This window comes from Bacteroides mediterraneensis, assembly GCF_016900355.1.
Classification (GTDB): domain Bacteria; phylum Bacteroidota; class Bacteroidia; order Bacteroidales; family Bacteroidaceae; genus Phocaeicola.
This window is the reverse complement of the sequence record NZ_JACJKA010000001.1, coordinates 346,029-403,699: the sequence shown is the minus strand read 5'-3', so window position 1 is coordinate 403,699 and position 57,671 is coordinate 346,029. Positions and strand designations below refer to the sequence as shown.

The following is a 57,671-nucleotide window of genomic DNA, read 5'->3' as shown; positions in this document are numbered from 1 at the left end:
CAAAGAAGCCGGAAAGCGCACTACCAAGGATACATCCTAACAAAGCACTTGAGGAAGTGATGCCGTGCCAGGTATCGGTGTAGAGGAAATCGTCGGCTCCTATGAAAAAAGCCTGAAGCCCTTTTTCTGCACCGGAGATGACAGCTGTGTCATAACCGAACAACAGTCCGCCGAGAACGGCTACGAGTACGATGGAAAACAGATAGGCTCTGCTTCCTTTTTCTGTGTAATTCATAATGAAAGGCTTTTTTAAGGAAAAAGATAACCGGCATACCCGGTCGGGGGAAGATGAACTTCACCGACGGGCATGCCGGTTGAACGCTGAAAACTCAGCACATTAGCAATACATGTTTACAATAGCTTCGTACAATTCTTGTTTTCCGCTGGTCTGTTTCGGTTCACCTGCTTTCTTAGCGTAGGCTACTACATCTTCCAGAGTCAGCTTGCCTTCTTCAAATTCTTTTCCTTTACCGCTGTCGAATGAAGCGTAACGGTCAGCAAACATCTTCTTGTAAGGAGATTCTTCGAGCAGACGGGCTGCATTTTCCAACGCACGAGCCATGGCATCCATTCCGGCAATGTGTGCGATGAAGATGTCTTCCAGGTCGGTAGAGTTACGACGTGTCTTGGCATCAAAGTTCGTACCGCCGTTGCCCAGACCACCACCACGGATAATCTGCATCATAGCCTGGATCAGTTCATAGTTGTCGATAGGGAACTGGTCAGTATCCCATCCGTTCTGGTAGTCACCGCGGTTGGCATCGATAGAACCCAGCATACCGTTGTCTACAGCGACAGCCAGTTCGTGTTCGAAGGTATGGCCAGCCAGCGTAGCGTGGTTCACTTCGATGTTGACCTTGAAATCTTTATCCAGTCCGTGAGCTCTCAAGAAGCCAATTACAGTTTCAGTATCTACGTCATACTGATGTTTGGTCGGTTCCATTGGTTTCGGTTCAACCAGGAAGGTACCCTTGAAACCTTTTGCACGTGCATAGTCGCGAGCCATTGTCAACATTTGTGCCAGATGGTCTTTTTCACGTTTCTGGTCGGTATTCAGCAAAGACATGTAACCTTCACGTCCACCCCAGAACACGTAGTTTGTACCGCCTAGTTCGATAGTCGCATCGATGGCATTCTTGATTTGTACAGCAGCACGAGCTACTACGTCGAAATCAGGGTTGGTAGCAGCACCGTTCATATAACGGGCATGGCCGAATACGTTGGCAGTACCCCATAACAGTTTGATACCTGTTTCTTCCTGTTTTTTCTTGAGGTAAGCCACGATTTCCTTCAGGTTAGCTTCGTATTCTTCAATGGTATCGGCTTCGTCGCACAAGTCTACATCGTGGAAACAGTAGTATTCGATACCGATTTTTTGCATGAATTCAAAGCCTGCATCAGCTTTTTCTTTAGCAGCCTGTACTTTATCAGGATTTCCTTTCCAAGGGAATTTCTTGGTACCGCCACCGAACTGGTCACCGCCTTCTGCACACAAAGTATGCCACCAAGCCATTGCAAACTTCAACCATTCTTTCATCGGTTTGCCCATGATGATTTTGTTTGCGTCATAATAACGGAAAGCCATCGGGTTTTTGCTTTCTACACCTTCAAATTTGATTTTTCCGATTCCCGGAAAGTACTCTTTTGTTGCCATAATATTTTTGTTTTTAAAGTTAATGTATGATTATTTTTTTGTGATAGTTTCAAGACATTCTTTCCAACGAGCGTATGCGTCGGCGTAAGCGGCTGCGTCAGAAGCCTTCGGTTCGATAACCGCGAGCTTGTCGAGGGTGGCAAAAGCTTCCACATGGTCTCGGTAGATGCCTGCACCCATTCCGGCTCCTTTGGCGGCACCTACAGAACCGTCGGTGTCATACAGTTCGATGGTAGCTCCGGTCACTCCGGCCAGTGTGTCGCGGAAGAGCGGGCTCAGGAACATGTTGGCATGTCCGGCGTGGATTTTCTTTACGTCCATTCCCATACCTTTCATGATGTCAATGCCGTAGCGGAAAGAGAATACGATTCCTTCCTGTGCGGCACGCAACAGGTGACTGCGGTTGTGCAGGTTGAAGTTGACACCTTGGATGGAACAGCCTGTTTCCTGGTTCTGCAACATGCGTTCTGCACCATTCCCGAATGGAAGGATGCTGATGCCGTCTGCTCCGATGGGGGCCTGTGCGGCTACTTCATTCATTTCTGCATAGCTGAGATCGGAAGCGAGCGTACGCTTCATCCACGAGTTGAGGATGCCTGTACCGTTGATGCAGAGCAATACCCCCAGACGTGTTTGTGAAGGAGTATGATTGACATGTGCGAAGGTGTTGACACGTGACAACGGGTCGTAGTTCACACTGCCGTTCACTCCGTATACCACTCCCGATGTACCGGCAGTAGAAGCAATTTCTCCCGGATTGAACACATTCAATGACAATGCATTGTTCGGTTGGTCACCGGCACGGTATGTGACCGGAGTTCCCGCTTTCAGTCCCAGTTCGGCAGCAACCTTTTCAGTCACTTTACCTTGTTCGGAGAAAGTCGGACGGATGTCAGCCAGCAGGGAAGCGTCGATACCATAGTAGTTCAGCAAGAAATCTGCTACCTTGTTTTCCTTGAAGTCCCAGAACATGCCTTCCGACAATCCGGATACGGTGGTACAGATTTCCCCGGTCAGTCGCATGGCAATGTAGTCGCCCGGAAGCATGACTTTGTAAATCTTCGCATAAACGTCCGGTTCGTTTTCCTTTACCCATGCCAGTTTGGAAGCCGTAAAGTTTCCCGGTGAGTTGAGCAAATGAGAAAGGCACTGTGCTTCTCCTAATTCCTGAAATGCCTTCTGTCCGTAGGGTACGGCTCTGGAGTCGCACCAAATGATAGAAGGACGAAGTACCTGCTGGTTTTTGTCCACGCAAACCAGTCCGTGCATCTGATACGAAATACCGATGGCTTTGATTTCTTCTGCCTTGGCTCCGGATGTGGTCAATACAGCCTGTGTAGCCAGTTTCAGGTTTTCCCACCAGCTTTGCGGATCTTGTTCAGCCCATCCTTGTTTGACGGCAAGGATAGGGGCTTCTGTTTTTGGGAAAAAAGCAGAAGCGGCGCATTTCCCGGTTTCTACGTTTACTAGACTCGCCTTGACTGACGAGCTTCCTATGTCATAACCTAATAAATACATATTTTTATATCGTTTTTTGATTATCTTCTTGTTTTGTTGTAGATTTTCCGGTCGAACCGGTAATATCTTGCGGCACGATGGGATACTCCCTGTTCATATTCCTCCAGCGGTACGATGTATTCCATCATTGAAATCTTTTTGTGGAAGTTGCGTACGTCCAACGGTTTGCCGAGAATCACTTCGTAGAGCATCCGGAGCTGTAGGGCCGTGAACTTGCGTGGCAGCAGTTCGAAAATGCACGACGGGTTGAATTCGATGTGGTGACGGATGAACTTGATGGCCTCTGCAATGATCAGGTTGTGGTCGAAGGCCAGGTCCTTGATATCCTCAAGAGCCACCCATTCAGCCTTGTACTCATCCAGGTTCTTGTTTAAGGTCTTGTCTATTTTGACCAAGGCCAAATAGGCGATGGTGACAATCCGTTCCACTTTAGCCTTCTCAGCCCGTTCCAACCAATGTATGTCTTTGGGATTCTTGGTACGGTCTTTGGATCCGAACGCCTTGAATTGCATCAGATTTACGTTTTTGAGACCCGTCAAATCTCGAAGTACCCGTTTGGCGGCATCGTCCAGATCTTCATCCATATAAATCAGGCTTCCCGGAAGCTTCATGTCATGGAAAACTTCTCCACTTTCTTCCCCCACACGTTTGACGAGCAACACTTTCAGTTTCTCTCCGTCAAACCCGATGACCACGCAGTCTACCGAGATATGATTGTTGGCTAATTGTCGTGTGTATTCCATAAGCATTTTTTTGTCTTCATTGCAAAGAACGTTTTTTTTATTGAGATATGCAAGTGTATTTTTGATTGTGTAAATGCTTATTGTTCAATAGAATGAATATCTTAGTATATACAATATCATAATTCTTTGTTTTTGTATTTCTTACAATATGTATTCAGGGTGATTTCTCGTTTCAGTCTTTTTCTGATTGTAATGAATTTGAAGTGGCAAATATTCAGTGTCTTAAGCGAAAGGTAGACGACGTGGAGTGCAGGTTACTTATTGTATTTTTTGTGGTGTGGCATGGAAGGCCTGTCCGATGCCTGTATGGGGTAGGGATATTGGTATTTTTTGGATGTGTTAAAAATACAAAAGAGAAAAAATTGTACCTTTGCGTAGTTTTTTAGAGGAAAGATTATGATAGAAGATTCAATGAAACTGATTATGCTGGGCACTGGAAATGCTGCCGTAGTGAACTGTTACAATACCTGTTTTGCACTTTGCCGTGGAGAAAACTATTTTTTGGTGGATGCCGGAGGAGGAAACGGTATCTTGTCGCAACTGCAGAAAGCTCATATCCCTTTGAACCACATTCATGAGATTTTTGTGACGCATGCCCATACCGACCATATTTTAGGAGTGATATGGATGATTCGTGTGGTGGCGCAGGCTATTCAGAAGGGAGAATATGAAGGCACCCTGCGGGTGTACGGCCATGAGAAGGTGGTCAAGGTGCTCGACTGGATTTGCCGGATGACATTGCCGAAGAAGATTGTGGACCGTCTGGGAGAAGACATTTTGTTGTGTGAGGTAGAGAATGGAGGCAAGTTTCAAACCATCGGTCTGGAAGTAGAATGTTTTGACATCGCTTCGACCAAGGAGAAACAGTTTGGTTTCCGGACTATGCTGCCCGACGGACAGTCATTGGTCTGCCTGGGTGATGAACCTTACAATGAATGCAACCGTCACTATGTGGAAGGAGCTGATTGGTTGCTTTGTGAAGCGTTTTGTCTGTACGAAGACCGAGAACGATTCAAACCTTACGAGAAACATCATAGCACCGCACTCGATGCCGGCCGTCTGGCTGCTCAGCTTGAGGTAAAGAACCTGTTGCTGTATCATACGGAGGACAAGACACTGGCTACCCGGAAAGTCCGTTATACGGCGGAAGCGGCTTCTCAGTTTGGCGGAAAAGTATATGTGCCGGATGACTTGGAAGAAATTTTACTATAAGGTAAGATTGTAATTACTGTATAGAAGTGGAAGAGTTATTACGGAGTAATGAGTAGACTACTACGAGGTAGTTTCAAGAGGATTTAAACGAAAAAAGAGGTCATTCTCCTGATGGGAGTGACCTCTTTTTGATAGGATACATTTTATTCTTATTCTTTTTCTTTTAAGCTTTCATCAATGGCCTTGATTTTACCCAGTACCAGTTCCATGTCTTTTTTCAGACGTTCAATCTTACGGGTGATATCGGCCACCAGTGTGTTTCCTTTCTTGGAAGAAGAGTTCAGGAATCCCAAGTTGTTTTCGTAGGTCTGGATGTCGTTCTTCAGCCCTTCGTAAGTGCGAACCAAGCGTTCACGGTCACGATACAGATTGCTTTCCTTGTTGCCGCTGGTGCGTACGTTGCTCAGGCGTTTTTCTGTTGCCGACAGGTGTAGACGGTCGAACAGTTTGTCTACCAAGCCGTGGAATTCTTTGTACAGGCGGTCTTTTTCTTTGAAAGGTACGAAACCGATGGAGTTCCATTCCTTCATCAGGGCGCGAACCTGTTCTGCGGTAGCTTCATCAGCTGTTCCGGCAGCTTCGAGGGCAGCCATCCGTTTGATGACATCTTCCTTCTTCGCTTGATTTTCCACTTCTTCTGTACGTTGTGAAGAAGTCGCCTTGTTTTTCTGTTCAAAGAAATAGTCGCAGGCACCGATGAAACGTTTCCATACCGTATCCGAATGCTTCTTGGCTACCGGACCGATGGTTTTCCATTCCTTCTGGAGTTTGGTCAGAATGTCAGCTGTCTCTTTCCAGTCGGTGCTGTCTTTCAGGGCTTCCGCCTTTTCACAAAGCGCCTTTTTCTTTTCCAGGTTGGCCGCCATGGTTTCCTTTATAGATTTGAAGAATGCAGCTTTCCGGCGGAAGAACTCATCGCAAGCAGCCCGGAAGCGTTCAAAAATCTTGACGTTCATCTTCTGTGGCGCATAGCCGATGGTTTTCCATTTGGCTTGCAGAGCCAAGACTTCTTGTGTCTTTTCTTCCCAGTCGGCAAAAGTGGTAAACTTGTCGTATTCCATACTTTCCACGATTTCACAAATCACGGTTTTCTGGTCCAGGTTGTTCTGTTCCTTTTCTTTCAGCTCCTCAAAGTGCTGCTGATGACGTTTGTTGATAACCGTGGAGGCCGCTTTGAAACGGGTCCAGATAGCTTCGCGCAAATCTTTGGCTACCGGTCCAATGGCCCGGAATTCCTGGTGAAGTTTCTGTAGCTGGTGGAAGGCCGAAATGACATCGGGTTCATCGGCCAGCTTCTCTGCGGCTTCGCACAAGCGGGTTTTCAGCTCCAGGTTCTTCTTGAAGTCGTATTCACGGAACTCGTTGTTCAGCTTTACCATGTCGTAGAATTTTTCGGTATAAAGCTGATACGTTTTCCAGAGCTCGTTGACTTTAGCTGCAGGTATTTGTCCGATTTCGTTCCATTCCTGTTGGAGTTTCTTGAAATCGTCGTAAATCTTGTTTGTATCTTCTTGTGATTCGGTCAGGTATTTCATTCTTTCCAGAATGCCCAGCTTTTTAGTCAGATTTTCTTCTTTTTCCTTTTCCTGCGCAGCAGCCAAGGCATTTCTTTTTTCCTTGATGGCATTCATGACCTTCTTGAATTCTTCTTCAACTGGTTCTGCTTGCGGGATAAAATCGTCTGCATTTCCTCCTGCTTCGATGAAAGCTTTCCGTGCCGCTTCTGATTTGGCCTTTTGAAGTTTGTAGAATGTTTGTTTGAGGGTGTCGATTTCCTGTTTGTCGGTCAGGTCATTCTTTTCATTGATTTCCTTGAGGCGTTGCACCACTTCTTCCAAGGTCTGTTTCGGAGTGTACGTATCCTTTTCGGTTTCTTCCATAGTAGGAACCGGGGCTTCAACGGGTTTTTCCATTGGCGCCTCAGTTAATGGGCGGTTAGTTTCGTTTACTTCCATCGTATATAGATTTTAAAGAGTATAATTCTTTTGTTTGTATATGTGTGTTTATAAAAAAACTCTTACAAATTAAAGAAATAAAATCTGATTTTCATATTTTTTCAGTGGAAAACTTAAAAAATAGAATGATTTTTCTGAAGAGATTTGAATAAATAGGAGGATTTCCGTCGTTTTTGAGGGGTGAAAAAAACGCCTTTGCGTTTGAAGGAAAACGTAAAGGCGTTTTGTTCAAAACGTAAAGGCGTTTGAAGTAAAATGTACTTGCGTTTTACTCCAAACGCACTTGCGTTTTTTGGGGGAGATTTTTAGGCCAATAATACAGTGATTCCCATGTACATCAGCATACCGATAATGTCGTTGGTGATGGAGATGAACGGTCCGGTGGCAATGGCCGGGTCGACCTTCAGTTTTTCCAGGGTCATGGGGACCAGCGTGCCGAATATAGAGGCGAACATGACGACGGCAAACAGGCTGATGGACACGGAGTAGCTTACGGTGGCATTGGCTCCGAAACGAATGAAATTGTAGATGTACACCAGCATGGAGATGATGGTGGCATTGATGAGGGCCACTACTGATTCTTTGAGTACCTGCTTGAAAGTGTTTTCGGCGCTCAGCGAACTGTTGGCCAGACCCTGTACCACCAAGGCAGACGATTGGGTTCCTACGTTTCCTCCTGTACCACCAATCAGCGGAATGTAGAGAGCCATTTCCGGATGGGCTGCAAAAGTGGTGTCGAAGTTCCCTAAAATCATGGAGTTGCCGATTCCTCCGAGCATACCGATAAGCAGCCAGGGCAGGCGGGCTGTGGTCTGACGAAATACGCTGTCGTCAGTTTCTACGTCCTGTGACAAACCGGATGCCAACTGGTAGTCACGTTCGGCCTGTTCACGAACCTCATCCATTACGTCGTCGACGGTGATTCGTCCTACCAGACGGCCGATGCTGTCGACTACGGGAACGGCTACCAGGTCGTATTTCTCAATGGTCTGTACCACTTCTTCAATCGGAGTGTCTACATGGACGGAAATCGGGTCTTTTTTCATCACGTGTTTCACCTTGGATACCGACGGGCTGGTAATCATCTTCTTCAACGGGAATACTCCTCGCAGGCGTTCGTCGTCGTCTACTACATATACATAATAGATTTCGTCCATGTCTTCGGCCTGCAGACGCATCTCGCGCAGACACTCAGGCATACTCCAGTTTTCGTTCACAATCACCATTTCCGTACCCATCAAACCACCGGCGGTGTCTTCGTCGTATTTCAGCAAGTCGACGATGTCGCCCGCCTGTTCAATGTCTTCGATGTGTGAAAGCACTTCTTCCTGCTTGTCTTCGTCCATCTCTCGGATAATGTCGACGGCATCGTCCGAGTCCATGTAATCCACAAACCGTTTGGCGATGGTTTCCGGAGGCAGGATTTCGAGGAATTTCTTTCGGGCATCCTCGTCCATTTCAATCAATACGTCGGCTGCTGTTTCGTTGTCCAGCAGCAGGTAGATGAAGCGGGCGTCTTCGGCGTCCAGCTCGTTGCATAGTTCGGCAATGTCGGCCGGGTGATGGTCTTTGAGTACCTCTTTCAGCTGGTCGGAATCTTTCTTCTCAATCAGCTCGGTGACGGTTTTGATATCTTCGCTGTTCATCTCGTAAGTTTCAGAAGAGTTCTTTTATTGTAGTCTGTTGTCTCGTGTGCAGGGTTATTCCGCTTTAGGAGCGGAAGTTTGCAGGGCCTGTTCCACCCGGTTGGTCAGGTCGATGAAGTCTTGCACGGATAATTGTTCCGGTCGCTTGTTGAAGATGGGGTCGGCGCTGAGCGGGTTTCCCTTGTCCAAAATGGATGAAATGGAATTGCGGAGTGTCTTGCGGCGCTGGTTGAACGTGGTCTTGACAATCTGCTTGAATAGTTGTTCGTTGCAACCCAGTTCCTTGGTTTCGTTGCGGGTCATGCGGATGACGGCGCTCTTTACTTTTGGGGGAGGGTTGAACACGTGCTCATGCACCGTGAACAGGTATTCCACGCTATACCAGGCCTGTATCAGCACGCTCAGGATACCATAAGTCTTGTTCCCTGGGGATGCGGCAATACGTTCAGCCACTTCTTTCTGAATCATACCCGTACAGCAGGGAATGAGGTCCTTGTTGTCGAGCATCTTGAAGAAAATCTGGCTGGATATGTTGTAAGGATAGTTCCCGGTCAAAACGAAAGGCTTTCCGTCGAAAAGTTGCCGGAGATCCATTTTCAGAAAATCCTGTTCGATGATGTGGTCGCCCAGCTGCGGAAAGTTCTCGCGCAGATATGCCACCGATTCAAAGTCCAGTTCCACGACTTTGAGCGGGCGCTCTTTCTTCAGCAGGTATTGGGTGAGTACGCCCATTCCGGGGCCTACCTCGAGAACGGGAAGTGCCGGGCAGGCATCTACCGTGTCGGCGATGTCTTGCGCCACTTGCAGGTCTTTCAGAAAGTGTTGTCCTAAAAACTTTTTAGGTTTTACTAATTTCATGCCTCAGGTTTTAAATGTTCATATTATCTTTGTATCTTGCAAAGTTAAATATAAATCTTTATATACCGACTGATTTTGGAACGAACAGGTTTAAAAAAAATAATAAACAAGGTCTTTCAGATTGCCCTTCCGCTGGTGTTGGGAGCGGCTATTCTGTGGTGGACCTACCATGATTTTGATTTCCGACGGGTGTGGAGCGTGCTCGACGGGGGGATGAATTACGGCTGGATGGCTTTTTCACTGGTATTCGGTGTGTTGGGACATTTGTTTCGCGGATGGCGCTGGAACCTGACGTTGGCTCCATTGGGCGAATATCCGAAAGTGGCAAACAGTGTGTATGCCGTGTTTGTATCGTATGCGGCCAATCTGGTGGTACCCCGTGTAGGCGAAGTGTCCCGTTGCGGCATATTGGCAAAATATGATGGCGTTTCTTTTTCCAAATCGTTGGGTACGGTGGTTACCGAGCGATTGATTGACAGTCTGTGCGTCATCCTCATCACGGTGGTTACTCTATTGCTCCAGTCGCGTATTTTCGCGGCATTCTTCGAGAAGACAGGAACGAACATGGGGTTCTTTACCGGACTTTTCACATCGACCAACTTTTATATTACCTTGACCTGCCTGTTTGCTGCGGGAGTACTGTTTTTCTTTCTGGTCCGTAAGTTGGCCATTTTTACGAAAGTGCGGAGCATTCTGAATGATGTATGGGCCGGATGCCTTTCCCTCCGCCATGTGAAACGCCCTTGGCTATTTACCTTATATACTATAGGTATATGGGCTTGCTATTTCTTGCAGTTCTATGTCAGCTTCTATTGCTTCGATTTCTCGGCTTCGCTGGGATGGATGCCGGGGCTGGTGATGTTCGTGGTAGGAAGTATTGCAGTGGCGGTGCCTACTCCCAATGGGGCGGGTCCGTGGCATTTTGCGGTCATCACCATGATGATGATGTATGGGGTTGATAAAGATGATGCAGGAATATTTGCCCTGTTGGTGCATGGTATTCAAACCTTTTTATTAATTTTGCTTGGTATTTATGGCCTTGTGGCCTTACCTTTGGTAAATAAGAAACACGCCGGAAAGTAATTTGCTTGCCGGATAAAATCAAATAACAATATGGACGAAATTCTTTCTTTGGCTCCGCAGAATGTGTGGAAGCATTTCTATTCGTTGACTCAAATTCCCCGTCCGTCGGGACATTTGGAAAAAATTCAGGCCTTCTTGCTGGATTTCGGTAAGCAGGTGGGTGTGGAATCATTTCAGGATGAAGCCGGAAACATTATCTATCGGAAGCCGGCTACTCTGGGCATGGAAGACCGTAAGGCCGTTATTCTGCAGGCCCACATGGATATGGTTCCTCAGAAAGACAAACATACACAGCATGATTTTGAAAAAGACCCTCTTTCAGTCTATGTAGACGGAGAATGGGTGAAAGCAAAAGGTACGACTTTAGGTTCAGACGACGGTATGGGTGTGGCAGCCATCATGGCAGTCATGGAAGACAAGTCGCTGAAACACGGTCCGCTGATGGCACTGATTACGGCCGATGAAGAAACCGGTATGTATGGTGCTTTCGGTTTGAAACCGGGTACGGTGGAAGGAGATATCCTGTTGAACCTGGATTCTGAAGAAGAAGGACAGCTTTATATAGGTTGTGCAGGTGGCGAAGACCTGACAGCTACATTGGAATACAAGGAAGTGGAAACCGATCCGGAAGACGTGGCGCTGAAAGTGACGTTGAAAGGACTGCGCGGTGGTCACTCCGGTATCCAGATTGGCTGGGGACATGCCAATGCCAACAAACTGATGGCACGTTTCATGAATCAGGTGATTGCTTACGATGAGGCTTGCCTGGTATCTTGGGAAGGCGGTAACATGCGCAATGCCATTCCGCGTGACTGTGAAGTGGTAATTACCGTACCGGCTTCGGAAGTGGATGATGTGTTGGCTTTCGTAGGTGAATGTGAGCAGGTATGGCGCGATGAATATGCGACCATTGAAGACAACCTGAGCTTTACGGCTGAGCGTGTAGACTTGCCGAAGATGATGGTGCCCGATGAAATCCGCGACAACTTGGTAGATGCTATCTATGCTTGTCCGAATGGAGTGGAACGCTTTATTCCGACCATTCCGGATACGGTGGAAACTTCTTCCAACTTGGCTATCGTAGAAATCGGTAAGGGAAAAGCTGCCATCAAGGTGCTGACCCGCAGTGCTCGTGAGTCTATGAAGGATTACCGCAATACAGCAATTGAAAGCTGCTTCTCTATGGCTGGTATGCACGTAGAACGTTCTGGCAGCTATTCTGGTTGGGAACCGGATGTGAATTCTCCGATTCTGCATGCTATGAAGGATGCTTACAAGGCACAGTTTGGAGAAGCACCGGAAGTGAAAGTGATTCATGCCGGACTGGAATGTGGTATCATCGGTGCTATTGTGCCGGGATTGGATATGATTTCATTTGGTCCTACGCTGGAATGCCCGCACACTCCGGAAGAACGTTGCCATATTCCGTCAGTAAAGAAATTCTATGACTTCTTGGTAGCTACTTTGGAGAATACGCCGAAGAAATAAATTTTTGGCCCCCAATATAAATAGATACGGAGAGAATCTGGTTCGTATGGAATCTGGATTCTCTCCGTTTTTTGTATCCTTGGAAGAGGGCGTTTTGCTTCTTTTAATTAAAATCTATGCAGTAATATGGGAAATCTGCTTTATCTTTATAAGAAACCAATGAAGTAAAATTTAAAATTAAAGGATATGAACAGATTATTCTTGCTAAGCGTCGTTTGGTTGTGGGCTCTTCTTACCCCGTTGGTCGGGGCTGCTCAGAGTTATGACCGTCTGTGGAAAGAGGTAGAAGAGAGCCGTAAGAAGGATTTGCCGAAAACCCTGATTTCACAGGTAAATCAGATTTATGAAAAAGCAAGGAAGGAAAAGAATACGCCACAGTTGTTGAAAGCCTATCTTTCACGTGTGGAATGTCAGATAGAATTGACGCCAGACAGTCTGCCGAAGGAACTTCAGTATATGAAAGATTGGGCGATGGAAGAGAACGATCCTTTGCAAAAAGCAGTGCTGATGTTCCTGACAGGATATTATCTGCTGGAGTCAGATTCGGAAAAGACGGACAGCGTGCGGTATTATTTCGACCAGTCGGTCAAAGACAAGGATGCCTTGATGGCTGTTTCAGCTGCGGATTTCCGCCCTATGGCGAGGGTTGGAAAATGGAGCCAGCGTTATTTCGGCGATACGATGTACGACTTGCTGTTGCGGCAGGCCATTTATCAGTGGAAGATGAATGGCCGGGATAGCAAGGAGGTGCAGTGTACGGTGTACGATGATTATGAGAAGTTGTTGGAGCAATATAAGGCTGTAAACAATCGGGAGGCTGAGTTGTTGACGCGTCTGGAACGGTTGGATGGCTGGCTGCACAGGGGATGGAAGTATCCGCAACAGGTATCGGACACACAAGCGGTGGAATGCTGGAAGTCATGGACAGAAGCCTATTCCGGGTTGGATGCTTGTGCGGCCGTATACATCTGCTGGGCCGATTTCTATCACCAAAAACAGGATTATGTGTCCGAAATGAAAGTGATTGAAGAAGGTTTGAAGCGTTATCCTAAGTCGGAATTTGCCGCCGACTTGAAAGACAAGCAGCGTATTGTGTGCATGCCTTCACTTTCGGTGCAGGTAACCCGACCTTATCCGCAGGCAGAAACGGAACTTCGTGTCGTCAGCAAAAATCTGAAAGGGGCTACGCTGGAATGGTATAAATTGAATCTCAAGGCATCTTCTTCTGTGTTTGCCAATAGTGTGGACCATGCAGCGTTAATCAAGAAATATGGCAAACTGGTGGACAAGGTGCGGCTGGACTTGCCGGATACACCTGATTATAAGGATTCGGTATCAGTCTTGACTCGTCGGATGCCGGAGGCTGGGATTTATGTGTTGAAGTCGATTCCCGATGGCTATAAGGATAAGACAGGATACGATGTGGTACATCTGTCTTCACTCCAGGTGGTTTCTTTCCCGATGGAAGGAAATCAAACGGAATGCCATGTGGTGGACCGGAAGACCGGTTCGCCGGTGGCTGGAGCCGAACTGGTGTTCTATTCGATTTCGGTACCGGGCAATTATACGGTATATAAGACTTATCTCACAGACAAGCAAGGGAAGGCGGTTGTGCCGGATATGAAATCACAGTTATGGATGCATGTACGTACCGCAAAAGATGATTTTATGGAAGTATCTTATTGGTCCAGAAGAGTCTTGTCGACTGTCAATCGTTCTCAGAAAACGACCGACCGGATGGATTTGTTTACCGACCGGGCGCTTTACCGTAAAGGGCAGACGGTCTATGTGTCGGGAGTAGCCTATACGCAGGAAGGGGATGAGGTACAGGTCCGCAAGGGTGCGGCTGTTTGGCTGGCATTGCGGGATGCCAACAACCGGGAAATCGCCCGAAAAGAATTGACGACCGATGATTTCGGGGCATTCTCCACGGAATTTCAGTTGCCGTCGGAAACCTTGGCCGGTACCTTCCGTATTGAATCGGACAAAACTTCTTGTACTATTCGTGTGGAAGAATACAAACGTCCGACGTTTGAGGTAACTTGGAAAGACGTACAGAAAACCTATACCATGGGCGATTCCCTGACGTTGGAAGGGACAGTGAAGAAATTTTCCGGCGCTCCCGTGCAAGGTGGCAAGGTACGTTATACTTTGACGCGTTCGAAAGCGTGGTTCTGGCGGGCGACTGCAGAGGAACAACAACTGGCGGAAGGAGAATTGACAACCCAGCCGGATGGAACCTTTGCGGTAAAAGTCTGTTTGGTACGTCCGGATACGGAAGTCTCTTTGGGATGGGACGGATTCTATCGTTACCAGGTGAAGGCGGAAGTGACGGATGTGGCTGGAGAAACCCAGGAAGGGCTGATGGTGCTTCCGGTAGGGGAACATTCTGTAGGTTTGCAAATCAAGGGGCTGAGAGAAAAGGTCGCTCGGGAAAAACTGGAGAAGATTCAGGTGCAGGCTTTGAATCTGCAACGGCAACCGGTGATGCTGCAGATGCTTTGTCGTCTTTATGTCTTGAATGAGGCAGGAGAGAAAGGGCAGACCGTGTGGTCGGATACGGTATCGTCCGCTCAGCCTTTCTTACCGGAAGAATGGAAGAAACTGGCTTCCGGAAAATACTTGCTGGAGGTTTCGGCCCGTGATGACCAGGGACGTCCTTGCCGTACAGAACAGGAATTCATTCTTTTCTCTTTGAGTGACAGTGTTCCTCCGATAAAGACCGTGGAATGGTTCTATCAGGACGGTACGGAACTGCGTGTCGATCAGCCGGTGACGTTGTACGTGGGCAGTAGTGAACCGAATGTGCACCTGTTCTATCATGTGTATAGTGGAAATAGGATGCTGGTATCAGAGGTGCAGGTCTTGAATCAGGAAATCCGTCCGTTCTCCTATACTTGGAAGCCGGAGTACGGCGAGGGTATCACTGTGAGCTTCGGCTTTATGAAGGACGGCATCTGGTATTCCAAGCAGGTGGCTTTGAAGCGCCCGGTTCCTGAGAAGAAATTGACCTTAAAATGGGAGACCTTCCGCGACCGTCTGCGTCCGGGTACGGAAGAAACCTGGACGATGCGGATTTTGGATGCTTCCGGTAAGCCGGCAGATGCCCGTCTGTTGGCTACGTTATATGATGCTTCCCTTGACCGTTTATGGGAGAATCCATGGAACTTTAACTTAAGTTTTAGTCGCTATACGCCTTCGGTAATACCGTTTATTCAGCAGGTGAGCAGCGTAGCAATGGCTTATTCTCCATTCTATACTTATTCGTTGTCATCGGTCTATGTGCCGGATAACTGGCAGTTATACAGTAGTTTGTGGATTCCTTCCTTGCGACAGTACAGAAGTTTTACCCGCAACGGATGGATGATTCGAGGAACGGGAATCATGATGAAGGCAGCTGTAGCGGCACCGAATAGTATGATGAAAGAGGATGTAGCTTTGGCGGAAGAGGGATTCTCTCAAAATGATGGGATATCGCGTGTGGAACTTCAGTCGGAGACAGTGAATATAGAGGTTGAGTCGGATCTGACTTTACGGGAAAATTTTGCGGAAACCGCTTTCTTTTATCCGGATTTGCGTACCGATTCAACTGGTACTGTACGGTTGGTATTTACTGTTCCAGATGCGTTGACCCAGTGGCGGTTCCAAGGATTTGCCCATACTCGTGACATGGATTATGGACTGATGCAGGCTGAAACCCGTACTGAAAAACCGTTTATGGTTCAGCCGAATTTGCCTCGTTTCCTTCGTAAGGGAGATAAGGCTTCACTGGCAGCTTCGTTGATGAACTTATCTACCGAGGAGGTGAAAGGGAAGGCCCGGCTGGAGCTGGTGAATCCGGTGGATGGAAGCTTGGTCTATCAGTCTGTCCAGGACTTTCAGGTAAAGGCCGGAGAGACGGGCAGTGTACGCTTTGCCTTTCCAGTAGATACAGATTGTGAGGTCTTGATTTGCCGGATGCAGGCAGAAGCCGGGGAGTTCAGTGACGGAGAACAGCATTATCTGCCGGTCCTGACCGATAAGCAGTGGATTACTGAAACTCAGTCGTTGCAGGTAGAAGCGGGGCAGTCTCAGCAAGTGAACTTGGAGAAGATGTTCAACGGGCAGAGCAAGACTGCTGAAAATTGCCGGTTGACCATTGAATTGACCTCTACGCCAATATGGTACGCCGTACAGGCTCTTCCGGTGGTAGGCACTCCACAACAGGACGATGCGTTCTCTTGGGCGACTGCCTACTATGCTCAGACGCTGGCACAGAAGATTGTGGAACTGAATCCGCAGATTCAGACGGTGTTTGATGCGTGGCGGAAACAAGGCGTGAAGAAAGAAACCTTGTGGAGTGAATTGGAGAAAAAGCCGGAAGTAAAGAATCTGTTGCTGGCAGAAACTCCTTGGCTGGCTGAGGCGGCCAGTGAGCAGGAACAACGGCAGCGGATTGGCTTGCTGTTCGACTTGAACACGATGAAGTATCGCATGGAGCAGACCGTACAGAAACTGGCTACCTTGCAAAAAACGGATGGAAGCTGGAGCTGGTTTGGTGGTATGCAGGGCAGCCGGATGGTGACTACCCAAGTGACGGAATTGCTGGCTCGTCTGAAATCTATGCAAGTAGGATTGGACGTACGGGTATCGGATATGTACCTGAAAGCGTTGAATTATCTGGAAGAAACTTTTTGTGAGGAATATCGGCAATTGAAGGAAAATGAGTCGAGAACAAACGGGAAACTGTTTCCCAGTGGCTTGGCTGTGAGATATTTGTATATCGTGTCGTTGGATAAGGCTGCTTCGGACAGGGTACAGCCGTCAGCCAAGGCATACATGGTAGCGAAACTGGAAAACCGTTCCAGCGAATACACCATTTATGAGAAAGCCATGATTGCCCGTATTCTGCAGGCACAGGGAAAGACACAGCAGGCTGAAATCCTGGTACATTCCATCAAGGAATACACGGTGACTACCCCGGAAATGGGCCGTTATTTCGATACTCCGAAAGCCTTGTATGCTTGGAACGGATATCGGATTCCGACGCAGGTGGCTGCCATGGAAGCTATCCAACGGATAGAGAAGGATGAAACGATGCTGAACGAGATGAAACACTGGTTGTTGAAACAGAAGCAGGTGCAGTGCTGGAGTACGCCGCTGGCTACGGCAGATGCCCTTTATGCTCTGTTGTCGGATGGAATGGCGTTGAAAGAAACCGGAAAGATGGAGGCAAAGGGTATAGATATCCGACTGGAGACTCCGGACGACGGACTGGGCTATATACGTCAGACTTGGACTGGAAAAGCTGCGGAGGAAAAGGCACTGACGGTCAGCCAGACGGGAAAAGGTGTCGGATGGGGAGCGGTCTATACCCAATACTTGGAAGAAATGGACAAGATTCAGTCGTTTGAAGGTGACGGCTTGAAGGTTTCACGGGAGTATATATATAAAGGTAAGACTTTGAAGCGGAAAGCGACGTTGCACGTCGGCGACCGGCTGACGGTTCGCTTGACTTTCCGTACCGACCGGGATATGGACTTTGTCAGTCTGAAGGATGAACGGGCAGCCTGCATGGAGCCCGTAGAGCAATTGTCGGGTTATGTATGGAAGAATGGCTTGGGCTATTATCGGGCACCCGGAGATGCTTCCACTTCGTTCTTTATGGACCATCTGCGGAAAGGTACGTATGTGATAGAATACGAGGTCTATATAGACCGTGCCGGAACCTATCAGGCCGGTACGGCTACTATCCAGTCAGTCTATGCACCGGAATTTGGAAGTCATACAAAAGGAGAGGTTCTTCAAGTGGAATAAATCAGTCCGGGCAGGTGTTTCCTGCCCGGATTTTTTTGTGTCGTAGGCTCGGCGGAATAAATTTTCAGACTTGATTTTGCTTGTTTCTGTTTTCTCTTTATCTTTGTTTCCATAATTTAGAAAGAATAAAATCAATGAAACGTATATATACTCTTTTCTTGTTGTGTATGGCTGCCTGTTTTTCTTTGTTTGCACAGCCTAAAATTACTTTTGACATGCAGACGAAAGATTTGGGGTATGTCTTGTGGAGAAATCCGGCCACTGTTGTTTATTCGTTTACCAATACGGGTGACAGTCCCTTGGTTATCTCTAACGTAACGACCTCTTGCGGCTGTGCCAAGGCTACTTGGACAGAAGAACCGGTCCCGGCTGGCGGAAAAGGGAAGATTACAGTGGTGTTCGATGCAGAAGCTATCGGACATTTCTATAAGGATGTGGGCGTGTATTGTAATGCGTCTCCCATGCCTATTTATCTGGATTTTAACGGAGAAGTGACGGCCGATGCCAAGAACTTTTCGTTTACTCATCCGTATGCCATCGGAGCTATCCTATTGAACATGGATGAACTGGACTTTAATTCGGTGAACAAAGGAGACCATCCGGTAATTGAACTGCAGGTGGCTAACTCTTCCAATAAGGCGTACTCGCCCGTACTGATGCATTTGCCTCCTTACCTGGAAGCTACGGCAGTACCGGAAAAGTTGGGACGAGGAAAAGCAGGTAAAATCCAGGTTACGTTGGATTCAGAGAAACTTCCGAAATTGGGTATTACCCGTGCTTCCGTCTATCTATCCCGTTTCCCGGGTGATAAAGTAGGAAGTGAGAATGAAATTCCTGTATCTGTGGCTTTGTTGCCCGATTTCTCCAAACTGACGGAACAGCAGAAGAACAATCCGCCGCAGATTACCTTGTCGGCCAAGGAATTGCAGTTTGTAGATTTGAAACCCAATCAGAAGAAATCGCAGACCATAGTCATTTCAAATACGGGTAAGTCTAACTTGAACATTCAGGATATGCAGGTGTTTAGCATGGCGCTGGCCGTGAAGCTGAACAAGAGGGTACTGAAACCGGGAGAATCTACGAAAATGAAGATTACCGTGCTGGCTCACAACCTGTCTCGCGTGAAAGGAACTCCGCGTGTCCTGATGATAACCAACGATCCTAACCAACCGATGATTACCATCCGTGTGAAAGCCCGGCTGAAATCGTCGGATAAATAAAATATATATGGAACACCCCGAAAACAACGAAGCTTATAAGGGGTTAACTGTAAACCAAGGAGTGGAACAGCCCTCCATTGTTAATCCTTATCTGAAACTGAGAAAGAAACCCAAACGTCGCCAGTACACGGCTGCGGAGTATGTGGAAGGTATCGTAAAAGGCGATGTGACCATGTTGAGTCAGGCCGTGACGCTGGTGGAGAGTGTAAAACCGGAGCATCAGGCCTTGGCGCAGGAAGTCATTGAAAAATGTCTGCCTTATTCCGGTAATTCCATCCGCATCGGCATCAGTGGGGTGCCGGGTGCCGGAAAGAGTACGTCGATTGACGTATTCGGCTTGCATGTATTGGAAGAAACTGGAGGCAAGCTGGCCGTGCTGGCCATCGACCCCAGTAGTGAGCGCTCCAAAGGAAGTATCCTGGGCGACAAGACCCGCATGGAAAAATTGTCTGTACATCCCAAATCCTTTATCCGTCCGAGTCCTTCTGCAGGCTCATTAGGAGGAGTGGCCCGTAAAACCCGTGAGACCATCATCTTGTGTGAGGCAGCGGGGTTCGACAAAATCTTTGTGGAAACGGTTGGAGTAGGGCAGAGCGAGACGGCCGTCCATTCCATGGTCGATTTCTTCCTGTTGATTCAGTTGGCAGGTACGGGAGACGAGTTGCAAGGCATTAAACGAGGCATTATGGAGATGGCCGACGGCATTGTCATCAATAAGGCCGACGGAAACAACATTGAAAAAGCCAAGTTAGCGGCCACTCATTTCCGCAATGCTCTTCACCTTTTCCCTGCTCCGGAGTCTGGATGGACCCCTCAAGTGCTGACTTATTCCGGTTTTTATAATATCGGTATCAAGGAAATCTGGGACATGATTTACGCCTACATTGATTTTGTGCGCAAGAACGGATATTTTGAACGTCGGCGGAACGAACAGGCCAAGTACTGGATGTATGAAACCATCAACGAGCATCTGCGCGACAGCTTTTATCAGAATCCGCAGATTGCTTCTCTGTTGCCTTTGCAAGAGCGGGAAGTGCTGGAAGGAAAATCCACTTCTTTTTCTGCGGCGAGGAAGCTGCTGGAACTCTATTTCGCGGGTTTGAAATGAAAATATTGCATAAATATGTAGATTCTTTTACAATTCTTTGTGGACTGAGTAAAAATAAAGAAGAAAAGCCAGAGATATCATCCTGCACAATGAATTAATATGTAACTTTGCGGACCAATTTTAAGAAATCATGCAAAGTGAAACCAAACCGATTATAGAGGTAAAGGGCGTATCGAAGTTTTTTGGCGAGAAAACAGCCTTGGATAACATCAACCTGTCCATCAAGAAAGGAGAGTTTGTAACCATACTGGGACCTTCAGGCTGCGGCAAGACTACCTTGCTGCGCCTGATTGCCGGTTTCCAGACGGCTTCGGAGGGAGTTATCTGCATTGCGGGTAAAGAGATTACCCAGACTCCGCCTCATAAGCGTCCGGTGAATACCGTATTCCAGAAGTACGCATTGTTTCCCCATCTGAATGTGTATGACAACATTGCTTTCGGACTGAAACTGAAGAAACTTCCGAAAGACGTAGTGCTGAAGAAGGTCAAGGCTGCCCTGAAAATGGTGGGAATGACCGACTATGAGTATCGTGACGTGAATTCGCTTTCCGGCGGACAGCAGCAGCGTGTGGCCATTGCCCGTGCCATTGTGAACGAGCCGGAGGTGCTGTTGCTGGATGAACCCTTGGCAGCCCTCGACCTGAAGATGCGCAAGGACATGCAGATGGAGTTGAAGGAAATGCACAAGTCGTTGGGCATTACGTTCGTGTATGTCACCCACGACCAAGAAGAGGCTTTGACGTTGAGTGATACCATCGTGGTGATGAGCGAAGGTCGTATTCAGCAGATTGGTACTCCTACTGATATTTACAATGAACCCATCAATTCGTTCGTGGCCGATTTCATTGGCGAAAGCAACATCCTGAATGGAGTGATGGTGAAAGACAAACTGGTGCATTTCTGCGACTGTGACTTTGAATGTGTAGATGAGGGCTTTGGCGAGCAAGTGCCGGTTGATGTGGTGATTCGTCCGGAAGACTTGTACATATTTCCGGTATCAGATATGGCGCAGCTTCGCGGCGTGGTACAGTCGTGCATTTTCAAGGGAGTACATTATGAGATGGTAGTACTTTGCCACGGATACGAGTTTGTGGTGCAGGATTACCACGCATTCGAGGCAGGTATGGAAGTGGGCTTGCTGGTAAAACCTCACGACATCCATATTATGAAAAAAGAGCGGTTGTGCAACACCTTTGAAGGTAAGTTGCTCGATGCCACCCATGTGGAGTTCTTGGGTTGTGAATTTGAATGTGCACCGGTCGACTTGCAGAAAGTACCTTTAGGTGAAGTGCAGGTAGAAGTGGATTTTGACAAGATTGACTTGCAGGACGATGCGGAAGACGGTACATTGACAGGAGAAGTGAAATTCATTCTTTATAAAGGAAATCATTATCATCTGACCGTCTGGTCGGACTGGGATGAAAATGTATTTGTCGACACCAATGACGTATGGGATGACGGAGACCATGTGGGGATATCCATTGCTCCGGAAGATATCCGGGTACGTGTAAAACAGGAGGAACGATGAACAAGCTACGTTTGTTTTTTCTGTCACGGAGAAGCTGGACTTTGCCCTACTTGATTTTTTCAATCATCTTCGTGATTATTCCGTTGGTCCTGATTGTGATTTATGCCTTTACGGATGATATGGGCCGGATTACGTTGGATAACTTTCGGAAGTTTTTGGCACATCCGGAAGCCGTCAATACCTTTGTGTATTCCATCGGTATAGCCTTGCTGACGACTATCGGTTGTATTGTGTTAGGTTATCCGGCGGCGTGGATTCTGAGCCGGAGCCGTTCCAGCTATTCCCGTACGCTGATCATGTTGTTCATCCTTCCTATGTGGATTAACATCCTGATTCGTACGCTGGCTACCGTGGCACTGTTCGACTTTGCCAGTCTTCCGTTAGGTGAAGGAGCCTTGATTTTCGGAATGATTTACAATTTTATTCCGTTTATGATTTATCCCATTTACAATACGCTTCAGAAAATGGATCCCAGCTATGTGGAGGCAGCGCAAGATTTGGGAGCTAATTCGTTCCAGGTGTTCTGGAAGGTGGTTCTTCCGTTGTCCATGCCGGGGGTCGTGAGCGGCATTATGATGGTGTTCATGCCTACCATCTCGACCTTTGCCATTGCGGAACTGCTTACCATGAACAACATCAAACTGTTTGGTACCACCATTCAGGAGAATATCAACAACAGCTTGTGGAACTACGGAGCGGCGCTTTCATTGATTATGCTCTTCCTGATTGCCGCCACCTCTTTGTTTAGTGCCGACGAAAAAAGTGATTCGGAGAAAGGAGGGCAGGTATGGTAAAGAAGATCTTGATGCAGACCTATCTGTGGGTGTTGTTGCTGATGCTGTATGCACCAATTCTGATTATTGTGATTTATTCATTCACCGAAGCCAAGGTGTTAGGTAACTGGACAGGCTTTTCATTCAACCTGTATCGCTCGTTGTGCAATACGAGTGCCCATCATTCGCTGATGAATGCCTTGGTCAATACGGTAGCCATCGCTTTTATTGCCGCTACGGTTTCTACCCTGCTGGGTAGTGTGGCTGCCATTGGCATTTACAATCTGAGAGCCCGTAGCCGGAAAGCCATGGGATTCATCAATACCATTCCGATTCTGAACGGAGATATCATTACCGGTATTTCCCTGTTCCTGCTTTTCGTGTCATTGGGCATTACCCAGGGTTTCACGACCGTGGTGCTGGCACACATCACTTTCTGCACGCCCTATGTGGTGTTGAGTGTATTGCCGCGCCTGAAGCAGATGAATCCGAACCTGTATGAGGCAGCACTCGATTTAGGAACTACTCCCATGCAGGCCTTGTGGAAGGTGATTATCCCGGAAATCCGTCCCGGAATGATCAGCGGTTTCCTGCTGGCACTGACCATCTCCATCGATGATTTTGCCGTGACGGTGTTTACCATCGGCAACCAGGGACTGGAGACGCTTTCTACCTATATTTATGCGGATGCCCGCAAGGGAGGATTGACACCGGAACTCCGTCCGTTGTCTGCCGTGATTTTTGTGGTGATTCTGGTGCTGCTGATAATTATTAACCGTAGAGCTGACAAAGCAAAGAACAAATGAAACAGAAGATGAAAAGGTGGAGCTGGTGGGCCTTGCTCTGCATGTGTTGCCTGCTGACAAGCTGTTACAATACGGATGAGTCGCGCGAGAATGTGCTGAAGGTGTACAACTGGGCCGATTACATCGGTGAGGGAGTGCTGGAAGATTTCCAGAAATATTATAAGGAACAGACGGGAGAAGATATCCGCATTGTGTATCAGACTTTCGATATCAACGAAATCATGCTGACCAAGATTGAAAAGGGGCATGAGGATTTTGATGTGGTCTGTCCGTCGGAATACATCATCGAGCGGATGTTGCATAAAGGATTGTTGCTGCCCATCGACACCGTTTTTGCCCACTCACCCAATTACATGAAGGGGGTAGCCCCTTACATTCGTCAGCAGATAGACAAGCTGACGGTGCCGGGCGACCAGCCGGCCAGCCGGTATGCGGTCTGTTACATGTGGGGTACGGCCGGACTGTTGTACAATAAGAAATATGTCTCTGCGCAGGATTTACGTTCCTGGGGGTGTCTGTGGGACAAACGTTTTGCCGGGAAGATTCTGATGAAGGACTCTTACCGGGATGCGTATGGCATGGCGTTGCTGTATGCCCATCGGGAAGACTTGAAAGACAGTACCCGCAGTGTGGCCAGTCTGATGAATGACTATTCACCGGCCTCTATGGACTCAGTGGAAAAATATCTGAAACTGCTGAAGCCCAATGTGGCAGGTTGGGAAGCCGATTTTGGCAAAGAGATGATGACCAAGGGAAAGGCATGGATGAACATGACTTGGAGCGGCGATGCCCAGTGGGCTATTGAAGAAGCTTCGGCAGTAGGAGTGGATTTGGGATATACCATTCCAGAAGAAGGAAGCAACGTGTGGTACGACGGCTGGGTGATTCCCAAGTATGCCCAAAATCCGAAGGCTGCCAGTTATTTCATCAACTTCCTGTGCCGTCCGGATATCGCTTTGCGGAACATGGAAGAAAACGGGTACGTCAGTTCCATTGCCGCTCCGGAAATTATGGAGGCTTGCATTGATTCCACTTTGGATAAGGAAGTGGATGCCAGTTACTTCTTCGGTCCGGAAGCCCGTCACGTGAAATTGCGGAACACCCAGTATCCCGACAAGTCGGTGATAGCCCGTTGTGCCATGATACGCGATTTCGGCGACAAGACTGTAGATGTGCTGGAAATTTGGTCGCGGGTGAAAGGAGACAACCTGAACAGTGGGCTGGTCATTCTGATTCTGCTGGTGTTTGTCGGACTGAGTGCCTGGCAGATTCGTCGTCGCTGGCTGCGCTATAAGCGGAGCCATTACAAGCGTTCGCGCCGGAAGCTTCGCCACAAGTAAGTCACAAATTGAGGGAACCAAAAAGAAACCTCCTTTCCGGGTGCGCCCGAAAAGGAGGTTTCTTTTTATGTGATATAAGGGAATATCAGATAGACAATTCATGCAATACGTTCACCAGTTCACGGTCAATCGGCTTGTCGTTCTTGATAGCCTTGGCAAACGGTACGTACACAATCTGGTCGTTTTCGATACCGATCATTACGTTGCGCTGGCCTTCCATCAATGCCTGGATGCTGGCTACACCCATACGGCTGGCGATGATACGGTCGTGAGCTGTCGGACGTCCACCACGCTGCAAGTGTCCCAGAATGGTGACACGAACATCATACTGCGGATATTCGTTCTTCACACGTTCCGCATAGTGCATGGCTCCACCCGTGATTTCACTTTCGGCTACCAGTACGATGGAACTGTTCTTTGATTTACGGAATCCGTTGTTGATGAATTCTTCCAGCTGGTCTACTTCCGTGTTGAATTCCGGAATGATGGCTGCCTCTGCTCCGGCAGCGATGGCACCGTTCAATGCCAAGAAGCCGGCATCACGTCCCATCACTTCCACGAAGAACAGACGTTCGTGAGAAGTTGCGGTATCACGAATCTTGTCCACTGCATCCAGAATCGTGTTCAGGGCAGTGTCATAACCGATGGTCGTGTCTGTACCAAACAGGTCATTGTCGATGGTGCCGGGAAGTCCGATGCAAGGTACGTCAAACTCTTGTGCCAGCAGACGGGCACCGGTCAAAGAACCGTCTCCACCGATGATGATGAGGGCATCGATGCCTTCACGTTGCATGGTTTCGTAAGCGATTTGACGTCCTTCTGGGGTACGGAATTCCTGACAACGTGCGGTTTTCAGGATTGTACCTCCTAATTGTATGATATTGCTGACATTTTCAGTCTTAAATTCCTTGATTTCACCCGTAATCAATCCTTTATAGCCTCTGTAAATACCTTTTACTTTCAGTCCGTTGTAGATAGCGGAACGGGTGACGGCTCTGATTGCGGCATTCATGCCTGGTGCATCACCTCCGGAGGTCAGAATACCGATACATTTAATAGTTCCCATAATTGTTAGTTGTTAGTTTGATTTTTATGAAGCAAAAGTACAAAAACTGTTGCTATTTTGCGGTGAATTTCTTCCTTATTCTTCGTTCATTATAACTTTTTTACACGCTTCCATCAGCCATTTAGGCGTAGAAGTGGCTCCACAGATTCCAATGGAATGTGCACGTGACAATATGCTCTTGTCAATCTCTTCCGGTTTGTCAATCTGATAGGAGTTGGGGTTGACTTTCTTACATTCTTGAAAGAGGATTTTTCCATTGGAACTTTTGTGTCCGCAGACGAAGAAAATCAGGTCATGGCTGGCCGCGAATTCCCGGATGTGGGGCATGCGGTTGGCCACCTGCCGGCAGATGGTATCGAAATATTGGAAAGAGGCTTCCGGAGAGATGTGTTCCTCGATATAGGAGACAATCTGGCGGAACTCGTCGAGCGACTTGGTGGTCTGTGAATACAGCCGGATGTCTTTCGTCATGTCGAGTTTGGTGACTTCTTCAAGTTTCTCAATGACAATGGCTTTTCCTTGTGTCTGTCCTACCAGACCGAGTACCTCAGCATGGCCGTTCTTCCCATAGATGACAATCTGTCGTTCCCGCCCGCTGGGAGTCGTGTCATATTCCTGCTTGATTCTTTTTTGCAGGCGCAGTACTACCGGGCAGGTGGCATCGATGATTTCAATCTGGTTTTTGCGGGCCAGTTCGTAAGTTTCGGGTGGTTCGCCGTGAGCACGCAGCAGTACCTTTACATTCCGCAGGCGGGCAAACTCTTCGTGGTTGATGGTAATCAGTCCCAGTTTTTTCAGACGCTCACATTCCTGTCCGTTGTGCACGATGTCGCCCAGGCAATATAAGGGTTCTCCTTTTGCCAGTTCTTCTTCTGCCTTGGAGATGGCCGTGGTCACTCCGAAACAAAATCCGGACTCCTTATCTATTTCAATGTGATGCATGGGTGGCTTTTTCAAATTGTTCCTTTAACCATTCTTTCTGTTCGGGAATCGTCATTTCGCTGTTGTCCAGCAGGATGGCGTCGTCGGCCTTGCGGAGCGGGCTCACTGTCCGGTTTTGGTCAATGCGGTCGCGTTCTTCCACGTTGTGCAGGATTTCATCGAAGGAGGCTTCCTGTCCTTTGGCCTTGAGTTCCTCGTAGCGGCGCTGGGCACGGATCTGTGCGGAAGCGGTCACGAAGATTTTCAGTTCGGCGTCGGGAAAGACTGCGGTACCGATGTCTCGCCCGTCCATGACAATCCCTTTTTCCTTGCCCATTTCCTGTTGCTGACGTACGAGTGCCTCCCGTACGAAACCGAGAGCGGCTACCGGGCTGACATGGGAGGAGACTTCCATGGTACGGATGCGTTCTTCCACGTTTTTCCCGTTGAGGAAAGTCATCGGGCGCTGGGTTTCCGGGTTGAGCTGGAAGGAAATCTGGATTTGTCCCATCTGCTGGCGGAGCGCTTCTTCCTGAATGCTTCCGTCGGCATTAAACAATCTGTTTTCCAGACAATACAGTGTAACGGCCCGGTACATGGCGCCGCTGTCTATATAGATGTATCCGATTTCTTTGGCTAAGTCTTTAGCCATGGTACTTTTCCCGCAGGAAGAGAATCCGTCGATGGCAATAATAATTTTTTTCATGTTTCGGCTTCGATAAAATAGATTTCGCATTGACAAAGATAGTGTAAATCCTTTGTATATCGGATGTTTTGGATAAAGTTTTTGGCGTCTCTTCCTTATAATATAAAGTAGAAATTCGTTTGGGATTCCAGAGATGAAAAAACGTTGTAGCAATGATTCGGATACCTGTTTGTGTTTTTTTACGTTTCCTTTCCGGAAAACCTATGTTTCTCATGTCGGAAACGTAGGTTTTCCCTGCGTGAACCCTACGTTTCCGCACAGGGAAACATAGAACACGTAAGGCGATGTGCTGATTATTTCAAGTGCGGAATAAAAAATATGCATTGTTTTACATTATTTTTATGTCAGGGTGGTGGAGTTTCGGGGATTTATGCTACCTTTGCCACGTATAGAGTATTAACCTTTAATAAACACATTTATGGAAGTCAAAAAATCGCCTAAAGCGGACCTCGAGGGAAAAAGAACCACGTGGTTGTTGTTCGGCTTCATACTGGTCTTGGCAGCGATGTTCGTAGCGTTCGAATGGACAGAACGTGACAAGCAGATTGTTACCGAAACAGGTATCGTCGAACCTATTTTTGAGGAAGAAATGATTCCTATCACTGAACAGCAGGAACAGCAGCAGGCACCGCCTCCTCCTGAAGCTCCGAAAATGGAAGAAGTGTTGCAGATTGCAGATAACGATGCAAATGTACAAGAATCTACTATCCAGTCAAGTGAGGATGACAACACGCAGGCTGTGGAAATCAAGTATGTGCCGGTTGAAGTGGAAGAAGAAGAACCGGAAGAACAGCAGATTTTCCAGGTAGTAGAAGAGATGCCGGAATTCCCGGGTGGTATGGCTGAATGTTTGAAGTTCATTGGTAAGAATATCAAATATCCGACTATTGCACAGGAAAACGGTGTACAGGGACGTGTAATCATCCAGTTTGTGGTTAACCAGGATGGTTCTATCGTTGACCCGGTGGTGATGCGTAGTGTAGACCCGTACTTGGATAAGGAAGCGCTCCGTGTGATTAAGATGATGCCGAAATGGAAACCAGGTAAGCAGCGTGGTAAACCTGTACGTGTGAAATATACCGTACCTGTAACCTTTAAGTTGCAGTAATCTAATGATACTATAAATTGAAGTAAAGGCTGCATTTTTGCAGCCTTTCTTTTTTCTCCTTTATAAAAACTTATTCCCATGAAACAATATACCAGCGAACAATTGTTGCAGCAAATTCATGAATACATCGGACAGCTTTCTTACAAGCGGAAACCGATGGGTTTGTATGAACCGATAGAGTATGTGTTGGGACTGGGCGGAAAACGCCTGCGTCCGGTGTTGATGCTGTTGGCTTATAATTTGTACAAGGACGATGTGGAACGCATATTTCCGCAGGCTGCCGGCATTGAAACCTATCATAACTTCACGCTTTTGCACGATGACTTGATGGACAAGGCCGACATGCGGCGTAACAAACCGACTGTACATAAGCGGTGGAACGAGAACACGGCCATCCTTTCAGGAGATGCCATGCTGATTCTGTCCTATCAGTTTATGATGCAGCAATGTCCGGCAGAATATGTGGGAAAGGTGATGGAGGTGTTCAGCCGTACCGCACTGGAAGTTTGCGAAGGACAGCAGTGGGATATGGAATTTGAAGAGTTGACGGATGTGACGGTAGAGCAATACCTTGAAATGATTCGTTTGAAAACCTCTGTGCTGTTGGCCGCCGCCTTGAAAATCGGAGCCATCCTGGGAGGTGCACCCGAAAAGGATGCGGAACTTCTGTATGACTTCGGGGTGAAGATGGGACTGGCTTTCCAATTGCAGGACGATTACCTTGATGTGTATGGCGATCCAGCTATATTCGGCAAGAAAATCGGAGGGGACATTCTCTGCAACAAGAAAACCTTTATGCTCATTACGGCATTGGAGCAGGCGCAGGAAGCTGACAAAGAAGCACTTTTGGGATGGCTGCATGTGGAAGACTATGCACCGGAAGAGAAGATCCAGTCAGTAACCGCTTTATATAATAAGGTGGGTGTGGCGGCTATCTGCAATGCTCGCATTGATACGTATTATAAGGAAGGATTGGATTTGTTGGAGCAGGTGGACGTAGAACCGGCCCGTAAGGAAGAACTGAAGGCTTTTGTCTGCCGTTTGATGGATCGTAAACTGTAAGAAGATGAATGCACTGATTGATACCCATACGCATCTGTATACTGAGGAATTTGATGAAGACCGTGGGTTGGCGGTGATTCGGGCGGTAGATGCGGGCGTTACCCGTCTGTTCATGCCGAACATTGACGATACTACGGTGGAGGCCATGCTGTCGCTGTGTGACGCGCACGACTTCTGCTTTCCGATGATTGGTTTTCATCCGACTTCGGTCGATGAGAACTGGAAGGCACGGTTGCAGACGGTGAAACAGTATCTGACAGACGGTCCGCATCGTTTCTATGGCATCGGTGAGGTGGGAATCGATTTGTATTGGGACAAGACTTTCCGTAAGGAACAGATGGCTGCATTCGAGGAGCAGGTGAATTGGGCCTTGGACTACAATTTGCCTTTGATTATCCATTGCCGGGAAGCCTATCCGGAACTGTTGGAAATTCTGGCTGCCTACAAGCAAACAGGTTTACGGGGCATTTTTCATAGCTTTACCGGTTCAGTCGAGGACGCCTCCCAGCTGTTGGAATATGAATCGTTCATGCTGGGCATCAACGGTGTGGTAACTTTCAAGAAAAGTACCCTTCCGGAGGTTTTGAAGAATGTGCCTTTGGAACGCGTCGTGCTCGAAACCGATTCTCCTTATCTGGCACCAGTTCCTTATCGTGGAAAGCGGAATGAAAGCGCCCATTTGGTAAAGGTCGCCGAACGTCTATCCGAAATTTATGGCATACCTTTGTCGGAAATTGCGGCCCAAACCACGGAAAATGCTTTAAAAGTCTTCACAAATACGGAGAAAAGTTTTTAAAGTTTATTAATTTCGACTTCAAAAGTAAACTTTTGCAGGCTTGATGTTATGTAAGACGAAAAAAAAGAATACATTTGTGACTGAAATCAGCAAGGGGATAAAAAACGTTGAAAGGAGCCTCCGGCTGATTGGAAAAAGGAGAGGTGCTCGAGTGGTTGAAGAGGCACGCCTGGAAAGCGTGTATACGCCAAAAGCGTATCACGGGTTCGAATCCCGTTCTCTCCGCGAAAAAGAGAAAAACAATTAACAAACTATTAATTAATTAATCTTAAAAATTAGACACACAATGAAAAAGTTATTTGCAATTCTTGCAGTGATGGGAGTCCTCTCGTTTGGAATGACTCAGACAGCTATGGCTCAGGATTCAACAGCTACAGCAGCTCCGGCTCAGACAGAAGAAGTAGCGGCAGCTGATGAAGCAGCAGCACCTGTAGTTGTTGAAGAAGGTGGTATGCACAAAGAGTTAAAAACTAAGTTTATTGAAGGTGATGCAGGCTTCATGTCATTGGTTGCTATCGCATTGGTCCTTGGTTTGGCTTTCTGTATTGAACGTATTATTTACTTGAGCTTGGCTGAAGTTAACGTGAAGAAATTGATGGCTAAAGTTGAAGAAGCTTTGGAAAAAGGTGATGTAGAAGGTGCAAAGACTGTTTGCCGCAACACTCGTGGTCCGATTGCTTCTATCTGCTATCAGGGTCTGATGAGAATCGATGAAGGTCTGGATGTAGTTGAACGTTCTGTAGTTTCTTACGGTGGTGTTCAGGCTGGTTACCTTGAAAAAGGATGCTCTTGGATTACATTGTTCATCGCGATGGCTCCGTCTTTGGGATTCTTGGGAACTGTAATCGGTATGGTTATGGCGTTCGACCAGATTCAGATTGCTGGTGATATCTCTCCGACAGTTGTTGCAGGTGGTATGAAAGTGGCCTTGATTACTACAATCTTCGGTTTGATCGTTGCTTTGATTCTTCAGGTGTTCTATAACTACATCTTGTCTAAGATTGAAGCTATTACAAGTCAGATGGAAGATTCTTCTATCACATTGCTTGACATGATCATGAAGTATAATCTGAAATACAAAAAATAATTCGTACAATGGCTAAATTATCATATAAAGTATCTTACTATGTGTTCTATGTCTGCATAGCCGTTATATTGGTGGTGCTGGCGATGTTCTACTGCGTAGGATATGATGTAACAAATGCAGCCGGCTTGACCGAACCGACCAATACGCCGGCATTGATGTACCTGATGTATGGTATGTTCTTCCTCTGTGTGGCAGTAACAGTGATTGCAGCTGCAGCACAGTTTGGAGCAGCTTTGAAAGATAATCCGAAAGCAGCAATCAAGTCTTTCATGGGACTTATCTTGTTGGCAGTGTTGCTCATCGTTACTTATAATATGGGATCTGATGCAGCCGTTACAATGGGTGGTGGTACAGTATATGACAACAAGGTCATGCTGAAAGTGACAGACATGTTCTTGTATTCTACTTATGCATTGCTTATTGTTGCAGCAATCGGTACATTGTTGAACTTGATTGGTGTTTTTAAACAGAAATAATTATTCATTGAGTTAAAACGGAGATTGATAAAATGGCAAAAGGGAAAAGAAAAGTGCCGGGCATTAATGCCAGTTCAACGGCAGATATTTCTTTCATCTTGTTTATATTCTTCCTTATTACAACTTCAATGGATACTGACCGTGGTTTGGCAAGACGATTGCCGCCACCTCCTGAAAACACAGAAAATCAGGAAGATGTGATTGTAAGGGAAAGAAACGTTCTTCAGGTACGTATCAACAAGGATGACCAGTTGATGGTAGGAGGAGAATGGTTCGATATAAAGCAACTGAAAGAAAGAGCAAAGGAATTTATTTCCAATCCGAATAATGATGAGAATTTGCCGGAAAAGCATGCTAAGCAGCTTCCGTTCTTCGGTAATGTCATGATTACGGATAAGCATGTAATTTCTGTACAGAACGACGTGGGTACAAGTTATGGCATGTACATTCAGGTTCAGAACGAACTGGTGGCAGCTTACAATGAATTGCGTAACGAATTGGCTATGTCGCAATTTGGTAAGTCTTTGGCAGACTGTTCTGAAGATGAAAAGAAAGCTATAACTGACTATTATCCGCAGAAGATATCTGAAGCAGAACCTAAAAAGTATGGAGGAAAATAAACATGGGAAAATTTAATAAGACCGGTAAGCGTGAAATGCCTGAGTTGAATACTTCTTCTCTGCCTGACCTTATCTTTACCATGTTGTTCTTCTTCATGATTGTAACAACCATGCGTGAAGTTACATTGAAGGTTCAGTTCAGAGTGCCTCAGGCTACGGAACTGGAAAAACTGGAAAAGAAATCCTTGGTATCTTTTATCTATATCGGAAAACCGTTGAAGGAATTCCAGAAGACAATGGGTACTACAGACCGTATTCAGTTGAATGATAAGTTCGCTGAATCTTCAGAAGTACAGGACTACATCTATCAGGAACGTGAAAACATGAAAGAGGAAGACAAACCGTTTATGACTGTTTCCCTGAAGGTAGATGCTAATACCAAGATGGGTATCGTAACAGAAGTAAAACAGGCTCTTCGTCAGGCATACGCACTGAAGATTAACTATTCAGCTACTCAGCGTCAGTAATAGTTTTATAAATATGAAAAAAAGGCTGTCTCTTATGAGGCGGCCTTTTTTTGTGTATCTATTCTATGTGTTAGTTTGAGTTGGATGATACTTGGCTGAAGAGTAGAGGTAGCAGGAGTATCGGGGCTGACTATTTGAGTATAGCTTCCGATAATTGATACTTGGATATACTATTTTTAGTGATGGAAAGATGATATAAAGTGTTATATCTTTATTTGGTAAGGAAGGAAAGCATAGCGTTTTTCTTTCTCCAGTAATACATCCAGCCATATATATCGGCTAATGCCCATCCGATAGGGATTGACCACCAGATGCCGTGTACACCAATGGAAGGGATGGCAGCCAGTGCATAGGCCAACACCACTCGGGTTCCTAAAGAAAGAATCGTTAAAATGATGGACATTTCTGGCTTACAGACGGCTCTGTAGAATCCGTACCATAAAAATAAATACCCAATACCGAGGTAGAAACTGCCTTCTATCCTCAAGTATTCAGTACCGATACGGATAATTTCCGTTTCTTCAGGAGAGATGAAGATTTGCATCAGTTGCGGTGCAAACAGGAAGATTGCCAGTGAGAGAAGCAGGCAGAAGAGAGTGGTTATTCCAAATGCACTTTTTATACCTTTCAGAATGCGGGCATTTTTGCCGGCTCCGTAGTTTTGTGCAGTGAAAGTAGAGAAGGCGTTCCCGAAATCTTGTACAGGCATATAGGCGAACGAATCAATCTTTACGGCTGCTGTAAAAGCGGCCATGACAGCTGTGCCGAAGCTGTTGACAAGGCCTTGAACCATGAGGATACCGAAATTCATGACAGATTGCTGGATGCAAGTCAGTGAGGCATATGAAAAGACTTGTTTCAGGAGCTGCCTGCTGACCTTGAAATCCTTTCTGGAGAGTCTGGTTTCTGGAACTTTTTTCCAGCAATAGAAGCATAAGCCAACGGCCGAAACAGCTTGGGAAATGATGGTCGCTGCCGCAGCTCCTTCTATTCCGTAATGAAGTTTTACAATAAACCATATATCCAGTACAATGTTTAATACCACGGAAATGGCTAAATAAATGAGAGGAGTCAGTGAATTACCCAATGCGCGTAGAAGATACGCATAGTAGTTATAAAGATAGACAAACCAGATTCCCATAAAAATGATTTTCAGGTAGTCGTAGGTCATATCCTGCAACTCTTGTGGAGTTTGCATGAGGGTGATAATATCTTGTATATAGTAGCAGGAGAAGGCGAATATAATCAGTGTGGAAGTCCCTGTAATCAGCAGGGAAGCAGCTTGTGTACGTCGCAGGCTTTCGTAATCCTTGGCTCCGTAACGCATGGAGAACAGCGCGCTGCATCCCATGCATAATCCGATGAAGATGGAGGTGATAAAGACCATGAGTGTGTATGAGGAACCCACAGCGGCTAAGGCTTTTGCTCCCAATGTTCTTCCGATGATGAATGTATCGGCAATGTTGTATCCTTGCTGGAGCAAGTTTCCTAAAATAAGCGGATAGGCAAGGTTGAGCATGCTTTGTGTGATGCTGCCTGAAGTAAGGTCCTGCGTGCGACTGGTTTGCATAGTGGTAATTGGAACATAAATAAAAATGGATTTAATAAACCTCTTTTTCGGTTTTATTAAATCCATTCTCGTGTGCGCCTGATAGGACTCGAACCTACACGTCTCACGACACCAGATCCTAAGTCTGGCGCGGCTACCAATTACGCCACAGGCGCGCATACAGAAAACGATTTCTGCATTTGCGGAGGCAAAGGTAGAAATAATTTCCCTATTCTCCAAATCTATGGGTTAATTCTTTAACAATTTGATGGCGGTTTCAATAAGCGTGTCTTTTCCCCGTTGCATGTCTTCGCTTGTCATATCTACTTTTACATCTGGGTCGATACCGAATTCCAATTGGTTCATGTCCGGGTCGAACATGGGACTGGCTGAGAAACGGATAGACCATCCGTTGGGGATTTCGGAACTGAATGGCAGGCCGGAACCTCCTCCGGTTTTGTCACCTAAAGTAGTGACGTTGGGAAACTGCCGCATGGTATTGACAAAGTCGTTGGTGGCACTGTACGAACGTCGGTTGGTCAGTACCACGGCCTTTTTCTGCCAGCGAATGCTGTGGGACGGTTCCTGATACACCGGTTTCGGGTCGGAAAAATCATTGTGGCCGGGGCCCGTTTTGTGGCGGATATAGCCTACCAGTACCTTTTCGTTGGTAAATCGGGCAGCCAGCTTTTGGGCGGTAGTCAGGCTGCCTCCTCCGTTATTGCGCACGTCGATAATCAATCCGTCGCAGATTTCCAGTTTCTTCAGCATCTGGTCCAGATTTCCGTCACCGATACCGTCAGAGAAACTCTCACAGTATACATAGCCGATGTTGTTGTCTAAAATCTGATAGGTGAGTCCGGAGGTGATGATGTAATCCTTTCCGAGGTAATTGCTTTGGATGCTGTCGCTAAAATTGCGCGGATAGGCGTCAAACCATTCCCGGTATTGTGAGGTACCTAAGGAACTGCTCAGGTTCACATGGCCGTCTTTCAGTTCATTGACCATATCCGAAAGGACTTCGAAAAGATTCTCCCAGCTCATTGAGGAAGAAATCCGTTTGGCATAGCGGGTGTGTACCTCGTCCCAGTCCAAGCCATACACTTCTTTTTTATAATCCAGAAAACAGTATTGTTCGTCGATGATTTTCCAGAGCGATTCGAAGTTGGCTTCCGGCGTATTGCCCTGTATGTCTTCGCGGATACACGAAGAGAATAAGGTGCAGGTCAGCACCAGCAGGAGGCCATATAAGCGGAAATGATATATTTTCTTCATATCAGTAGGGAGTAACGTTTGAAGGCATGGTGATTCGGTTCTTGCCTTTCAGCAAGTAGAAATTCTTCACAAAGCCAATCATGAAATCATGTGAGTAAGTGTGGTATTTCAGGTGGTTGACCTTGGCCTGCTGGAGGTCGCAGACATAGGCTACACGCATCGTGACCTTCCGGATAGGGAAGTCGAGGGTCACCATCTGGCGGAGGGACGGACTGTTGTGAAGGGAAGTAAACAGTACGTTCTTTCCCTTGTGCCCCAAGGAGAACATTTCGTAGTATGACTGTCCGAATTCGGGCGAGAACATGGCTCCTAATAGTGGAAGATTGGCCTGGTAACGCGCCACCAGCGGATAATTGCCGATATGGAACTTGTAGATAGCTATGCCGGAGATGCCCAGACTGCCGTATGCCTTGCCCTGTGCCGGATTGTTTGAATTACGCGTATTGTACACAAATCCCCCGTTCAGGTCAATTGTCGGGCCGGCCAGCAGCTTCAGTTGCTCGTTGAGCCGGAACTGATAATGGAGAGCATAACTCCAGTTCAACAGTCCGGTATACATGTAGCCCGTTTGACTGGGATTGTGTGTGTACGACATGTAGGCCTGCAACAGATTCTGTGCCGATACATTTCCATTCATCAGCCGGGTCATGCGCATATTCTCGCGCAGGATACGTACCTCCGGCCCTTTGTATTCCAATGGAGAAAGATACGTGTCGAGCACATTGCTTACGCCTGCTCCGTAGAGTACGGAACGCATCACGTAGCGGGTCGCGCGCAAGCTGTCTTCCTGTGCATGAAGCACAAAGGCCGACAGGCAGGCGCAGAGTAGAAAGAAAATTCGTTTCATGCGGTTAAAAGAGTTTCATTTGTCCGTCGTCTTCCTGGATATCCTCTTCTTCAGCTCCGTCTTCCTCTTCTTTTTCCGGTTCTTCCGGTTCCGGCTCCGGCATGCGGGTCGGTTCCAGTTCGGTAATCCGGTCGACAGTATAAGTGGTCAGACGTTTGCCCTTGGCTTTGAAGCTCTTGACACCCACAAAGTCGCTGGCTTCCAGCACGAGTGCTTCCCGGAAGCTGTCGTGTCCGCCAAAATCGACTTGTATGCGCGGGTACACCTGACAAGTCAGGAGGATGAGTTGGGTATGTTTGTTGTCGCCCAGGAAATTCTGTTTCTTGTTGGTCGCTTCGAAGGTGAACCGTTTCAGGTACGGATAATTCTGCTGGTCAGCATCATAGAGTACGGCTGTCCATACCTTATCGGGATTGAACTTCTCGATGCAGAGAATGTCCGGATCATAATGGTTGTTCAGGTCGAAGTTCGTGGTGTAGAACTCTCCGTTCTTTTGAATAACCAGGATACTTTCATCGCTTTGGAATTCGCCCAAGTACTGTCCTCTGCCGTCGTAGTTGAGTCGCAGCACGTCGTGGTCGAACCATACCTTTCTGCCGCCGAGTGTGGAACCTCCTTTCTGTTTCAGGCTGATTTTGTGTACCTCGGCCTTGGTAAGCAGATTACCCATCGACTGCTTGCCCTTGATGTGGATGGTGCTGAAGTCCTTTTCGAAGGTCGGTTTCTTGATACGGGGCGTTGGGCGCAGGATGACCCGGATGACTTCCGCTTCTCCGTTGGGATTGGCTGTGAAGTAGACAATCTTGGAGCCTGGCGTACCTTGTGTCACGTCGTACTCCCGGTCGCGGATGATGGAGGTCACATTGAAGCGTTTGATATAATAATACCCATCCTTTCCGTCACGGTAAATGACGTTGTAGATGGTACGTTTGTCGTTCTTTTTGAATACGTTGACATACAGGATGTTCTTCCCGACAAACAGCTTGTCGGACACACGGACAATCTTATACTTTCCGTCCTTGTAGAAGATAATCACATCGTCGATGTCGGAACAGTTGCACACATACTCGTCTTTTTTCAGTCCCGTACCGATGAAGCCTTCTTCCCGGTTGATGTACAGCTTTTCGTTGGCTTCCGCCACTTTGGTCGCCACGATGGTGTCGAAGTTGCGGATTTCCGTACGACGAGGGAAATTCTTTCCGTATTTCTCTTTCAGGTGCTGATACCAGTCGATGGTATATTCCGTGATGTGTGCCAAGTGGTTGTCAATCTCCTCCAGCTGGGCTTTTAAACGGGCGATGAATTCGTCCGCCTTGTCCTTGTTGAACTTGAGGATACGCGCCATCTTGATTTCCATCAGTTTGAGGATATCTTCTTTCGTCACTTCGCGCACGAACTGCGGATAAAACGGAGTCAACCGTTCGTCAATATGCTCGCAGGCTGCATCCATGGACTCTGCCTGTTCGAATTGCTTGTCCTTGTAAATCCGCTCTTCGATGAAGATTTTCTCCAAGGACGCAAAATGCAAGGTTTCCAGCGTTTCGTCCCGCTGTATTTCCAGTTCTTTCCGGAGCAGGGCCAGTGTGTTGTCGACCGATTTCTTCAGCACTTTGCTCACCGAGAGGAAATGCGGTTTCTTGTTGTCGATGACACAGCAGTTGGGAGAGATGTTCACTTCGCAGTCTGTAAAGGCATACAAGGCATCCAATGTCTTGTCGGACGAGACACCCGGTGTCAGATGTACCAGAATCTCCACCTTTCCGGCCGTGTTGTCGTCTACTTTCCGAACCTTGATTTTTCCCTTTTCGATGGCCTTCAGAATAGAATCAATCAGAGAAGAGGTCGTCTTCCCATAGGGAATCTCGCTGATGCACAATGTCTTGTTGTCGAGCTTGGAAATTTTGGCCCGTACGCGTACCACGCCTCCTCTTTCGCCGTCGTTGTAGCGCGATACATCGATGGAGCCCCCTGTCTGGAAGTCCGGATAGAGCTGAAAGTCCTCTCCGTGCAGGTAGGCAATGGCTGCATCGCACAATTCGTTGAAGTTATGGGGAAGAATCTTGGAAGAAAGTCCCACGGCGATACCTTCTACTCCCTGAGCCAGCAACAGCGGGAATTTCACCGGCAGGGTGACTGGTTCCCGGTTTCTTCCGTCGTAGGAGGCCTGCCATTCCGTGGTTTTCGGGTTGAACACCACGTCGAGGGCGAATTTGGACAGCCGGGCTTCGATGTAACGGGGAGCCGCTGCGCTGTCGCCCGTCAGGATGTTACCCCAGTTTCCCTGGCAGTCAATGAGCAGGTCTTTCTGTCCCAATTGTACAAGGGCGTCTCCAATGGAAGCATCTCCGTGTGGATGGAACTGCATGGTGTGTCCCACGATGTTGGCCACCTTGTTGTAGCGTCCGTCGTCCAGGCGTTTCATGGAGTGGAGAATGCGTCGCTGCACCGGCTTCAGTCCGTCGTTGATGTGGGGTACGGCACGCTCCAGAATCACGTACGAAGCATAGTCCAGAAACCAGTTCTGGTACATGCCGCTCAGCTGGTGCTTCACCGCCTCGTCGGTGGTCGATACAGGTTTGTAGTCAGAGTGTTCTTCTTTTTCAGGCAGGTTTGCCGTTTCCTTTTCGTCCTTGTCAAAAGTATCTTCGCTCATATTCAAATGGGTCCTATGTAAAAGAGATTCGGGCAAAGTTACTGAATAATTCTGTAAGGTGGAAATAACTGACTTACAATTCTGGACCTTGCAAGGGGCATTTTTAGGGAAATTCCTTTGCGGAAATACCTCGACACGAACGTGACGAGAGGTAGACACGGACGTGACGAGACCTTGACACGAACGTGATGAGGTCGTTGCACGTTCGTGTCAAGATAAGAAGTCAAATATCGAACAGCTTATTGCTGCTTGCGGTAGCTGCGGATGGCCCAAACATATAGCAGAACGGCAAAGGTGGAGAGCATGGAAAGCTGGAAGCCGATGTCGCCGATGTGGCTGCCCTTCAGATAGACCATGCGCATGATTTCCATGAAGTAGCGCAGCGGATTGAGGTACGTGATGTATTGTGCCCATTCCGGCATGCTGCTGATAGGAGTGAACAGTCCGCTCATCAGAATGAAAATCAGCATGCAGAACCACATGACGAACATGGCTTGCTGTAAGGTGGAAGAGTAATTGGAGATGACCAAGCCCAGCCCCGACATGACCAGTGCGAAAATCAGCGTGGTCAGATAGATGGTGAGGATGTTTCCTTCGGGTGTCAGTCCGTAGACCAGCCAGGCCAGCAGCATGCACAGGTTCAGTACCACAAATCCGATGGCCCAGTAGGGCAGGAGTTTGGCGAGGGTAAAGGTGAAACGGCTCACCGGACTGACATTGATTTGCTCGATGGTACCTGCTTCTTTCTCGCTGACCACGTTCAGGGCCGGGAGGAAGCCGCAGAGCAGTACCAGTATCATGGTCATCAGGGCAGGTACCATGAACACTTTGTAGTTGAGGTACGGATTGAACTGGTAGCGCACGGAGGCGGGTGAGGGCTGCGGATTGAGAATTTGTTGCAGGTAGGTGCTGCCCAGTACTCCTTTGGTACCGTTGACCGTATTGACGGCAATCAGGGTGGAAGGACTGACGCCGCGGGCCTGGTCTTTCTCAAATCCTCGGGGGATTTCCAGCAGCATGTCCACCTGGTCTTTTTCAATGGCGTTCAGGCCTTGTGCGTAAGAAGCAGGCAAGGCAGTCAGCTGGAAGTAACGGGAAGCCTCGATGCGGTGTACCAGCCGTTGGGACGAGGGACTTTGGTCGTGGTCAATGACGGCAATGCGCAAGTCCTCGATTTCCAGTGTGGCGGCCCATGGCATCACCAGCATCATCACGCAGGGAAACAGTAGGATGAGGCGGGGCAGGAAACGGTTGCGTTTCAGTTGTTTGAATTCTTTTTCTATCAGGTAGCGTAACATCATAAGCTTGCGGTTTATTCCAGTCGGTTCTTGAATTTGCGGGTGGTGGCTGCAATCAGGACTACGGCCATGAGGCACAACACAGCCACTTCCTTCCAGACGTAGACAAAGGGTACGCCTTCAATCATCAGTCGTCGCACTGCTGCCACGTACCAGCGTGCCGGAATGAGGCAGGAAATGGCCTGAAGGATGCCCGGCATACTTTCTACCGGGTAGATAATGCCCGACAGGATAATGGTCGGGATGAGCAGGACCATGGCCGAGACCAGCAGGGCTGCCACTTGGGTATGCGTGACGCAGGAAATCAGCAGTCCCAGTGCCAGCGATACGAAGATGAACAGCAGGGAAACTCCCAGCAGGATCGTCAGACTTCCGGATATCGGCACGTTGAGCACAAAGACCGAAAGCAGCAGGATGGTAGTCAGGTTGAGCAGGGAGAGTACGAAATAGGGTACGGATTTCGACAGAATGACAAACAGCGGATTGACAGGGGAGACCAGCAGCACTTCCATTGTACCAGTCTCTTTTTCGCGGACAATGGAAATGGAAGTCATCATGGCGCAAATCAGCATCAGAATCAGTCCCATAACCCCCGGTACGAAGTTGTAGGCACTCTTCATTTGCGGGTTGTAGAGCAGCTTGTTGTAGGCTACAATCGGCATCCCTTCCGTTCCTCCTTTGGAGGAGAAAGCGTCAGCGGGCCGGATGGTTTGCAGGGCTTGTCGGAGAATGGTTTGGGCATACGTACTCCGGGTGACTGCCAGGTTGGGCTCCGTGGCATCGGCTAAAATTTGTATCTGTGAAGAATTGAAGCGGAACCGGTGCAGGTCGGAGGGGAAAATGACGGCCAGCTCTATCTGGTTGCGCCGGAACAGCCGTTCAATCTCATCGGGCGACTGAACGACATATTTCACCGTGAAATACTCGCTGGCATCCAGTTGCTCTACCAGTTTCCGTACATCCGTCTGAAGGGAGGGAGTCAATACGGCAGTCTGTACATTGCGTACCTCGGTAGAGATGGCAAAGCCAAAAAGGATAATCTGTATAATCGGCATGCCTATCAGTATCAGCATGGTGCGCCGGTCGCGCAGAATGTGATGGAATTCTTTTCTGACAAAAGCAATAAACTGTTTCATAGTCGTTCGGTTTGAGCGTGAGTAAAAGCCGCATCTCCCCGTTGGGCTTCGCGGGCCAGTTTCTGGAACACTTCGTCCATGTCTCGGGCTTGGAAGCGGGCCTTCAGTCCGTCGGGAGTATCCAGGGCGCGGATGTGTCCGTCCACCATCATGGAAATGCGGTCGCAATATTCTGCTTCGTCCATGTAGTGCGTGGTGACGAAAATGGTGATTCCCTGATCGGCAGCCTGATAAATCAGTTCCCAGAACTGGCGGCGGGTGGCGGGATCTACGCCTCCGGTGGGTTCATCCAGAAAAACCAGTTCCGGGCGGTGGAAAATGGCTACCGAGAAGGCCAGTCGCTGTTTCCAGCCTAAGGGCAGGGAACGGACCAAGGTATGTTGTTCCTCGTAGAGGCCGATACGCCGCAAGGTCTCTTCGGTGCGGGTCGTAATTTCTTTGGCGTTGACTCCGTAAATACCTCCGAACAGGCGGAGATTCTCGCGGACCGTCAGGTCTTCATACAGCGAAAACTTCTGGCTCATGTAGCCGATTCGTCGTTTTATTTCCTCGCTCTGTGTCCGGACATCGAATCCCATCACCTCCGCTTTCCCTTCGGAAGGTAGGCTGAGGCCGCAGAGAATGCGCATAGCAGTGGTCTTTCCGGCTCCGTTGGCTCCTAAGAAGCCGAAAATCTCTCCCCGCTGTACCGAGAAAGAGATGTGGTCGACGGCGGTAAAAGTGCCGAACCGTTTGACCAGATTGTCTACCTGGATGAGGGGGGCGGCGTTTTCGACTGCCGTTTTTCGTTCCAGTCCGGGAGGACACAGAATGTCGCTGAATCGGGTCAGGATAGTTTCCGGGCGGTCGATACCCTTGATTTCTCCTTCATATAGGAAGGCTACGCGGTCGCATCGTCGGGCTTCGTCCATGAAAGGGGTGGATACCACGAGGGTGATGCCTTCCTGACGGAGACGGGCCAGCATTTCCCAGAATTCCCGACGGGATACAGGGTCTACTCCGGTGGTCGGCTCATCGAGAAGTAGGATTTGGGGAGCATGGACCAGCGCGCAGCACAATGCTAACTTTTGCTTCATGCCTCCCGACAGGGCGCCGGCTCTCCGGTCTTTGAACGGAGCAATCTGTCCGTAAATCGGCCGAATCCGTTCGTAGTTCTCTTCCACGGTGGTGTGAAAGACGGTCGCAAAGAAACGCAGGTTTTCTTCCACAGTCAGGTCTTGGTACAAGGAGAAACGTCCCGGCATGTAGCCTACGCTTCGCCGGATGGTGCGGAAGTCGGCCAGTACGTCGGCATGCAGTACATGAGCCGTTCCCTGGTCCGGCTTCAGTAGAGTGGTCAGGATGCGGAAGAGTGTACTCTTTCCGGAGCCGTCGGGACCGATGAGTCCGAACAGTTCGCCTTGCTTCACCTGGAAAGATACGTCGCGCAGGGCCTGTACCTTTCCGTAGCTTTTGCTTACGTGGCTGACTTCAATAAGGGTTTCCATTTGTGCCCTCCTTTCAGAATTTGACTTCGCCGTACATACCCAGTTTGATGCGCCCGTCGTTGTGGACGGCTATCTTGACGGCATAGACTTGGTTGGCACGTTCGTCATCGGTCAGGATGGTTTTCGGGGTGAATTCGGCTTCTTCGGAAATCCAGGTCACTTTGCCGGGGTAGGTGTTCCGTTGTGCATCGCCAAAGTCGGCAAATACCGTGACCTCACTTCCTAATTTTACGGAGGCCAGTTGCCGGGAGGTGACGTAGGCCCGCAGGAAGATGTGTTCCGTGTCGGCTATCTTGAACAGCGGTTTCCCGAGGGTAGCCAGTTCTCCCGGTTCGGCATATTTGGCCAGAACCGTTCCGCTTATCGGGGCGGTGATATGGCATTTCTTGAGTTGGTCTTCGATTTGTGCTACTTGGATGGCTACCGATGAGCTTTGTTCCGTCAGGCTGGCAGTGGTGTTCCCTAAAGAAGATACCTGTGCCTCCAGTTGCCGGTTGAGTACCGCCAGCTGGGCGTCCCAGTCATCCAGCTGTTTGCGGTTGGCTGCCTGTGCTTTCAGCAGGTTTTCCACCCGGTTGCGTTCCCGTTGTGCGGTAGCGATTTGTTCCTTGGTGGCGGCAATCTGCCGGTGAATGTCGGGGCGTTGGTTTTCCACGGACTTCATCTGTGCCTCCAGCTGACGCTTTTTCAGGTAGAGCTGTACGGTGTCCACCAGCCCCACTTCAGTGCCTTGGGTAAAGTGCATCCCTTCTTCGGCATTCAGGTAGAACAGTTTTCCGGCAGTTTCGGAAGAGACCACAATTTCGGTTGCTTCAAAAGTACCGGTCGCATCAAAGTTGTCTTTCTCTCCACAGGCGGTGAGACAGTATACAGTAAAGAGGAGGAGTCCATATTTTGTTTTCATATTCGGAATATTTTGAACGGTTGGAAAATAAAAATTAGTTGGTGAGGTGTTTTCGCTGGTGCAGGTGCATGAGCAGTTGGATTTCGTGGAGTACTTTTGCCTGCCGGGCCAGGTTCTCGGCCGTGATTTCTTTCAGCAAGTCACTGACACTCAGGGTACCGTTGGCCACTTTGGCCTCGGCAGAAAGCCGGATGTTTTTCCGCAGCCGGATTATCTCTTCGTCCTCTTTCATCTGTTGCCGGAGGGTCTGGATGGTGCCGTCCTCTTCCGCCAGCTGTAGGTGGGTATGAAACAGAAACAAATCTCGTTCGCTTTGGATTTTCTGGAGCTGGTTATCCAGCTTTTTCCGGTCGTTTTTCAGGGTATACAGACTTCCGAAATTCCACGTAAAGCGGGCTCCGACCAGATAGTAGGCCCTGAACTTGTCTTTAAGAATGTCCAGTCCCGGATTGCCGTAGGCTCCTTGTGCGAAAAGGCTGAAAGAGGGAAGATAGCCGGTCTGTAATCCTTTTCGATGCACGGAGACGGTCTGCTCCTGTGCCTCGTACCATCGGAGTTCAGGACGGTTGACGATGCCGGTCGTTTCCAAGACAGCCTCAGGCCGTTGGAGGTGCGTGTGTGGCGGAAGCTCTTCCCCTGTCAGCAGAGACAACATACGCAGGTAGGCACTGCGGTTGCTTTCCAGCTGGATGCGTTGCTGGCGGGTTTGCAGGATTTCTACTTGCACGGCATCCACATCGGCGTCATTGGCTGTACCGTTGGCGCGATAGGCTTGCACATCCTTCAGGCTCCGGGTCAGTTTTTCTTCGAGTAACGTGTGTTGTGACAATTGTTCGTCGAGTAAGAGAATACCGAAGAAAACCTGGTTCACTCTTTCTTCCAGTGCATACAGACTGTTGTCAAGCTGTCGTTCGCTTTCCTCTGTTGCGGCCTGAATCTGGGCTTTCTGGTTCCGGATTTTTCCTCCGTCCCACAGGTTCTGTCTGACTTCAATCATTGCCTGATATTGGTCTTTGGGCAGTCCTTTGCTATCAAGTCCGGGGATATCAAAGGGGAAGGTGGTGGCTTCACTTTGATAAGAGATTTTTCCACTCAGACTAATCTGTGGCAAGTTGCCTTTTCCTGCATTCGATAAGGTATATTCTTCCGAGAGGCGGAGCAGGTCATATTGCCGGGCTTGCGGGTAATTCTCACGGGCTTTTTGGCGGCAATCTTCCAATGTGACTTGTGCATGGACGATGTGACTGAAGCCCCATACGCACAAGAAGAGAAACATTCGTAGCATACGCATTCAATCTTTGTTGAGGCAATAAGACAAAGATACAGGGATTTTATGATATCTTTTGGTCCTATATGTGTGACGGAATGTTCTTTTTGTTAGATAATTGCCTGTATATAGCCCTGAAATCGAGTGAAATATTATCTTTGCAGGAAATTGTGTCTGTAAAATGAAATCGAATCGTCTGTTGTTGCTGGCCTTGAGACAAATGCGTGAGCGGGTGGGAGAAAGCCACAATGCCTATCGTTTTCTGATTCCGGAACTGGGATTGCTCCGTTCCATTCATGGGATAGCCGATGTGGGCCGTTTCCTGTCTGTGGAGGGACAGCCCTACCGTCTGACGGAGGGGCGGGTGGTGTATTTTCGTGCCGGTACGCTTCGTTTGCGTATCAACTTGCGTGAACTGGAGTTTAAGGCGGGAGATTTTCTGGTAGTCTCTCCTGGAACCGTATTCGAATTTCTATACATATCGTCTGATTTGGATTTAGCGATGTTGGCTTTTTCCAACAGTCTGATGGAAAGCTGGCAGAAAGAAGATTTGTTGCAGGTCTATTTACAAGGCAGACTGTTTCTGCATCTTTCATTGACTGAGCAGGAGAGTCGGCGGATGGAGCAGATTTTTGCCTTGTTGTGGGAGGTAGTTCACGACTGGCCGTTCCCAAAGGAATCCGTACAAAGCTTGATTTCTCTTGTTTTTCACCAGACGGATGGTTTCAGAGGGCGCAAACTGGAAGCGGGCAAACAGAAGCGTAGCCGGCAGGAGGAAGTGTTCAATCGCTTTTTGGAATTGGTCAACAAATATGCCGTCCATGAACGGAACTGTGCGTTTTATGCCGACCGTTTATGCCTGACCTCCCGTTATTTGAGTACATTGGTGCGGCAAGCCAGCGGGCGGACGGTGATGGACTGGGTCAATGAGGCTGTGATGCAGGAAGCCAAACTGATGTTATGCCACACCGACAAGCTGGTGTATCAGATAGCCGACGAACTGAATTTTCCCAATGCTTCGTTCTTTTGCAAGTATTTCCGGCGTATGACAGGAATGACTCCCAAGGATTATCGGGAGGAGAACGGATGAGCGATTGTTTAGGATGGGAGTTTCGAAAGAGGCTGTCGGTCCGTACGAAGGGTTTTCAATACCGGAATGGTCAACGGGAGTGACATCAGGAACGAACACAAATCGGATACGGCCTGACACATCTCCACTCCTTCCAGTTGCAGGAAATACGGAAGAACCAGTATCAGCGGAATGAAGAACAGTCCCTGGCGGGCAGACGATAAGGCCACGGCCCGTTTGGGTTGGCGGATGGTTTGCAGAAGCATGTTGCACAGGATGACCCATGCACCCAGTGGGAGGGTAATAAGTTGCCAGCGTAAGGCATCAGCTCCTACTGCGATGACTTGCGGGTCTTCTTTCCGGAACCAGGATATGATTTCCGGCGAATAAATAAAACCGATGATGGAACAGATGGCCAGGAAGATAAGACCTACTTTCACGCAGTACTTGAATCCCTGAAGTACTCGGCGGTTCAGACCAGCTCCATAGTTGAATCCGCAGACCGGTTGGAAACCTTGTCCGAAACCGATGACGAAGGCATTGATGAACATGCAGATGCGGGTGACGATGGACATACCAGCAATGGCCGCATCCCCGAAGTTGCCGGCGGATACGTTCAGCAGGATGGTAGAAATACTGGCCAGTCCCTGTCGGCACAAGGAAGGGCTTCCTCCGTAGACAATCTCTTTCAGATAAGCTGGAGTGGGCGTAAAATAGCGGTAGTTGATACGGATGTTTTCGCCTTTACGATCCATGAACATCAGGATGGTAAAGCTGCATACCTGACTGATGAAGGTAGACCAAGCCGCTCCTGCAATACCCATGTCGAATACGAAAATCAACAGTGGGTCAAGGGCAATGTTCAAGAAAGCTCCCACTGTAATTCCAATCATGGCATATACGGCATTTCCCTGGAAACGCATCTGGTTATTCAGTACCAAGGAAGAAGCCATGAAAGGAGCTCCTAACAGGATAATGCCTAGATACGTCTTGGCGTAGGGTAGGATGGTAGGGGTAGACCCTAAGGCTATGCAAATTGGTTCCAGAAAAAGCAATCCGAAAAGGGCAATCAGAAAGCCGATAAAAAAGGCGCAGAAGAAACCGGTAGCCGCCATTCTCTCCGCACTTCGGTAGTCTCGGGCCCCCAGCCGTCGGGAGATAAAGTTGCCCGAACCATGTCCACAAAAGAAACCGAATGCCTGGATAATGGCCATGATGGAAAAGGAGATACCTACAGCCGCGGTAGACTGGGTATTGATTTTTCCGACGAAGTAAGTATCGGCCATGACATAGAAAGAGGTAACCAGCATACTGATGATGGTCGGAATGGCCAGTCCACGGATGAGGCGTGGTACCGGTGCCGTGGTCATAAGGGTATATTTATCTTGGGGCATGGTTGTCTGTTTGATCGAATAGAACAGCAGCAAAAGTACGAAAAAAACGGCAGTATGGAAAGTTCAATTCAACCAAACTTCGGTTGGATAGAGGGAGGTGGGCATAAAAAATCCTCCTTATCGACTATTTTAAGGGGATAAGGAGGATTTATGGTAAATAGAGTTGCTATTTTTTGTGTAGCAGGATTAGAATCCGGCCAGTTCAATCACTTTGTCTACTGCAGCGGTCAGACCATCCGGATTTTTACCTCCGGCAGTTGCAAAGTGAGGCTGTCCACCACCACCACCTTGAATCAGTTTGGCAGCTTCGCGAACCAGCTGTCCGGCATTCAGTCCGGCTTTCACCTGGTCATCGCTCATGGTGACAGTCAGTAGCGGTTTGTTTTCAAATACGCTACCGATTACCACGAACAAGTTTTCAGCGAACTGTCCTTTCAATTGGAAGGCAATGTTCTTCACTGCATCGGCTGGCATCGGAAGAACGGCTTTGATGACTTTCACACCGTTGACTTCTTTGGCGTTTTCAATCAGCTTGTTCTTTACGGTGGCTTCTTTTTCTTTCATGAATTCTTCTACCTGTTTCTTCAGACCGGCATTTTCGTCGATGTACTTGGTAATGGCAGCCTTCAGGTCTGGAGCATTGTTGAACAACGCTTTCAGGTCGTTGATGGTATCTTGTACGGTATCGAACATTTCTTCAACCTTGGCACCGGTTACGGCTTCAATACGGCGTACACCTGCGGCTACAGAGCTTTCTGACAAGATTTTCACCATACCAATCTTTCCGGTAGCCGATACGTGTGTACCTCCACAGAACTCGATGGATGAACCGAACTGTACGACACGTACTTCGTCGCCGTATTTTTCACCGAACAGAGCGATGGCACCCAGTTCCTTGGCTTTTTCAATCGGCAGGTTACGATATTCTGTCAAAGGAATGTCTGCACGGATCTTGGCATTGACCAAGTGTTCCACTTCACGCAGCTGTTCCGGAGTCACTTTCTGGAAGTGAGAGAAGTCGAAACGCAGAGAATCTGGTGTCACCAAAGAACCTTTCTGTTCTACGTGTGTACCCAGTACCTGACGGAGGGCTTCATCCAGCAAGTGTGTACAAGAGTGGTTGGCGGCACAAGCGGCACGTTTGTCGGTATCCACACAAGCCATCATCGGGGCATCCAGATGTTCCGGCAATTTCTTGGCGATATGAATCGGAAGGTTGTTTTCCTTCTTGGTATCGATGATGTCGATGGTTTCAAATTCGTTGACCAGTACACCGGTATCACCTACCTGACCACCACTTTCTGCATAGAACGGAGTTTCGCTCAATACAATCTGGTAGAGGGTCTGGTTTTTCTGTTTGATTTGGCGGTAACGCAAGATGCTGGTTTCATATTCTGTGTAGTCGTAACCTACGAATTTGGTTTCACCTTCCTTCAAGGTTACCCAGTCGCCTGTTTCTACGGCAGCCGCATTACGTGCACGCTGTTTCTGTTTCTGCATTTCTGCTTCGAAACCTTTCACGTCGGCTGTCAGACCGTTTTCACGAAGAATCAGTTCAGTCAAGTCGAACGGGAATCCGAAGGTATCGTATAATGTAAAGGCATCTACTCCGCTGATTTCAGTCTTTCCGGCAGCTTTTGTTTCGTTCATAATCTTGTCGAGCAGACGGATACCTGTTTCCAAGGTGCGGAGGAAGGATTCTTCTTCTTCCTTGATTACTTTTTCAATCAACGGTTGCTGTGCTTTCAATTCCGGATAAGCAGTACCCATGTTTTCTACCAGTACAGGTACCAGTTTGTACATGAAGGCCTGTTTCTGTCCTAAGAAAGTATAAGCGTAACGTACGGCACGGCGCAGGATACGACGGATGACGTAACCAGCCTTGGCATTAGACGGCAACTGTCCGTCGGTAATAGAGAAGGCAATGGTACGGATGTGGTCGGCTACCACACGCATGGCTACATCCACTTTCGGATCCTCGCCATATTTCTTGCCAGACAAGTCACCGATTACTTTGATAATGGGCTGGAAGATGTCTGTATCGTAGTTGGAAGTTTTTCCTTGCAGGGTGCGTACCAGACGTTCAAATCCCATACCGGTATCGATCACTTTGGCTGGAAGCGGTTCCAGGGTTCCGTCTGCCTTGCGGTTGTATTGCATGAATACGAGGTTCCAGATTTCGATGACCTGCGGATGGTCTTTGTTTACCAGTTCGCGTCCCGGAACGGCTGCTTTTTCTTCGGCTGAACGGGAGTCGATGTGGATTTCAGAACATGGACCGCAAGGACCTGTATCACCCATTTCCCAGAAATTATCGTGCTTGTTACCGTTGATGATGTGGTCTGCAGGGAAGTACTGTGCCCAGTAGCCGGCAGCTTCATCGTCACGGGCAAGACCTTCTTCAGGGCTTCCTTCAAATACGGTAACATACAAGTCTTTCGGGTCCAGTTTCAATACTTCTACCAGGTATTCGTATGCCCAGCCAATCACTTCTTTCTTGAAGTAGTCGCCGAATGACCAGTTACCCAACATTTCGAACATGGTGTGGTGGTACGTATCGTGACCTACTTCTTCCAGGTCATTATGCTTTCCGCTCACACGCAAACATTTCTGTGAGTCGGTTACACGTTTGTATTTAGCAGGATGGTTGCCAAGTATGATGTCCTTGAACTGGTTCATACCGGCATTGGTGAACATCAGCGTAGGGTCGTCTTTGATGACCATCGGTGCAGAAGGCACAATCTGATGTCCTTTTGACTCAAAGAATTTGACGAATGAGTCACGGATTTCATTTGCTGTCAACATAGTCGTTATATTGTCTTGTAGTTAATATTCTCAAAATTGATTTGCAAAGATAATCGGTTTTATTATTTTTGTCTGTATGTTTGGTGCAAAAACTTGATGTTTTGTTGCTTAAATTTTTCCAAAATCGAACGACATGCGTAAAGTCTACTATATTTACAATCCGAAAACACGTACTTACGACCGCATTTATCCTACCATGCGGCAGCGTGCTTTGAGCTATCTCAGGCAACTGTTTGTGGGAATGGGATTAGGGGCCGGAAGCTTTATCCTGTTGTTATGGATTTTCGGGTCTCCTTCGGAGAAAGACCTTCGGACAGAGAACTCCCGGCTTTTGTCGCAATATGCCATTCTTTCTTCCCGTTTGGAAGAAGCGGAAGGAGTGATGCAACGTTTGCAGCAACGCGACGACAATATTTATCGGGTCATGATGCAAGCCGATCCTTTGCCGGATGAACAGCGTTCGGCCGCAGTCAACAATGAGCGTTACAAGGAATTGATGGATATGGCCAACAGTCGGTTGGTGATTCATACTACACAGAAAATGGACGACTTGGAAAAGAAAATTTATGCCCAGTCGAAATCATTTGATGAGGTGGTGGCGCTTTGCAAACAGCATGATAAAATGTTGGCAAGCATTCCGGCCATACAGCCGGTGGCCAATAAAAACTTGAAACAGACGGCTTCCGGATATGGTATGCGAGTGGACCCCATTTATAAAACGGTGAAATTTCATGCCGGAATGGATTTCTCGGCCAATGTGGGTACACCGGTCTATGCTACCGGTAACGGACGGGTGAGGCAGGCCGGATGGGACGGGCTTTATGGAAATTGTATCATTATCGACCATGGGTTCGGATATGTAACCCGTTACGCGCATCTGAATAAAATTGAAGTGCGAGTAGGACAGCAGGTCAGCCGTGGAGAAGTAATCGGGGAAGTCGGTTCTACCGGAAAGAGTACAGGACCTCATTTGCATTATGAGGTGCGGGTGAAAGGCAAGATTGTCAATCCGGTCAACTATTATTTCATGGACTTGGATGCGGATGAGTATGAGAAGATGATTGAACTGGCCGCAAATCACGGACGGGTATTCGATTAAAGAAAAATGACGTATGGCTTTGAAAACAGAAAAAGAACTGAAACTATATTATTCCATCAGTGAAGTGGCAAAGATGTTCGATGTGAATGAATCGCTGCTGCGTTATTGGGAAAAGGAGTTTCCGATGATTTCTCCTAAAAAGACGGGAGGAAATGTCCGTCAGTACCGGAAGGAAGACATCGAAAACATTCGGCTGGTGTATCACCTTGTGAAGGAAAAAGGGATGACGCTGGCAGGGGCCAAACAACGTCTGAAACAGAACCGAGAAGAAACCTTGCAGACAGCCAATGTGGTAGAACGCCTGAAGCGTATCCGGGAAGAACTGATGAGTATGCGGAAAGAATTGGATTACTTGACTTGATTATAGGAATATTTGAAAGAAAAACGGCATGCAGAGGAGAAGAGTTTGCATGCCGTTTTTTTATTTGATCAGATGGCTTTCAGCGATTCCTTGCATATCCCGTTGAGTCCGCAGCTCTCACATTTGGGGGCGCGAGCCGTGCAGACGTAGCGTCCGTGGAGAATCAGCCAGTGGTGTGCGGTAGGAATCAGGTTTTCGGGAATGTATTTCACCAGTTCCTTTTCGGTAGCCAGCGGGGTGGTACACGTACGCGGAACCAGTCCGATGCGATGGCTCACACGGAACACGTGGGTGTCTACGGCCATGGCTGCCTTGTGGAAGACAACACTTTGGATGACGTTGGCGGTCTTTCGCCCTACGCCCGGCAGTTTCACCAGTTCTTCCAGCGTGTCGGGTACGGTGCTGTGAAAATCGCGCACCAGCATCTGAGCCATGCCTACCAGGTGTTTGGCTTTGTTGTTCGGGTAGCTGACGCTGCGGATGTATTCAAACACGACTTCCGGAGTGGTGGCAGCCAGGGCCTCCGGTGTAGGGAAGTCGTGGAAGAGAGGAGGGGTAATCATATTGACTCGCTTGTCGGTGCACTGGGCACTCAGGATGACAGCTATCAGCAGTTCAAACGGGTTGTTGTAGTGCAGTTCGGTTTCGGCCACAGGCATGGCTTTCTGAAAATATTCAATGACTTTCTGATAAAGTTCTTTCTTGCGCATAATTTGTCAATAAATTAAAGGTGTGGATAAATCAATACCATTTCTTTCGTTTGAAAAACAGGTAGACTGCGACTCCAGTCACGAGCATGATGCCCCAGGCCATCAGGTACCCGTATTTCCATCCCAGTTCGGGCATCCATTCGAAGTTCATCCCCCAAATGCCGGCCAGGAAGGTCAGCGGAATGAAGATAGTGGATACGATGGTGAGCTGTTTCATGATGTTGTTCATCCGCTGGTCGTTGTTCGACAGGTAAAGGTCGACCAGGGCCGAAATCATATCACGGCAGCCGTCGAGGGTCTGCAACACGAATTGCAGGTGGTCGTTCACGTCGGTAAAGAACGGGCGGTTGGCCTTGTGGAGTAGCACGTTGTCCGTATGAAACAGTTTGTTCATCTGTTCCTTCAGCGGAAGGATGCACTTCTTGATGAGGCGGGCATTTCTTCGGTAAGGCTGTATGTCTTCCAGTTTCAGGTCGCCCCGGGTTTCGGGCGAAAGTAGCGATTCTTCCATGTCTTCCAGTTCATCTTCCATGCGGGAGATGATGGACATGAAGCTGGTCATGACGCTGTTTAGGGCCACACTGAGCAGGAAGTCCGACTGGCGATTCCGGATTTTCAGCGTATTGTTTTTCAGGGCTGTATGGATTTCATTGAAGAAATCGCTGTCATGCTCCATGAAGGTAAGCACGAAATTGCTACCCTGTACGATGCAGAGTTGTTGCGGCACGTACGTGTTTTCCTCGTGTGCCGACAGCTGTTTCAGGATGACCACGTTGTAGGTCTCGTGTTCCTCGATTTTGGTCAGGTGTTCGGCGTTGAGAATATCCTGCGTGGTGAGGAAGTTGATGTGGAAGAAGTCGCATAGATCCTGTATCACCTGCGTGTTCTGCAATCCGTAAACCTGGACCCAGTTGATGGCATCGGCTTGGATAAGCGGCTCCAATTCTTTCATGGACGTTCCTTGATGGAACTCTGCTTTTTCGGCGTTGTAGGTACAAAGGTGCAGGTGTGTGGGGGTATGGCTGGCTCCCGTATAATTCAGTTTCTCACTCAGCTGGTTATTCTTTGTCATGACCTTTCAATATTTAGTCGATTCTTTTCAGTGAAAGTTCTTTTCTGTCAATATACTTGTCGAAGCGGAAGGAAGGCATACCCAAAGCCATACCGGCATGAATCGTACAGCCTTCAATGCCTAACAGCTTCTGCAATTCTTTTTTCCGGTTCATGCTGGCTGCTGTGCATACAAATCCGGTGTAGAACTGGGCCACGCCGAGGGCTTCGGCCATCAGCGACGCATTCTGGTAGGCCAGGTTGCAGTCCTGGCATCCGAAACGGGCTTTCTTTTCCGTGTAGAAGAAGAGGACCGCTGCAGCTCCGCGAAGAATGCCGTCGTTTCCTTTGTCAAACTCTTCTTGCAGTTGCTTGAACACCGGAATGTAACGGTAGTTGGAGGGCATGATGGGCTTCAATATCATCTTCACCAAGGGATTTTCCACTGTACGTACAATGGACATGAACGTACCGAGGGTGAGGCGGCTGATTTCCGTCAATGTTTCCGGGCGGGTAATCAGTACCATCTTGACTTCCTGCGCATTGGTGGCAGTCGGAGCGCGGTGAGCCGCTTCAATGATGCGTTGTAAGGCTTCTTCCGGAATCCGTTCTTTGGAAAACGCCCGGTTGGAGCGGCGGGAACGCATCAGCAGTTCCACCTGGTCGGCAGTAGGCAGCTGGTTCCGGTCGAAGGAGTGGACTCTCTCCGGTGGAAAATCGGAATGGACGATGGAGTTTGTCGGGCAAACAGCCACGCACTGTCCGCAACTGATGCAGTTTTCGGTATTTACCTCTATGCCTTTGTCTTCACGGAAGGTGAACAGCGCCGAAGGACATATTCTGACGCATTTTTTGCAACGTATGCAGGTATTTTGATGAATCTGTATTTGAACCATTGTCTATAGAATGAGTTTAGCTACATGATGCACAAAGGTACGATTTTTATTTGTTTTTCTCCTTGCATTTAAGGTCTTTCTCCGAAGAGATTTTTCTGTCCCACAGTGTGGGATATAAAAACCACAGTGTGGGATACATATTTCACAGTGTGGAATACAAATCCCGCAGTGTGGGACAGAGAATATGTATGGGCGAAAAGAAGTAAGTGAGGTGGTGTTTGAAGCTATTGGAACGGGAAAGTGTGATTATGCGGATGAAACTGCATGGCAGTCCCGAAAATTCTTTGTATCTTTGCGCCCGATTAAAAGAGAACATTTACATGCGATGCCGTGAATAGCGGTCGTGTATTCTAGAACACCACGTAAAAAACAGGAGCGATGAAAAAAGAAAATCTCGTATCAGTGCCTTTTATGGTTTTGGGCATTGTGTTTTGTGTCTGCCTGGTGGCGGCCAATCTGTTAGAAACCAAAGTCGTACAATTAGGTCCGATTTCCGTGACCGCCGGACTCATTGTTTTTCCGATTTCTTATATTATTAATGACTGTATTGCCGAAGTGTGGGGCTTCCGCAAGGCACGTCTAATTATCTGGATGGGATTCCTGATGAATTTCATGGTGGTGGCCATGGGACAGCTGGCCGTAGCCCTTCCTGCCGCTCCGTTCTGGGAGGGGGAAGAGAGCTTCAACTTCGTGTTCGGCATGGCGCCGCGTATTGCTGCTGCCAGTCTGGCGGCCTTCCTGGTAGGTTCATTCATCAATGCGTATGTGATGAGCCGCATGAAAGTGGCTTCCCATGGAAAGAATTTTTCGGCCCGTGCTATCTTGTCGACCGTAGCCGGTGAGGGAGCCGATTCACTGATTTTCTTCCCGCTGGCGTTCGGGGGACTGATGCCGGTGAGTGAACTGGTCAAGATGATGGTGGTACAGGTGGTACTCAAAACCCTGTATGAGGTGATTGTGTTGCCGGTAACCGTACGCGTAGTGAAATACATCAAGCGGGTGGACGATACGGATGTCTATGACGAGCACATCTCATACAATGTATTAAAAATCAAGGAAATTTAAAGGATATGATGAATCAGAACGAGGCCCTTGTCGTATTCAGCGGCGGACAGGACTCTACTACCTGTCTTTTTTGGGCGAAGAAGCATTTTAAGAAAGTACATGCACTGAGTTTCCTCTACGGACAGAAGCATGAAAAAGAAGTGGAACTGGCACGCAAGATTGCAGAGAAGGCAGGCGTGGAGTTTGACGTGATGGATGTGTCGTTCATCGGTCACCTAGGCAAAAACTCGCTGACGGATACTTCCATCCACATGGATGAAGTGAAGCCGAAAGATTCTTTCCCGAATACGTTTGTGCCGGGACGGAATCTGTTTTTCCTGAGCATCGCGGCGGTATATGCCCGTGAACGAGGAATCTTCCATCTGGTGACCGGAGTTTCACAAACGGACTTCAGTGGTTATCCGGATTGTCGCGATTCGTTTATCAAGTCGCTCAACGTGACGCTGAACCTGGCCATGGATGAGCAGTTTGTAATTCATACACCGTTGATGTGGATTGACAAGGCGCAGACCTGGGCTCTGGCCGATGAATTGGGCGTACTGGATTTAGTACGGAACGAAACACTAACATGCTATAACGGCATTCCGGGTGACGGTTGCGGACATTGTCCGGCCTGCAAGTTGCGCCGCGAGGGACTGGAAAAATATTTGGCTTCAAAAGAAAACAAATGAGTATGGAAAGAAAAGATGAACTGACTTTGTTAGGCAACAAGAAAACCGTATATAAACAGGATTATGCCCCGGAAGTGCTGGAAGCATTTGTGAACAAGCATCCTGAGAATGATTACTGGGTGCGTTTCAACTGTCCGGAGTTCACCAGCCTCTGTCCGATTACAGGGCAGCCGGACTTCGCGGAAATCCGTATCAGCTACCTGCCGGATGTAAAGATGGTGGAGAGCAAGAGCTTGAAACTGTATTTGTTCAGCTTCCGTAACCACGGAGATTTTCACGAGGATTGTGTGAACATCATCATGAAGGACCTGATCAAGCTGATGGATCCGAAATACATTGAGGTGACAGGAATCTTTACGCCACGTGGGGGGATTTCCATCTATCCGTACTGTAACTACGGCCGTCCGGGCACGAAGTACGAGGAACTGGCCGAGTATCGGATGAAGAATCATGACTTGTAAGCCAAGTGGCTGAAAGATAAAAGATAACGGGCGGAGAAACTGATTTTGAGGTTTCTCCGCCCGTTGTTATGTGGATGAAATGAGTTTTTAAGAGAGTTCCAATCCCAAAGCCTCCTTGAGTTTCAGCAGGCTGGGATTCTTTTTGCTCATCATTTGGAAACGCTCTACGTGGCTGTAGGCCCGTACGTTTTCATTGGCTTCGCTCACCCGCGTGGTCATCTTGATTTTGCGGTTGTGTAGCTTCTTTTGCAAGTGGGCTTCTATCTGAGGAGCCAGCTGCTGCATGTATTTCTGGACCATGCCATTGTCTACAGCCACTTCAAAGGTATGCTGGTCGGCCAGCAGATGCGGGTGCATGTTTCTCATACGTCCGGCATTGGCTGCTTCTTCCTTGGGTAGCAGGCTGGCAAACTCACGCCAGTAGTAACCCAAATCTTTTTCATTGAAAATATAGTCTTCCCAGTTGTCGGCCGCAGGTGACACCGAAGCTTGCTGTGCGGCAGGTTGTGAAGCCGGTGCAGCGGGTTGAGCCTGCGCTTTCCGGATAGACATTCCCAAACTTCCAGCCTTGAAGACCGGTGCTTTTTTTTCGGTTGCCGTTTTCGGAAGCGGACTGGCTTTAGTGTAGGGCACTTCT

The 57,671-nt window shown here is 48.2% G+C and carries 48 protein-coding genes and 2 tRNA genes (2 of these 50 cut by a window edge); 24 read left to right on the top strand and 26 right to left on the bottom strand.

The genetic code is table 11. The annotated features are described in order from the left end of the window. From xylE to H6A28_RS01710, 4 genes are all read right to left on the bottom strand, one after another. On the bottom strand, window positions 1-235 hold the start of the coding sequence (xylE, locus tag H6A28_RS01725) for a D-xylose transporter XylE (protein WP_204478646.1). It extends 1,247 nt beyond the left edge of the window; 235 of the gene's 1,482 nt are visible here — the first part of the coding sequence; it begins with the start codon at window positions 233-235; its stop codon lies beyond the left edge, outside the window. A 102-nt stretch (window positions 236-337) separates the two neighbouring features. After that, on the bottom strand, window positions 338-1,654 hold the full coding sequence (gene xylA, locus H6A28_RS01720) for a xylose isomerase (protein ID WP_204475420.1): 1,317 nt from the start codon (window positions 1,652-1,654) through the stop codon (window positions 338-340). A gap of 30 nt (window positions 1,655-1,684) precedes the next feature. Then, on the bottom strand, window positions 1,685-3,172 hold the full coding sequence (locus H6A28_RS01715) for a xylulokinase (RefSeq protein WP_204475419.1): 1,488 nt from the start codon (window positions 3,170-3,172) through the stop codon (window positions 1,685-1,687). 20 nt (window positions 3,173-3,192) lie between these two features. Further along, complete coding sequence (locus H6A28_RS01710) at window positions 3,193-3,921, bottom strand: NUDIX hydrolase (protein WP_204475418.1); 729 nt, start codon at window positions 3,919-3,921, stop codon at window positions 3,193-3,195. Between the two features lie 390 nt (window positions 3,922-4,311). Here H6A28_RS01710 and H6A28_RS01705 point away from each other — a divergent pair, with 390 nt between their 5' ends. Further along, window positions 4,312-5,127, top strand: coding sequence for an MBL fold metallo-hydrolase (locus H6A28_RS01705; RefSeq protein ID WP_204478645.1), 816 nt, complete (start codon window positions 4,312-4,314; stop codon window positions 5,125-5,127). 149 nt (window positions 5,128-5,276) lie between these two features. On the opposite strand, the gene H6A28_RS01700 is transcribed toward H6A28_RS01705, so the two are convergent. The 3 genes from H6A28_RS01700 to rsmA form a co-directional block, all read right to left on the bottom strand. After that, window positions 5,277-7,082, bottom strand: coding sequence for a DUF349 domain-containing protein (locus tag H6A28_RS01700; RefSeq protein WP_204478644.1), 1,806 nt, complete (start codon window positions 7,080-7,082; stop codon window positions 5,277-5,279). 305 nt (window positions 7,083-7,387) lie between these two features. After that, on the bottom strand, window positions 7,388-8,728 hold the full coding sequence (mgtE, locus tag H6A28_RS01695; protein ID WP_204477172.1) for a magnesium transporter: 1,341 nt from the start codon (window positions 8,726-8,728) through the stop codon (window positions 7,388-7,390). A 54-nt stretch (window positions 8,729-8,782) separates the two neighbouring features. Continuing rightward, window positions 8,783-9,586 carry a 16S rRNA (adenine(1518)-N(6)/adenine(1519)-N(6))-dimethyltransferase RsmA gene (rsmA, locus tag H6A28_RS01690; protein WP_204477174.1) on the bottom strand — a complete coding sequence of 268 codons (804 nt, stop codon included), beginning with the start codon at window positions 9,584-9,586 and terminating at the stop codon, window positions 8,783-8,785. Between the two features lie 75 nt (window positions 9,587-9,661). Here rsmA and H6A28_RS01685 point away from each other — a divergent pair, with 75 nt between their 5' ends. The 9 genes from H6A28_RS01685 to H6A28_RS01645 all read left to right on the top strand — a co-directional run bounded on the left by H6A28_RS01685 (window position 9,662) and on the right by H6A28_RS01645 (window position 24,728). Further along, the gene (locus H6A28_RS01685) at window positions 9,662-10,669 is read left to right on the top strand and encodes a lysylphosphatidylglycerol synthase transmembrane domain-containing protein (protein ID WP_204478643.1); all 1,008 of its coding nucleotides are present in this window, start codon (window positions 9,662-9,664) and stop codon (window positions 10,667-10,669) included. Between the two features lie 30 nt (window positions 10,670-10,699). Further along, complete coding sequence (locus H6A28_RS01680; protein ID WP_204478642.1) at window positions 10,700-12,157, top strand: aminoacyl-histidine dipeptidase; 1,458 nt, start codon at window positions 10,700-10,702, stop codon at window positions 12,155-12,157. Window positions 12,158-12,343: 186 nt separating this feature from the next. Further along, complete coding sequence (locus H6A28_RS01675) at window positions 12,344-17,953, top strand: alpha-2-macroglobulin family protein (protein WP_204478641.1); 5,610 nt, start codon at window positions 12,344-12,346, stop codon at window positions 17,951-17,953. A gap of 134 nt (window positions 17,954-18,087) precedes the next feature. Continuing rightward, a complete protein-coding gene (locus H6A28_RS01670; RefSeq protein ID WP_204478640.1) occupies window positions 18,088-19,173 on the top strand; it encodes a DUF1573 domain-containing protein in 1,086 nt (361 codons plus the stop codon). A 7-nt stretch (window positions 19,174-19,180) separates the two neighbouring features. Further along, the gene (gene meaB / locus H6A28_RS01665) at window positions 19,181-20,281 is read left to right on the top strand and encodes a methylmalonyl Co-A mutase-associated GTPase MeaB (RefSeq protein ID WP_204477332.1); all 1,101 of its coding nucleotides are present in this window, start codon (window positions 19,181-19,183) and stop codon (window positions 20,279-20,281) included. 130 nt (window positions 20,282-20,411) lie between these two features. After that, window positions 20,412-21,809 (top strand): ATP-binding cassette domain-containing protein, encoded by a 1,398-nt coding sequence (locus H6A28_RS01660; RefSeq protein WP_204478639.1) that lies wholly within the window; start codon window positions 20,412-20,414, stop codon window positions 21,807-21,809. Further along, entirely contained in the window at window positions 21,806-22,603 is a 798-nt protein-coding gene (locus tag H6A28_RS01655) for an ABC transporter permease (RefSeq protein ID WP_204477317.1), read from the top strand. The genes H6A28_RS01660 and H6A28_RS01655 overlap by 4 nt, the downstream gene beginning before the upstream one ends. Further along, complete coding sequence (locus H6A28_RS01650) at window positions 22,597-23,388, top strand: ABC transporter permease (protein ID WP_204478638.1); 792 nt, start codon at window positions 22,597-22,599, stop codon at window positions 23,386-23,388. The genes H6A28_RS01655 and H6A28_RS01650 overlap by 7 nt, the downstream gene beginning before the upstream one ends. Beyond that, window positions 23,385-24,728 (top strand): ABC transporter substrate-binding protein, encoded by a 1,344-nt coding sequence (locus H6A28_RS01645; RefSeq protein WP_430641259.1) that lies wholly within the window; start codon window positions 23,385-23,387, stop codon window positions 24,726-24,728. The genes H6A28_RS01650 and H6A28_RS01645 overlap by 4 nt, the downstream gene beginning before the upstream one ends. 85 nt (window positions 24,729-24,813) lie before the next feature. Here H6A28_RS01645 and pfkA read toward each other — a convergent pair whose 3' ends face one another. From pfkA to cmk, 3 genes are all read right to left on the bottom strand, one after another. Continuing rightward, window positions 24,814-25,794 (bottom strand): 6-phosphofructokinase, encoded by a 981-nt coding sequence (gene pfkA / locus H6A28_RS01640; protein WP_148330126.1) that lies wholly within the window; start codon window positions 25,792-25,794, stop codon window positions 24,814-24,816. A gap of 75 nt (window positions 25,795-25,869) precedes the next feature. Continuing rightward, window positions 25,870-26,736 carry a 4-hydroxy-3-methylbut-2-enyl diphosphate reductase gene (locus H6A28_RS01635; RefSeq protein WP_204477313.1) on the bottom strand — a complete coding sequence of 289 codons (867 nt, stop codon included), beginning with the start codon at window positions 26,734-26,736 and terminating at the stop codon, window positions 25,870-25,872. Then, on the bottom strand, window positions 26,723-27,421 hold the full coding sequence (gene cmk / locus H6A28_RS01630) for a (d)CMP kinase (protein ID WP_148330128.1): 699 nt from the start codon (window positions 27,419-27,421) through the stop codon (window positions 26,723-26,725). Before cmk ends, H6A28_RS01635 begins: the two co-directional genes overlap by 14 nt. A 418-nt stretch (window positions 27,422-27,839) precedes the next feature. Between cmk and H6A28_RS01625 the strand changes: the two genes are divergently transcribed. The 8 genes from H6A28_RS01625 to H6A28_RS01590 all read left to right on the top strand — a co-directional run bounded on the left by H6A28_RS01625 (window position 27,840) and on the right by H6A28_RS01590 (window position 33,037). Further along, entirely contained in the window at window positions 27,840-28,529 is a 690-nt protein-coding gene (locus H6A28_RS01625) for an energy transducer TonB (protein WP_204474598.1), read from the top strand. Between the two features lie 78 nt (window positions 28,530-28,607). Further along, entirely contained in the window at window positions 28,608-29,591 is a 984-nt protein-coding gene (locus tag H6A28_RS01620) for a polyprenyl synthetase family protein (RefSeq protein ID WP_204474599.1), read from the top strand. A 4-nt stretch (window positions 29,592-29,595) separates the two neighbouring features. Beyond that, window positions 29,596-30,387: a TatD family hydrolase gene (locus H6A28_RS01615; RefSeq protein ID WP_204474601.1), complete on the top strand. Its 792-nt coding sequence runs from the start codon at window positions 29,596-29,598 to the stop codon at window positions 30,385-30,387. A 137-nt stretch (window positions 30,388-30,524) separates the two neighbouring features. Beyond that, window positions 30,525-30,612, top strand: a tRNA-Ser gene (locus H6A28_RS01610). A gap of 61 nt (window positions 30,613-30,673) precedes the next feature. After that, complete coding sequence (locus H6A28_RS01605) at window positions 30,674-31,474, top strand: MotA/TolQ/ExbB proton channel family protein (protein ID WP_148329237.1); 801 nt, start codon at window positions 30,674-30,676, stop codon at window positions 31,472-31,474. Between the two features lie 8 nt (window positions 31,475-31,482). Then, window positions 31,483-31,950 (top strand): hypothetical protein, encoded by a 468-nt coding sequence (locus H6A28_RS01600; RefSeq protein WP_148329239.1) that lies wholly within the window; start codon window positions 31,483-31,485, stop codon window positions 31,948-31,950. A gap of 32 nt (window positions 31,951-31,982) precedes the next feature. Next, complete coding sequence (locus H6A28_RS01595) at window positions 31,983-32,570, top strand: ExbD/TolR family protein (protein WP_204478637.1); 588 nt, start codon at window positions 31,983-31,985, stop codon at window positions 32,568-32,570. Between the two features lie 2 nt (window positions 32,571-32,572). After that, on the top strand, window positions 32,573-33,037 hold the full coding sequence (locus tag H6A28_RS01590; RefSeq protein ID WP_204474605.1) for an ExbD/TolR family protein: 465 nt from the start codon (window positions 32,573-32,575) through the stop codon (window positions 33,035-33,037). A 211-nt stretch (window positions 33,038-33,248) separates the two neighbouring features. Here H6A28_RS01590 and H6A28_RS01585 read toward each other — a convergent pair whose 3' ends face one another. From H6A28_RS01585 to H6A28_RS01540, 10 genes are all read right to left on the bottom strand, one after another. Further along, window positions 33,249-34,607: an MATE family efflux transporter gene (locus H6A28_RS01585; RefSeq protein ID WP_204478636.1), complete on the bottom strand. Its 1,359-nt coding sequence runs from the start codon at window positions 34,605-34,607 to the stop codon at window positions 33,249-33,251. Between the two features lie 73 nt (window positions 34,608-34,680). Next, window positions 34,681-34,762, bottom strand: a tRNA-Leu gene (locus H6A28_RS01580). Between the two features lie 73 nt (window positions 34,763-34,835). Next, on the bottom strand, window positions 34,836-35,861 hold the full coding sequence (locus tag H6A28_RS01575; protein ID WP_204478635.1) for a S41 family peptidase: 1,026 nt from the start codon (window positions 35,859-35,861) through the stop codon (window positions 34,836-34,838). 1 nt (window position 35,862) lies between these two features. Next, on the bottom strand, window positions 35,863-36,708 hold the full coding sequence (locus H6A28_RS01570; RefSeq protein WP_204478634.1) for a DUF3316 domain-containing protein: 846 nt from the start codon (window positions 36,706-36,708) through the stop codon (window positions 35,863-35,865). Window positions 36,709-36,712: 4 nt separating this feature from the next. Continuing rightward, complete coding sequence (locus tag H6A28_RS01565; protein WP_204478633.1) at window positions 36,713-39,361, bottom strand: DNA gyrase/topoisomerase IV subunit A; 2,649 nt, start codon at window positions 39,359-39,361, stop codon at window positions 36,713-36,715. Between the two features lie 239 nt (window positions 39,362-39,600). Continuing rightward, window positions 39,601-40,659, bottom strand: a complete 1,059-nt coding sequence (locus tag H6A28_RS01560; RefSeq protein ID WP_204474831.1) for an ABC transporter permease — start codon at window positions 40,657-40,659, stop codon at window positions 39,601-39,603. A gap of 14 nt (window positions 40,660-40,673) precedes the next feature. Continuing rightward, the gene (locus tag H6A28_RS01555) at window positions 40,674-41,795 is read right to left on the bottom strand and encodes an ABC transporter permease (protein WP_204474612.1); all 1,122 of its coding nucleotides are present in this window, start codon (window positions 41,793-41,795) and stop codon (window positions 40,674-40,676) included. Next, a complete protein-coding gene (locus H6A28_RS01550; RefSeq protein WP_204474614.1) occupies window positions 41,792-43,282 on the bottom strand; it encodes an ATP-binding cassette domain-containing protein in 1,491 nt (496 codons plus the stop codon). Before H6A28_RS01550 ends, H6A28_RS01555 begins: the two co-directional genes overlap by 4 nt. A 13-nt stretch (window positions 43,283-43,295) precedes the next feature. Next, window positions 43,296-44,186 carry an HlyD family secretion protein gene (locus H6A28_RS01545; protein WP_204474616.1) on the bottom strand — a complete coding sequence of 297 codons (891 nt, stop codon included), beginning with the start codon at window positions 44,184-44,186 and terminating at the stop codon, window positions 43,296-43,298. Window positions 44,187-44,220: 34 nt separating this feature from the next. Beyond that, window positions 44,221-45,471 carry a TolC family protein gene (locus H6A28_RS01540; protein ID WP_430622420.1) on the bottom strand — a complete coding sequence of 417 codons (1,251 nt, stop codon included), beginning with the start codon at window positions 45,469-45,471 and terminating at the stop codon, window positions 44,221-44,223. 163 nt (window positions 45,472-45,634) lie between these two features. Here H6A28_RS01540 and H6A28_RS01535 point away from each other — a divergent pair, with 163 nt between their 5' ends. Beyond that, window positions 45,635-46,543 (top strand): AraC family transcriptional regulator, encoded by a 909-nt coding sequence (locus tag H6A28_RS01535; RefSeq protein WP_204474620.1) that lies wholly within the window; start codon window positions 45,635-45,637, stop codon window positions 46,541-46,543. Between the two features lie 8 nt (window positions 46,544-46,551). Here H6A28_RS01535 and H6A28_RS01530 read toward each other — a convergent pair whose 3' ends face one another. Together H6A28_RS01530 and alaS are read right to left on the bottom strand one after the other, a co-directional pair. Then, window positions 46,552-47,916, bottom strand: a complete 1,365-nt coding sequence (locus H6A28_RS01530) for an MATE family efflux transporter (protein ID WP_239465214.1) — start codon at window positions 47,914-47,916, stop codon at window positions 46,552-46,554. 186 nt (window positions 47,917-48,102) lie between these two features. Further along, window positions 48,103-50,721, bottom strand: coding sequence for an alanine--tRNA ligase (alaS, locus tag H6A28_RS01525; protein WP_204478632.1), 2,619 nt, complete (start codon window positions 50,719-50,721; stop codon window positions 48,103-48,105). A gap of 133 nt (window positions 50,722-50,854) precedes the next feature. Here alaS and H6A28_RS01520 point away from each other — a divergent pair, with 133 nt between their 5' ends. Further along, window positions 50,855-51,820, top strand: a complete 966-nt coding sequence (locus tag H6A28_RS01520) for a M23 family metallopeptidase (RefSeq protein WP_204474623.1) — start codon at window positions 50,855-50,857, stop codon at window positions 51,818-51,820. 13 nt (window positions 51,821-51,833) lie between these two features. Beyond that, window positions 51,834-52,181: a MerR family transcriptional regulator gene (locus tag H6A28_RS01515; RefSeq protein WP_204474625.1), complete on the top strand. Its 348-nt coding sequence runs from the start codon at window positions 51,834-51,836 to the stop codon at window positions 52,179-52,181. Window positions 52,182-52,249: 68 nt separating this feature from the next. Here the strand turns inward: H6A28_RS01515 and nth are convergent, their stop codons facing one another. Genes nth through H6A28_RS01500 form a run of 3 tightly spaced genes read right to left on the bottom strand, consistent with a single transcriptional unit; the run spans window position 52,250 to window position 54,837 of the window. Then, complete coding sequence (nth, locus tag H6A28_RS01510) at window positions 52,250-52,891, bottom strand: endonuclease III (RefSeq protein WP_204478631.1); 642 nt, start codon at window positions 52,889-52,891, stop codon at window positions 52,250-52,252. Between the two features lie 31 nt (window positions 52,892-52,922). Next, the gene (corA, locus tag H6A28_RS01505; RefSeq protein WP_204474629.1) at window positions 52,923-53,963 is read right to left on the bottom strand and encodes a magnesium/cobalt transporter CorA; all 1,041 of its coding nucleotides are present in this window, start codon (window positions 53,961-53,963) and stop codon (window positions 52,923-52,925) included. Between the two features lie 13 nt (window positions 53,964-53,976). After that, window positions 53,977-54,837 (bottom strand): nitroreductase family protein, encoded by an 861-nt coding sequence (locus H6A28_RS01500; RefSeq protein ID WP_204474632.1) that lies wholly within the window; start codon window positions 54,835-54,837, stop codon window positions 53,977-53,979. A gap of 378 nt (window positions 54,838-55,215) precedes the next feature. Between H6A28_RS01500 and H6A28_RS01495 the strand changes: the two genes are divergently transcribed. Genes H6A28_RS01495 through queF form a run of 3 tightly spaced genes read left to right on the top strand, consistent with a single transcriptional unit; the run spans window position 55,216 to window position 57,034 of the window. Further along, window positions 55,216-55,902: a queuosine precursor transporter gene (locus H6A28_RS01495; protein ID WP_204474634.1), complete on the top strand. Its 687-nt coding sequence runs from the start codon at window positions 55,216-55,218 to the stop codon at window positions 55,900-55,902. A gap of 8 nt (window positions 55,903-55,910) precedes the next feature. Further along, entirely contained in the window at window positions 55,911-56,573 is a 663-nt protein-coding gene (gene queC, locus H6A28_RS01490; RefSeq protein ID WP_022354805.1) for a 7-cyano-7-deazaguanine synthase QueC, read from the top strand. A gap of 2 nt (window positions 56,574-56,575) precedes the next feature. Then, window positions 56,576-57,034 (top strand): preQ(1) synthase, encoded by a 459-nt coding sequence (gene queF / locus H6A28_RS01485; RefSeq protein WP_022354806.1) that lies wholly within the window; start codon window positions 56,576-56,578, stop codon window positions 57,032-57,034. Window positions 57,035-57,121: 87 nt separating this feature from the next. Here the strand turns inward: queF and H6A28_RS01480 are convergent, their stop codons facing one another. After that, window positions 57,122-57,671: the final stretch of a DNA polymerase III subunit gamma/tau gene (locus tag H6A28_RS01480; protein ID WP_204478630.1), read on the bottom strand. Its footprint extends 1,298 nt past the window's final position; 550 of the gene's 1,848 nt are visible here — the last part of the coding sequence; the start codon falls outside the window, past its right edge; it ends in the stop codon at window positions 57,122-57,124.

Excerpts from the sequence above, each read along its gene's own strand:
- xylA (WP_204475420.1), bottom strand. The coding sequence starts at position 1,654 with ATGGCAACAAAAGAGTACTTTCCGGGAATCGGAAAAATCAAATTTGAA.
- H6A28_RS01715 (WP_204475419.1), bottom strand. The coding sequence starts at position 3,172 with ATGTATTTATTAGGTTATGACATAGGAAGCTCGTCAGTCAAGGCGAGT.
- H6A28_RS01710 (WP_204475418.1), bottom strand. The coding sequence starts at position 3,921 with ATGCTTATGGAATACACACGACAATTAGCCAACAATCATATCTCGGTA.
- H6A28_RS01705 (WP_204478645.1), top strand. The coding sequence starts at position 4,312 with ATGATAGAAGATTCAATGAAACTGATTATGCTGGGCACTGGAAATGCT.
- H6A28_RS01700 (WP_204478644.1), bottom strand. The coding sequence starts at position 7,082 with ATGGAAGTAAACGAAACTAACCGCCCATTAACTGAGGCGCCAATGGAA.
- mgtE (WP_204477172.1), bottom strand. The coding sequence starts at position 8,728 with ATGAACAGCGAAGATATCAAAACCGTCACCGAGCTGATTGAGAAGAAA.
- rsmA (WP_204477174.1), bottom strand. The coding sequence starts at position 9,586 with ATGAAATTAGTAAAACCTAAAAAGTTTTTAGGACAACACTTTCTGAAA.
- H6A28_RS01680 (WP_204478642.1), top strand. The coding sequence starts at position 10,700 with ATGGACGAAATTCTTTCTTTGGCTCCGCAGAATGTGTGGAAGCATTTC.
- H6A28_RS01675 (WP_204478641.1), top strand. The coding sequence starts at position 12,344 with ATGAACAGATTATTCTTGCTAAGCGTCGTTTGGTTGTGGGCTCTTCTT.
- H6A28_RS01670 (WP_204478640.1), top strand. The coding sequence starts at position 18,088 with ATGAAACGTATATATACTCTTTTCTTGTTGTGTATGGCTGCCTGTTTT.
- meaB (WP_204477332.1), top strand. The coding sequence starts at position 19,181 with ATGGAACACCCCGAAAACAACGAAGCTTATAAGGGGTTAACTGTAAAC.
- H6A28_RS01660 (WP_204478639.1), top strand. The coding sequence starts at position 20,412 with ATGCAAAGTGAAACCAAACCGATTATAGAGGTAAAGGGCGTATCGAAG.
- H6A28_RS01655 (WP_204477317.1), top strand. The coding sequence starts at position 21,806 with ATGAACAAGCTACGTTTGTTTTTTCTGTCACGGAGAAGCTGGACTTTG.
- H6A28_RS01650 (WP_204478638.1), top strand. The coding sequence starts at position 22,597 with ATGGTAAAGAAGATCTTGATGCAGACCTATCTGTGGGTGTTGTTGCTG.
- H6A28_RS01645 (WP_430641259.1), top strand. The coding sequence starts at position 23,385 with ATGAAACAGAAGATGAAAAGGTGGAGCTGGTGGGCCTTGCTCTGCATG.
- pfkA (WP_148330126.1), bottom strand. The coding sequence starts at position 25,794 with ATGGGAACTATTAAATGTATCGGTATTCTGACCTCCGGAGGTGATGCA.
- H6A28_RS01635 (WP_204477313.1), bottom strand. The coding sequence starts at position 26,736 with ATGCATCACATTGAAATAGATAAGGAGTCCGGATTTTGTTTCGGAGTG.
- cmk (WP_148330128.1), bottom strand. The coding sequence starts at position 27,421 with ATGAAAAAAATTATTATTGCCATCGACGGATTCTCTTCCTGCGGGAAA.
- H6A28_RS01625 (WP_204474598.1), top strand. The coding sequence starts at position 27,840 with ATGGAAGTCAAAAAATCGCCTAAAGCGGACCTCGAGGGAAAAAGAACC.
- H6A28_RS01620 (WP_204474599.1), top strand. The coding sequence starts at position 28,608 with ATGAAACAATATACCAGCGAACAATTGTTGCAGCAAATTCATGAATAC.
- H6A28_RS01615 (WP_204474601.1), top strand. The coding sequence starts at position 29,596 with ATGAATGCACTGATTGATACCCATACGCATCTGTATACTGAGGAATTT.
- H6A28_RS01605 (WP_148329237.1), top strand. The coding sequence starts at position 30,674 with ATGAAAAAGTTATTTGCAATTCTTGCAGTGATGGGAGTCCTCTCGTTT.
- H6A28_RS01600 (WP_148329239.1), top strand. The coding sequence starts at position 31,483 with ATGGCTAAATTATCATATAAAGTATCTTACTATGTGTTCTATGTCTGC.
- H6A28_RS01595 (WP_204478637.1), top strand. The coding sequence starts at position 31,983 with ATGGCAAAAGGGAAAAGAAAAGTGCCGGGCATTAATGCCAGTTCAACG.
- H6A28_RS01590 (WP_204474605.1), top strand. The coding sequence starts at position 32,573 with ATGGGAAAATTTAATAAGACCGGTAAGCGTGAAATGCCTGAGTTGAAT.
- H6A28_RS01585 (WP_204478636.1), bottom strand. The coding sequence starts at position 34,607 with ATGCAAACCAGTCGCACGCAGGACCTTACTTCAGGCAGCATCACACAA.
- H6A28_RS01575 (WP_204478635.1), bottom strand. The coding sequence starts at position 35,861 with ATGAAGAAAATATATCATTTCCGCTTATATGGCCTCCTGCTGGTGCTG.
- H6A28_RS01570 (WP_204478634.1), bottom strand. The coding sequence starts at position 36,708 with ATGAAACGAATTTTCTTTCTACTCTGCGCCTGCCTGTCGGCCTTTGTG.
- H6A28_RS01565 (WP_204478633.1), bottom strand. The coding sequence starts at position 39,361 with ATGAGCGAAGATACTTTTGACAAGGACGAAAAGGAAACGGCAAACCTG.
- H6A28_RS01560 (WP_204474831.1), bottom strand. The coding sequence starts at position 40,659 with ATGTTACGCTACCTGATAGAAAAAGAATTCAAACAACTGAAACGCAAC.
- H6A28_RS01555 (WP_204474612.1), bottom strand. The coding sequence starts at position 41,795 with ATGAAACAGTTTATTGCTTTTGTCAGAAAAGAATTCCATCACATTCTG.
- H6A28_RS01550 (WP_204474614.1), bottom strand. The coding sequence starts at position 43,282 with ATGGAAACCCTTATTGAAGTCAGCCACGTAAGCAAAAGCTACGGAAAG.
- H6A28_RS01545 (WP_204474616.1), bottom strand. The coding sequence starts at position 44,186 with ATGAAAACAAAATATGGACTCCTCCTCTTTACTGTATACTGTCTCACC.
- H6A28_RS01540 (WP_430622420.1), bottom strand. The coding sequence starts at position 45,471 with ATGCTACGAATGTTTCTCTTCTTGTGCGTATGGGGCTTCAGTCACATC.
- H6A28_RS01535 (WP_204474620.1), top strand. The coding sequence starts at position 45,635 with ATGAAATCGAATCGTCTGTTGTTGCTGGCCTTGAGACAAATGCGTGAG.
- H6A28_RS01530 (WP_239465214.1), bottom strand. The coding sequence starts at position 47,916 with ATGCCCCAAGATAAATATACCCTTATGACCACGGCACCGGTACCACGC.
- alaS (WP_204478632.1), bottom strand. The coding sequence starts at position 50,721 with ATGTTGACAGCAAATGAAATCCGTGACTCATTCGTCAAATTCTTTGAG.
- H6A28_RS01520 (WP_204474623.1), top strand. The coding sequence starts at position 50,855 with ATGCGTAAAGTCTACTATATTTACAATCCGAAAACACGTACTTACGAC.
- H6A28_RS01515 (WP_204474625.1), top strand. The coding sequence starts at position 51,834 with ATGGCTTTGAAAACAGAAAAAGAACTGAAACTATATTATTCCATCAGT.
- nth (WP_204478631.1), bottom strand. The coding sequence starts at position 52,891 with ATGCGCAAGAAAGAACTTTATCAGAAAGTCATTGAATATTTTCAGAAA.
- corA (WP_204474629.1), bottom strand. The coding sequence starts at position 53,963 with ATGACAAAGAATAACCAGCTGAGTGAGAAACTGAATTATACGGGAGCC.
- H6A28_RS01500 (WP_204474632.1), bottom strand. The coding sequence starts at position 54,837 with ATGGTTCAAATACAGATTCATCAAAATACCTGCATACGTTGCAAAAAA.
- H6A28_RS01495 (WP_204474634.1), top strand. The coding sequence starts at position 55,216 with ATGAAAAAAGAAAATCTCGTATCAGTGCCTTTTATGGTTTTGGGCATT.
- queC (WP_022354805.1), top strand. The coding sequence starts at position 55,911 with ATGAATCAGAACGAGGCCCTTGTCGTATTCAGCGGCGGACAGGACTCT.
- queF (WP_022354806.1), top strand. The coding sequence starts at position 56,576 with ATGGAAAGAAAAGATGAACTGACTTTGTTAGGCAACAAGAAAACCGTA.